We start from the raw sequence: 55,160 nt of genomic DNA, 5'->3' as shown, positions 1-55,160 counted from the left end.
GTCAAATTCAATCTGAAAACACCCGGGCGGGAGGACGAGAGCGAGGTCGAGGACGTCACCAAGATCTGAAACCGAGCGTCACCGGGCAGCACCCGCAATGGCCTCCGGACCCGACGGTCCGGAGGCCTTCGGCATTTCCGGAAAGGACCAAATGCCCGGGCGGTAAAACAATTCCGATATGCGCCCCGGGGATTCCCCGGCGGGCCGTCAGCCGTGCCGGGCGGGGCCGGGGCGGGCCGTACCGCCCGGCCGCCGGGCCGCCGGCCGGGGGCACCGCGGGGGTGGGGAAAGTCCGCCGCCGCCCGGCGCGGGCGGTGGCCGGCAATCGGCCGCCACCGTTTCCCCGCCGGCCCCGACCATGCGCCGCGGGGGTCGGAAAGCCGCGGATTGGCCGAAGCCGGACGGGGTGGGGCCCGGACTTCTCCCGACCGCCGGCCGTCCGTGATGTCCGACACCCCGGTGGGCCCCTTCGCCGCCGCCCACCGCACCCGGACCGGACCCCGGCAGCGGGCACCGGAGCTCCGGAGGCCGCCTCCGCCCGGACACCGTCGCGTCCGCCCGTGAACCCCGCCGACCCGACCCCCGTCCGCGCACCGCTGGGCCCGCGGCGGACCCCTGACGAGGCCTCGGCGGGGCCTCCGGACGGGGCCGGGTCTTTTTGTTGCGCAAATAGCCAAAATCCCAATCACGGCGGGTAATCATGATCGTCGTTCCGCAACTAGGTTTCGATTTCATAGCGCTTCCCGGCAGGGGCGCTTTCCGGGGTTCCCCCCCTTCTCCACCCGTGCTACAAAACTGGTCTACACCACACGTGGTGTAGACCAGTTCGCGGTTCGGCCCCCTGTGCCCCTCCCCCGACCGCCATGCCGTTAGGAACCCACCCCAATGAGTCAGTCAGCGCAGGCACCGGCGCCCGCCACGGCTCCGGCCACGCCCAGCCCCGCCAAGAAATTCGGCCAGAACCTGCTCCAGGGCCTGCAGAAGATCGGCCGCAGCCTCCAGCTGCCCATCGCCGTGCTCCCCGCCGCCGGTCTGCTGATGCGCCTCGGCCAGGACGACGTGTTCGGCAAGGACGGCCTCGGCTGGGACAAGGTCGCCGCGGTGTTCAACACCGCCGGTAGCGGGGTCTTCGACAACCTGCCGCTGCTGTTCGCGGTGGGTATCGCGATCGGCTTCGCCAAGAAGGCGGACGGCTCCACCGCCCTCGCCGCCCTGGTCGGCTTCCTGGTCTACAAGAACGTGCTGACCGCGTTCCCGATCACCAAGGGCCACATCGCCGACGGCAAGTGGGTCGACCCGACCTACCAGAACCCGGGTGTGCTCGGCGGCATCGTGATCGGCCTGCTGGCCGCCGTGCTGTGGCAGAAGTACCACCGCACCAAGCTGGTCGACTGGCTCGGCTTCTTCAACGGCCGCCGTCTGGTGCCGATCCTGATGGCCTTCGTCGGCACCGGCATCGGTGTCCTGTTCGCCCTGACCTGGGGCCCGGTCGGCGACGCCATCAAGAGCCTGAACGACACCCTGATCGGTGCCGGTGCGCTCGGTGCGGGTGCCTTCGGCCTGGTCAACCGCGGTCTGCTGCCGGTCGGCATGCACCAGTTCGTGAACTCCTACGCCTGGTTCCAGACCGGTGACTTCACCAAGGCCGACGGCACCATCGTGCACGGCGACATCCCGCGCTTCTTCGCCGGCGACCCGACCGCCGGCCAGTTCATGTCCGGCTTCTTCCCGATCATGATGTTCGCGCTGCCCGCCGCCGCACTGGCCATCGCCCACGCCGCCAAGCCGCACCGCCGCAAGGCCATCACCGGCATGATGGTCTCGCTGGCCCTGACCTCCTTCGTCACCGGTGTCACCGAGCCGATCGAGTTCGCCTTCGTCTTCATCGCCCCGGCCCTGTACGTCATCCACGCGGTGCTCACCGCCGTCTCGATGACCGTCACCTGGGCGCTCGGCGTGCACGACGGCTTCACCTTCTCCGGCGGCCTGATCGACTACGCGCTGGCCTGGAGCAAGGCCACCGACCCGTGGCTGATCATCCCGATCGGCCTGGTCTTCGCCGCGCTGTACTACTTCCTCTTCCGCTTCGCGATCACCAAGTTCGACCTCAAGACCCCCGGTCGCGAGGACGACGACGAGATCGAGGACGTGACCAAGGCCTGAGGCCCCGCCCGTCCGCACTCCACGACCCCGCCCCGCCGCTGCTCCCCCAGCGGCGGGGCGGGGTCGTCGTGCGTCCCGCCCCGGGGCGGCGGGAACGGCGGTTGACGAACCGGCGGAGGCACTGGTCAACTGAAGCCGTGAACGCGTCCTGCCCGCTGGTGACCCGCAGCCACATCGACTTCGGTCGCGTGTGGTCCGCGGCGTGTCGCGGCTGAGCCGACCGTTCCCCCCGCCGCCCGGCTGACCTCCCGCCCGGCGCCGTTCCTCCCCTCCCGCCCGCACGGGCCCCGCCCGCCTCCGGGCCGCCACCGCGCACCCGCGCGCGGCCGTACGCACCCGCACACCCCCTGTGCGCGTTCGCCGGCGTCGCCCGCACGCGTCCGCACGAGGAAAGTCAGGCCTCAGCATGCCCCGCCAACTGCACCTCTCCGCCGCCCTGGACAGCCCCGGCCACGTCGACGCCGGGCACTACGCCGCCCTCGCCCGCCTCGCCGAGCGGGCCACCCTCGACTTCGTCACCCTCGACGACTCCTTCACCCCCGAACCGCGCCGCCCCGACGCCCTCGCCACCCTCGCCCGGATCGCCCCGCTGACCGAGCGGGTCGGACTGGTGCCCACCGTCACCACCACCCACACCGAGCCGTTCCACACCTCGATCGCGGTCAACACCCTGGACTGGGTGAGCCGGGGCCGGGCCGGCTGGCTGGTCGGCGTCTCCGCCACCGAGGCCGAGGCCAAGGCCTTCGGCCGCCGCCCGACCGCCCCCGCGGACGCGCTCTGGGCCGAGGCCGCCGACGCCGTCGAGGTCGCCGCCCGGCTCTGGGACAGTTGGGAGGACGACGCGGAGATCCGCGACACCGCCACCGGGCGGTTCATCGACCGCGACAAGCTGCACTACGTCGACTTCGAGGGCCCGCACTTCTCCGTCCGCGGGCCGTCGATCACCCCGCGCCCGCCGCAGGGCCGCCCGGTCGTCGCCGTCCCGGTGTCCGCCGTCGACCTCGCCCCGTACGCCTCCCCCGGCGGTCGCGCCCGGGTCGCGGTGGCGATCCGGTACGCCGACGTCGTCCTGCTGGACGCCCCCGACCACGCCGCCCGGCTGGCCGCCGCCACCGAACTGCGGCTGCGCGCCGGCGAGCACCTGCGCATCCTCGCCCGGACCGACGCCTCCCTGCCCGACGACGCCGCGGCCGACCGCCTGCTCGCCGACCTCGCCGCGATCGGCACCGGCGTCGACGGCTTCCACCTCGTCCCCGCCGAGCCCGAACGGGACCTGGCCGCCCTCGCCGAACGGGTCGTCCCGGTGCTGCGCGCCCAGGGGCTGTTCCGCGCCGGGTACGCGGCCGGTCGCACCCTGCGCGACCACCTCGGCCTGGCCCGCCCGGCCAGCCGCTACGCCACCGACGCCGCCACCAACACCGGCGCCACCGCCACCCCGTCCGCCGCCGCTCTCGCCGAGGTGACCCGATGACGGACCGCCCGCTCAAGCAGATCCACCTCGCCGCGCACTTCCCCGGCGTCAACAACACCACGGTGTGGAGCGACCCGGACTCCGGCAGCCACATCGAATTCGACTCCTTCCGCCACCTCGCCGAGACCGCCGAGCGCGGGAAGTTCGACTTCTTCTTCCTCGCCGAGGGCCTGCGGCTGCGCGAGAACAAGGGCCGCATCCACGACCTGGACGTGGTCGGCCGCCCCGAGTCGATCACCGTGCTGAACGCGCTGGCCGCCGTCACCACCCGTCTCGGGCTGGCCGGCACCGTCAACGCCACCTTCAACGAACCGTACGAACTGGCCCGCCGGTTCGCCTCGTTGGACCACCTCTCCGGTGGGCGCGCGGCCTGGAACGTGGTCACCTCCTCGGACGCCTTCACCGGGGAGAACTTCCGCCGCGGCGGCTACCTCGACCGCGCCGACCGCTACACCCGGGCCGCCGAATTCGTGCAGCTCGCCCGGGAGTTCTGGGACGGCGGAGCGGAGACCGTCCGGCACAGCGGCCCGCAGTTCGAGGTCGAGGGCCGGCTCTCGCTGCCCCGCCCGCCGCAGGGCCACCCGGTGGTCATCCAGGCCGGGGACTCCGACGAGGGCCGGGAGTTCGCCGCCGCGACCGCCGACGTCGTCTTCAGCCGGCACTCCACCCTCGCCGACGGCCAGGCCTTCCACGCGGACCTCAAGCGCCGGCTCGCCGCGTACGGCCGCAAGCCGGACGAGCTGAAGATCATGCCCGGCGTCACCTTCGCCCTCGGCGACACCGACGCCGAGGCCGCCGAACTCGCCGCCGAGGTCCGCCGGGCCCAGGTCGGGCCGCAGACCACGATCGCCTTCCTGGAACAGGTCTGGGGCATCGACCTGTCCGACCACGACCCGGACGGTCCGCTGCCCGCCGTCGACCCCGACCCGGACAGCGCCCTGGCCCAGGGCCGGGTCCGGATCGGCGACCCGTCGGCCGTCGCCGCCCGCTGGCGGGCGCTGGCCGCCGAGAAGCAGCTCACCAGCCGCGAGCTGGTGATCGAGGTGACCGGCCGGCAGTCCTTCATCGGCTCCCCCGCGACGGTCGCCGAGCGGATCGACTTCTTCGTGCAGAACGACGCGGCCGACGGCTTCATCCTCGTCCCCCACCTGACCCCGGGCGGCCTGGACGCGTTCGTCGACCGCGTGGTGCCGCTGCTCCAGGAGCGCGGGGTGTTCCGCACCGACTACAGCGGGACGACCCTGCGCGACCACCTCGGTCTGCCGCTCCCCGGCCGGCGCTGAGACGACCGACGCCGAGCCGACCGGCCCGCCCGCCCGCTCAGATCCGGTACACCGCACCCGCCCGGGCGACCTCGACGGGGCCCGGGTACGCGGCGGCGGCGTCTCGGCGGTTGTGCTCGGCGTCGGTCCACGGGGGGATGTGGGTGAGGACGAGCCGGCGGACGTGGGCGGCGGCGGCGTGCTCGCCCGCCTCCCGGCCGTTGAGGTGGACGGCCTGGTAGGTGTCCCGGCCGTCGATGTAGGCGGCCTCGCAGAGGAAGAGGTCGGCGTCGCGGGCGAGTTCGACGAGTTCGGCGCTCTCGCCGGTGTCGCCGGAGTAGACGAGCGCGCGGCCGTCGTGTTCGAGGCGGAAGGCGAAGGCGTCGACGGGGTGGTTGACCTGGGCGACCTCGATCCGGAACGGGCCGAGGTCGAAGGCCCCGGGGGTGAGGGTGTGGAAGTCGAAGACCTCCTTCATCCCCGGGTTCTCCGGCATGTCGTAGGCGCGGGCGAGCCGTTCGGCGGTGCCGGCCGGGCCGTAGACGGGCATCGGGTCGGGGCAGCCCTCGGCGCGGTAGTTGCGGGCGACCCAGTAGGCGCACAGGTCGACGCAGTGGTCGGCGTGCAGGTGGCTGAGCAGGACGGCGTCGACCTCGTAGATGTCCACGTACTTCTGCAGGGCGCCGAGGGCGCCGTTGCCGAGGTCGAGCACGACGCGGTAGCCGTCGGCCTCGACGAGGTAGCTGGAGCAGGGCGATTCGGCGGACGGGAAGCTCCCCGAGCACCCCACCACGGTCAGTTTCATCCGAGCCCCTCCGCCCCGACACGTCCTGGCTGCTGCTGGAAAACGGCAGGCCGGGCCGGTGGAACCGGCCGGTAGCACTGCTTCGCGTGTCGAGAGTAAGGGCGGAGCGGCACTTTGCCCCCGTCCCCGTGCCGGGCTGTGGCTGGAATCACCAGAACGCCGGGGCGGGGGCGGTGCCGTCCGTTCGGGTGCCGTCGGGTCAGCGGTGGCGGGGGCGGTTGCGGGCCCAGGCCTTGATCGTGTCGGGGTACCAGCGGGGGTGGCCGCCGGCGTCGAGGACGTCCGGGTCGGGCAGCAGCCCGTGCCGCCGGTAGTTGCGGACGCTCTCGGCCTGCACGTTGATGTGGCGGGCGATCTCGGCGTAGGACCACAGCTCGGAGCTTCTCCCCACGAGGCACCTCCGGAGGGGCGGGGCGGGCGTACGTGAGGCAGCCTGTCCGGGCGTCGGCGACTCTTCACCACAGAACGGGCACCGTGGTCATTCCGTGACGAACCGGGTGCGTGGTGCGGACAAATGCCCGGCCGTCCGGGCACTCACGGTGGTGGGGGCCGCCATGGGCCCGGTACGGTTCGCGCCATGAACAGTTCGACCGGGGTCTGGGTGGTCCTGGCGGTGGCGGGCGTCGCGCTGCTGGCCGCCGTCGTGGGGGCGCTGGTCCGGCGCACCCGCCCGGCGCCGCGACCGGCCGGTCCGACGGCTCCGCGCCCGCGCCCGGCGGCCAAGGGCCGTCCGGGGCCGCAGCCGCAGGAGATCTGGTGGGCGGAGGTCCCGTTCGAGGACGGCCCGGGGTCGAAGGACCGCCCGTGCCTGGTGCTGCGGGTGCAAGGCCGCACCGCGACCGTCGCGAAGATCACCAGCAAGCACCACGCCGAACGCCCGGGCGTGCTGCCGCTGCCGCCCGCCTCGGTGGGCGACCGGCAGGGCCGCACCAGCTGGCTGGAGACCGACGAGCTGCGCGAGGTGCCGCTGTCGGCCTTCCGCCGCCGGGCCGGCACGGTGGACCGGCAGGTCTGGTCCCGCGCGCAGCAGGCCCTGCAACGCGGCTAGGCCCGGAGCTGGCCCTCCAGCACCGCTGGGGCTCTCAGGCCCAGAGCTGCCCCTGCAGCGCCTCGACGGCCGCCTCGGTGGTCTCCGCGGTGTAGATACCGGTGGACAGGTACTTCCAGCCGCCGTCGGCGACCACGAACACGATGTCGGCGCGCTCCCCGGCCGCCGCGGCCTTGCGGCCGACGCCGATCGCGGCGTGCAGGATCGCGCCGGTCGAGACGCCCGCGAAGATGCCCTCCTGCTGGAGGAGTTCGCGGGTGCGGCGGACGGCGTCCGCGGAGCCGACCGAGAAACGGGTGGTGAGCACCGCGGCGTCGTACAGCTCGGGGACGAAGCCCTCGTCGAGGTTCCGCAGCCCGTACACCAGGTCGTCGTAGCGGGGTTCGGCGGCGACGATCCGCACGCCGGGGACCTTCTCGCGCAGGTAGCGCCCGACGCCCATCAGGGTGCCGGTGGTGCCGAGGCCGGCCACGAAGTGGGTGACGGTCGGCAGGTCGGCGAGGATCTCGGGGCCGGTGGTGGCGTAGTGGGCGCCCGCGTTGTCGGGGTTGCCGTACTGGTAGAGCATGACCCAGTCCGGGTGCTCGGCGGCGATCTCCTTGGCGATCCGGACGGCGGTGTTGGAGCCGCCGGCGGCCGGCGAGGGGATGATCTCGGCGCCCCACATGCGGAGCAGTTCGCGCCGTTCCTCGCTGGTGTTCTCGGGCATCACGCAGACCATCCGGTAACCCTTGAGCTTGGCGGCCATGGCGAGCGAGATGCCGGTGTTGCCGCTGGTGGGTTCCAGGATGGTGCAGCCGGGGGTGAGCCGGCCGTCGGCCTCGGCGCGCTCGATCATGTGCAGCGCCGGGCGGTCCTTGATCGAGCCGGTGGGGTTGCGGTCCTCCAGCTTGGCCCAGAGCGTCACCTGCCCGTCGGTGTTGCCGGGGACGGCGGCGGACAGCCGCGGCAGGCGGACCAGCGGGGTGTTGCCGACGGCTTCGAGCGGGCTGTCGTAACGCAAGGGAGGCCTCCGGCCACGGCGGTGGGGGTGCGGAAGGGCGCCCTCCCGCCCGCCGCTGGGCGGACGGGAGGGCGGGAGGTCAGCGGGCTCCGCCGGCCACGGCGGGCAGGATGGTGACGCTGTCGCCGTCGGCGAGGGCGGTGGAGATGCCCTCCAGGAAGCGGACGTCCTCGTCGTTCAGGTAGACGTTGACGAAGCGGCGCAGCTCACCGCCCTCGACCAGGCGGGCGGCGATGCCCGGGTGGCGGGCGTCGAGGTCGGCGAAGAGCTCCCCGAGGTTGCTGCCGGTGCCCTCGACGGCCTTGGCGCCGTCGGTGTAGGTGCGGAGGATGGTCGGGATGCGGACCTCGATGGCCATGGGTGCGCTCCTGTGCGAGTCGTGAGGTGGGTGGGCCGCGGCGGGCACGGCGGGGAGGGTGGTCCCGGGGCTCGGCGTCGCCGGCAGGCGGTGGGCACCGGGTGGGGCAGGCGGCTCAGCGCGAACGCGCGGGCGTGCCGGGACAGATCGCACTGGCGAGCCGGCACAGGTCGACGTGCAGGCGCGCCACGAGGCGGGTGCCCGGGGCCTGGTTGCTCACATCGACGGAACGCATGGGCTCATCGTATAGATTCCCCGGCCCGCTCCTCCATGCCCGTCTCGGGATCCGGATGTTCCCGTTTCTCGGGCTGAGACGACACGGGCCCGCCGATCGCTCGCGGGCGGTCGGCGGGCCGCGCCCAGGTGGGTGCTGGTCAGGCCGGGTGGGCCTCGACGACCTGGACGTCTTCCTCTGTGATCTCGCCGTCCACGATGCGGAACGAGCGGAACTGGAACGGGTCGTCCTCGCCGTTGCCGTCGGCGGTGGAGACCAGGACGTAGTGGGCGAACGGCTCGGAGGCGTAGCTCACGTCGGTGCGCGAGGGGTAGGCCTCGGTGGCGGTGTGCGAGTGGTAGACGATCACCGGCTCCTCGTCGCGGTCGTCCATCTCGCGGTAGAGCTTGAGCAGGTCGCCCGAGTCGAACTCGTAGAAGGTGGGCGAGCGGGCCGCGTTGAGCATCGGGACGAACCGCTCGGGCCGTCCGCTGCCGGCCGGTCCGGCGACCACGCCGCAGGCCTCGTCCGGGTGGTCGGCGCGGGCGTGGGCCACGATCCGGTCGCGGAGTTCTCGGGTGATGGTCAGCATGCGGTCAGGATAGCCACGCCCCGGCGGGTGTCCGCCGGGGCGTCCGGAGCGCGGTCACCGGGTGTCCGCCACCTGGGCGCGGCGGCCAGGTCCCGGCGGTTCAGCCGCCGTTGCGCACGTGCAGGTGGTCGTGGGCGACGCCGTGGGCGGCCCTCGGGTTGCGGCGCTTGAGCACCTGGTAGCCGATCACCAGCAGGACGGCCCAGCCCGGGAAGACGTACAGCGAGATCCGGTTGTCCGCGTCGAACGCGATCAGCACCACGACCAGGGCGAGGAAGGCGAGCGCGGTCCAGCTGGTCCAGGCGCCGCCGGGCGCCTTGAAGGTGGGCGGCGGCAGGTGGCCGGCCCGCCAGGCCTTGCGGTAGCGGATCTGGCAGATCAGGATCATCGCCCAGGTCCACAGGCCGCAGACGGTGGCGACGGAGGTGATGTACTCGAACGCCTTGGCCGGGACGAGGTAGTTGAGCACCACGCCGACACCCATCAGCAGGCAGGAGAGGGTGATCGCGAAGGCCGGGGTGCGGCGGGTGTTGAGCTTGGTGAGCTGCCCCGGGGCCTGGCCGCGCAGGGCGAGGTCGCGCAGCATCCGGCCGGTGGAGTACATGCCGGAGTTGCAGGAGGAGAGCGCGGCGGTCAGCACCACGAAGTTGATGATCCCGGCCGCGGCCGGGATGCCGATCTTGCCGAAGGCGGCCACGAACGGGCTGACGCCGGGCTGGAACTCGGTCCACGGCACGAGCGAGAGGATGATCACCAGCGCGCCGATGTAGAACAGCATGATGCGCCAGGGCAGGGTGTTGATGGCGCGCGGCAGGGTCTTCTCGGGGTTCTCGCTCTCCCCTGCGGTGACGCCGACGAGTTCGACGCCCAGGTAGGCGAACATGACGATCTGCAGCGTCATCACGGTGGCGCCGATGCCCTTGGGGAAGAAGCCGCCGTCCTGCCACAGGTGGGTGATCGACGCGGTGTCACCGGCCTTGCTGAAGCCGAGGGTGAGCACCCCGATGCCGATCAGGATCATGCCGATGATGGCGGTGACCTTGACCATCGAGAACCAGAACTCGATCTCGCCGAACAGCTTCACCGAGATCAGGTTGGCCGCGTAGAGGATCACCAGGAAGGTCAGCGCACTGGCCCACTGCGGGATGTCGGGCGCCCAGAACCTCACGTACACGGCGGCGGCGGTGGTCTCCGCCATGCCGGTGACCACCCAGAACAGCCAGTACGTCCAGCCGGTCACGTAGCCGGCGAAGGGGCCGAGGAACTCGCGTGCGTACTCGGCGAAGCTGCCGGAGACCGGGCGGTAGGTGAGGAGTTCGCCGAGGGCGCGCATGATCACGAAGATCGCCACGCCGGCGACGGCGTAGGAGAGGATCAGGCTCGGGCCGGACCGGGAGATCGCGGTGCCCGCGCCGAGGAAGAGGCCGGTGCCGATGGCACCGCCGATCGCGATCATCTGGATCTGGCGGCTTCCCAGCCCCCGGTGATAGCCCTCCTCGTCCGGTTTCGCGTCGACCACGTCGTCGTACAGCTGCTCGGCCATGGTGCACCGTCCTGGGTGGGTCTCGTGGGGTGGAGAAGTCGTACCACGCAGGGTTCGGATAGCGGTGTTCATCTGAGCGTTATTTGAGCATGACCTGCTATGTTTTGCCCGATTTAAAGAGAAATGCCCCGGCCGTCCGTCCACATATTGGACGAATCGACCGGGGCCTGCCCGGAAGCGGGCACGATCAGTCCGCGATCGCCTCCAGGAGCGTCTCCTGGAGCGCTCCCAGCCAGACGTACGCCATCACCAGCGGCTTGCGGTCGTCCTCGTCCGGCAGCTCGTAGAGCGCCTCGTCGTCCTCGCTGACCTCCAACTGGACGCCCAGGGTCAGCCGCAGGTCGTTGAGCGCGCCCAGCCAGCGCAGGCCGTCGGCGGGGTCCAGCTTGACCACCCCGCCCTCACCGCCGAGCCGGTCGAGCATCCGGACGACGTGCAGGGCGTCCTCGCGCTTGCGGGTCCGCAGGTCCACCTCGGTGTAGCGGCGGAACTCGCCCGAGGCGGCCCGGCTCTCCTCGTTCTCCGGCCCGGCCGGGTCGCCGTAGGCGTCCGGGAAGAGCCGGGCGAGCATCGGGTTGGCCGGCGCCTCGGTCGGGCCCTCGGCGAACAGCGCGGCCAGCGGATCGCCGCCGTCCCCGCCCGGGCCGGGCCCGATCAGCTGCAGGATCCCCACCTCCAGGGAGCGCAGGATGGAGGCCTCCACCTCGTCCAGCGCGATCGCCGCGCTCCCGCCGCCGGCACTCTCGAACAACCCAGCCATGTCTATCGGTCAGCCCGTCTTCGTCGTCTCGGGTGGGGTACCGGCTCCGCGGCCGGTCGCGCCGCGGTCCGCACTGCGCCGGTCGCACTGCGGTCAGTCGTGCTGCGGTCAGTCGTGCCGCGGTCAGTCGTGCTGCAGCGTCGCCCAGAGGCCGTAGCCGTGCATCGCCTGGACGTCGCGCTCCATCTCCTCGCGGGAGCCGCTGGAGACCACCGTCCGGCCCTTGGTGTGCACCTCCATCATCAGCTTCCTGGCCTTGTCCTTCGGGTAGCCGAAGTAGGCCTGGAAGACGTACTGGACGTAGCTCATCAGGTTCACCGGGTCGTTGTGCACGATGGTCACCCAGGGCGTGTCCGGCTCCACCACCGGTAGTCCTTCGACCTCCGGGCGCTCGATCTCCACGGGCGCGACACTCACCGCCGGATCCTCCTCGCTGCGCAGTCCGTCCACGCCTCTTCAGCCCCATGCTGCCATCCGGGGGACCCCCGGGCGATTCCGGCCCGGCTCGCAGCACGAGAAATCGTCACTCTGACGCTAAGTGGTAGTAGCATCATCCGCATGGACGCCACTTCAGTGCGCGCGGCCGGTTCGACCGCGCTCCTCACCGACCGCTACGAGCTCACCATGCTGCAGGCCGCCCTGCGCAGCGGGGCCGCGCACCGCCGCTCCGTGTTCGAGGTGTTCACCCGCCGCCTGCCCAGCGGCCGCCGCTACGGCGTCATGGCCGGCACCGGCCGGGTGCTCGACGCCATCGAGGACTTCCGCTTCACCACCCCGCAGCTCGACTGGCTGGCCGGCCAGGGCGTGGTCGACGACGACACCCTGCGCTACCTCGCCGACTACCGCTTCGCCGGCGACATCCACGGCTACCCCGAGGGCGAGGTCTACTTCCCCGGCTCGCCGCTGCTCACCGTCGAGGGCAGCTTCGCCGAGGCGGTGATCCTGGAGACGGTGATCCTCTCGATCCTCAACCACGACTCCGCGATCGCGGCCGCCGCCTCCCGGATGACCGCCTCCGCCGGCGGCCGCCCGGTGATCGAGATGGGCGCCCGGCGCGCCCACGAGCAGGCCGCCGTCGCCGCCGCCCGGGCCGCGTACGTCGCCGGCTTCGCCGCCACCTCCGACCTGGAGGCCGGCTTCACCCACGGCATCCCGACCACCGGCACCGCCGCCCACGCCTTCACCCTCGTCCACGACAGCGAGCAGGACGCCTTCCGCGCGCAGATCGCCTCCATGGGCAAGGGCACCACGCTGCTGGTCGACACCTTCGACCTGCGCGAGGCCGTCCGCACCGCCGTCGAGGTGGCCGGCCCCGAACTGGGCGCCGTCCGGATCGACTCCGGCGACCTCACCCTGCTGGCCCACCGGGTCCGCCGCCAGCTGGACGACCTCGGCGCCACGAAGACCCGGATCATCGTCACCTCCGACCTCGACGAGTACGCCATCGCCGCGCTCGCCGCCGCCCCGGTGGACGGCTACGGCGTCGGCACCAGCCTGGTCACCGGCAGCGGCCACCCGACCTGCGCGATGGTCTACAAGCTGGTCGCCCGCGCCGAGAGCGCGGACGGGCCGCTGGTGCCGGTGGCCAAGCGCGCGGCCGGCGGCAAGACCAGCATCGGCGGCCGCAAGTGGGCCGCCCGCCGGCCCGACGCCGACGGCGTCGCCGAGGCCGAGGTGGTCGGCACCGGAGCGGTCCCCGCCGACCTGGAGCCGCACCTGATGCAGGTGCCGCTGGTGCGGGCCGGCCGGGCCGTCGGCCGCGAACCGCTCACCGCCGCGCGCGAACGGCACATCCGGGCCCGGGCCGCACTGCCGCTGTCGGCCACCCAGCTCTCCAAGGGCGACCCGGTGCTGCCGACCGAACTCGTGCTCTGACCCCGCCCCGGCCGACCGGCGCGGACCGGCGCGGACCGGCGGACGGCCCCGGGGCCGTGCCGCCGGTTCCGGGCCGCCGGTCCGCCGCGGATCGCCGGTTCGCCGTCGCCGCGGTTCACCCGGTTCACCGGTCCGCCGCGGTTCGCCGGTTCGCGCCGGGCGCCGGCCCGGGGTCCGCCCCAGGCCTTCCGCCCCCGCACGCCACTCCCTAGAGTCAGCCGTAGAGTTCCCCCGGAGCTCCCCGAGAACCCCCGAGCCCCGCCGCGGGCCGAGTACTCCCGAGGGCTCCCCCCACCAGGGCGCCACCACGGCCGCCCCCCACATCCGAGGATGCGAGCCATGCACCGGGCACTGATCGTCGTCGACGTGCAGAACGACTTCTGCGAGGGCGGCAGTCTGGCCGTCGCCGGCGGCGCCGAGGTGGCCGCCGCCATCACCGATCTGATCGCCGAGTCCTCCCCCGGCTACCAGCACATCCTCGCCACCCGCGACCACCACATCGACCCGGGCGACCACTTCTCCACCGAGCCCGACTACGTCACCAGCTGGCCGGTGCACTGCGTGGCCGGCACCGAAGGCGTGGGCTTCCACCCCAACTTCGCCCCGTCCGTCATCTCCGGCGCGGTCGAGGCGGTCTTCGACAAGGGCGCCTACTCGGCGGCGTACAGCGGTTTCGAGGGGCTGGACGAGAACAACCGCGGCCTGGTGGAGTGGCTGCGCGAACGGCAGGTCGACGAGATCGACGTGGTCGGCATCGCCACCGACCACTGCGTCCGGGCCACCGCCCTGGACGCCGCCCGGGCCGGCTTCACCACCCGCGTCCTGCTCGACCTCACCGCCGGGGTCGCGCCGGCGACCACCACCGCCGCGCTCGCCGAACTGCGGGCCGCCGGAGTCGAGTTGGTCGGCGCCCCGGTGGTTCGGGCGTAGCCCCGGCTCCGGTTCGGGAGCGACCCCGGGCGCGGCTCGGGTGCGACTCGGGTGCGGCCCCGGATCCGGAGGCGGACGGATCCGGCCCGGAGCTAACCGACCATCAACTCCACCACGTCCGAACCGCCCACCCGGTGGGCCTCGCGCAGTTCGGCGCCGACCGCGTCCCGGTCGGCCGCGAGCCGGGCACCGGAGACGTACACCACCCGGATCCCCAGGTACTCCATCCGGTGCTGGCCGCCGCGCACCCAGGCGGCCTCGCCCTCGCTGACGCAGCGCAGGTCCGAGTCCACCTCCACGGCGACGCCCTGCTCCGGCCAGTAGAGGTCCGGGACGGCGATGTACGTGCCGCCGCGCATCCGCAGCTCGGGGCCGACCAGCGGGACGGGCAGCAGGCACTCGTCCACCAGTTCGCCGACCCGCTCCAGGACGAAGTCCCGCTCACCGGCCAGCAGTTCGTCCAGGGCGGCGCGCACCCGGGGCTCGCCGGTCAGCCCGGAATCCGTCAGCTCGGACGCCAACTCCCGTACGGTGCACGGGCCGTCTGGCCGCGAGACGGCCTCGCGCAGCAGCGCCCGCACCGGCACCGGGGTGCCACCCTCCTCCGCGGTCCACTCGCACAGCGCGTCCGCGACCGCCCGGGCGACCGGCGCGCAGGCCAGGCCGTGCACCGAGCGGGCCACCAACTCCCTTTCGGTGCGCCGGATCCGCACCTCCCCGGCGTCCTTCAGCCGACGCTGGCGGGGCACCAGGACGTCCACCCCGGTCACCGCCGGCAGCCGGGGCACCGCGGCGAATCCGTACAGCGCGAGCGCGGCCGCACCGGTGATCACCGCGCCCTCGCGGCGGCCCTCCTCGCGACCGTTCTGCGCCGCGTACAGCAGGGCGGCCCACATCCGCTGCTCCGGGGTCGGCCCGTCGGACTGCAGCAGGTACACCCGGGGCAGCAGCCTCCGCCAGGGCCCGCCGCGACGGCAGTGCTCGGTGATGACCCGGGCCGGCACGCCCCGGGCACGCAACTGGCTCGCGGTGACGACGTTCTGTTGACGCTTCGCCAGCTCCTCCAGGGACGGCGGCGGCGTGGGAATCCGGTAGCTCATGCGGACACCATCCCCAACCGCTCCGACCCGCCACCGGCCACCTGACGCACTGTTACCCAACCGTCGCGAAACCGGGATCAGCTCGCACTAAAGTCCCCATACCCTCACTCAATCGGAGTAATTGACGGTCGTCAGGTTGTCATATCTGATCGAACCCGATCGCCCACCAGGCCGCCTGACCCAGAGTGACCAAAGGCATACGCCGGGAGACCCTTCAGGCGTCAAACCCGCCCCGGGAATTGCCTAGGCTTGCGTCATGTCACGTGACGAGACCGCCGGCCTCCGCGCGGCCCAGCTCCGCCTTGGCCGTCTGCCCGGATACGTCCGCCGCCCGGACCCGGCCCGCCGCAGCGGCGAACAGGGCCATACGTACAAGAAGGGCTGGGAGGTCCGCTTCACCGCCCGCAGCGAGGCCGAGATAGCCGAGATCCGCGACCTCGTGGTCGCCGCCGGGTTCGCCCCGGCCAGACCCTTCTTCAAAGGCCACCAGCTCATCCAGCCGGTCTACGGCATGGCCGCCGTCCAGGCCTACCTGGCCGCGAGACAGGCGGCCGAGGAACACGCCGCCCGCACCGCGCTCGGCCGCCGCCGACGAACCGCCGGCGGACACCCCGCCACCGGACACCCCACCGGCGCCGCGCACCCCGCCACCGCCGGGTATCCCGGCGGCGCCGCGCACCGGTGCGAACACGAGGAGGCCGCCGCCGAGGCCGCTGCGGCGACTGCGGTCGCAGCCGCCACCGCCGCCCAACTCGCCCGGCGGCGGGCCATCGACTCCTTCCCCGCCCAGGTCGAACGGAGCAGCGCCGTCGACGACCGCCTCTCCCCGACGGAGGCCCGACCGCAGTCCTGACGGCAGACCACCCCACCCGCGCCTCGACCCCCGGGCCGGACGGCCCCAGGCCGCCGAGGCGTGGCCGACGTGCACGGTGGCGGCCAGCAGGCGCGGGACCGTCCGGATCAGCGCCTGCTCCGCCCCCTCGGCCACCCGGTGCGCCGCCGCCACGGCGAGCGCACCGCCCACCCACCACCCCTGCCGCCACGCCCACCTCGGCGCGCAGCGCGTCCACCTCGCATCCACCGCCCGTACCCACCGCCCGCACCCACCGCCCGTACCCGGGCTGCGCGCCCCCGGTGGAGACATGCACGTCGGAGTCCACCCGGCCCGTCACGCCACGCCGGAACGGGCGCGACCGAAGGTGTGGTTGCGCGGACGGTTGTGCGGCCGCAGCTTCGCGCCGTGGGCGTGGACGCCAGCCTCCATAAGCCCTACGGTGGCACATCAACCGTCCTGCAACCACGGCCCTTCTGCACCCCCTGACCAGCCGCGACGCGCTCGCAACTACACCCCCCGCACCACTGCGCCACCCTCCCCCACCGATCCCCCGCCCGGCCGCCCCACCACCGCCGCACCACCACGCCCCACCGGTCGACACCGGAACCGGCCGAGCGGCGGCGGGTTCCGGGCATTCAATCCGATTGGTAACCCAGCGCACCGAGGGCATATCGTAGAGTGAGCGCAGATGATCGACCGTCAGCCACCCATCTCCCTTTCCGAGAAGCCGAGATGACCAACCGTCACGCGAGTTCCGCCGAGCCGCCCCCGAGGCCCGGTGAACCGGAGGACGTACCACTGGAGTTCGCCGCCTTCTGCGAACTCCACCGCCCCCGGTACCTCAGCTACGCCCGGGTGTGGCTGACCGAGCACAGCAGCGCGGCCACCGCCGTCCAACAGGCGTTCGCCGAAATCGCCGTCCAATGGCGCGAGTTGCTGGGCAGCTCCAACCCCACCGCGAACGCCTGGCAGATCCTGCGCAGCACCGTCGCCGACCACACCCGGCACGTGCCCGCCGCACCGGACCGCCACCCCGCCGACGACGACCTGGCGATCCTGCACTACGTCGTCGGCCTCGCCGCCCCCGAGATCGCCGACGTCATCGGCACCGACACCGCCAGCGTCGCCGGCCGGCTCCGGCGCACCATGCTGTGGGAGGCCTCCGGCTGGTGAGCCCCCTCAGACCCGCTCACCCGTCACGTCGAACAAGTGATGCACCGGGTCGTGGATCAGATAACGGGCGAACGACTCCACCGTGAACCGTGCCCCGTCACTACGGCCCCCGGTCCGCCCCCACTGCTCGCCCGCCACCCGCCCGAACGCCGCCGCCAGCGCCTCCGCGGCCGCCGCCAGCTCCCCGGCCACCACCGCCGGCACCTGCTCCCCGTACCGCTCGGCGACCGCCGTCTCGTCCTGGTCCCAGTTCGGGAACAGCGGGTCGTCCTCGGCCAGCATCAGGTCCAACCGGACCCGGAACAGCCGGAACACGTCCCGGACATGGCACGCGTACTCCAGCCCCGACCACACCCCCGGCCGCGGCCGCCGACGCAGACCCTCCCCGGCCCCGGCCAACAACGCCACCCAGGCCTCCGCATTGGCCCGGACCATCCCCGCGACGTCCTCCCGCACCACCGCCGGAACGTCCAGCCCACAATCCGGACACGGGCGTTCCAACACCCACGTCCAGTCCTTGCCGTCCGGCACGACCACACCCACCGGATCCACGCCACGCTCAGAAGCACTCATGACCCCAGCATGGCCACCCCACCACCCGCCCCACCAGCGGCAAGGACGCCAACCGCCACCAAAATGCTGCCACCCCGCCCGCAGCCCTCAGCCACCCGCACCCCTGCGCCGCCGCACCCGCACTACCCACACCACGACCGCCACCACCCCGCCGACCAGCACCCCCCACAACGCCACCCCCACCGCAACCCCGACCCCGAACCAGCCGCCCCCGCCGGCCCCACCGGCCCCAGCCGCAGGCACCACGGCCTCGCCACCCGGCGGCTCCGTCACCCCGTCCCCCGCAGCCCCCCGCGACTCCGCCCGCCCCACCAACGGATTCTCCCGAGACCCGCCGTCCACCCCCGGATCGGCCTCCAACGCCTTCGCCGGCGCCAGCACCCCGAAGCCGTACCTGCTCCCCGGCACCGCCGACCCGTCCTGCGGCGGCGTGGCAGTCCTGATCATCCGATTGATCACCTGCCCCGCCGAAAGCTCCGGATACTTCGCCCGGATCAACGCGGCGGTGGCGGAGACGTAGGCCACGCCATCGGACGTCCCCTGGCTGATGCCATAGCTCGAAGTGGACTTCACCGACGCGTGGTAGATCTCCACTCCTGGGGCTGCCAGTGTGGTTTCGGGTCCAGCAGTCGCTTTACTCCACAGCTTCCCCTGCTCGTCGACCGCGGTCACAGCGACCACACCTGGGAATGCGGCAGGGTACTCAACGGAACCGCTTTCGCCGTTCCCGGTGGCTCCGACGAGGACGACGTCCTTGGACACCGCATAGTCGATCGCCGCGCGGGCCTGTGAATCGAGCCCTGAGTATCCGCCGATCGACATGTTGATGACCTTCGCGCCATGGTCGGTCGCATACCGCACGGCAAGCGCGATGTCGGACTGGTCGAGTTGCGGAGATTCGCCATTGGTCCTGATCCGCACTGGAAGAATCTTGGACTTCGGCGCAAGACCTACGACTCCAGCCTGGTTTCCATGCCCGTGACCCGCGATAAGACTTGCGATACCAGTCCCATGGCCGAGCGAGTCAGTCCTACCATCGGACCTCGCCCCGGAGAAGTCGGCACCTGGCAACACTTGTCCCGTCAGGTCTTGGTGATCCGGCATCACCCCGCTGTCGACAACCGCGACGACAACACCCTCACCCTGGCTCTGGGGCCAGATCCGTCGCTCGACGTCGAAGGTGCGCAGCACCCACTGCGAGTCCCGGACCTGGTCAGCCCCCGCAGGAGAAGCGGCTGCCCCCCACAGCACCGCCCCGGCAATCAGTACGCCCGCGCTGCGTACCAGTCGGCCACTCGACAAGTTCACCCCAGTCAGCGATTCGCCCCCAGGCTCTCCGTCCTCCGGGACATCTGGATCGTTCTTTCGGCACATCGGCGGAGATCATTCATTCCACCACGTTCGGATTGACCTGCTTGTCCGACTCCCAGGTCTCGGCGTCTTCGACAAGGTAGTCGGGCCGTTTGCCGCCCTTCTCCTTGTCGTTCCTACTGCGCCGGCCGTCTCCCATACCCACCAGCGGGCCCATAGCGCCCGTCGTTCCCGACCCGGGCTCAGCCCTGACCCGGTTCCGCGCTCCGAGCCCGGAGCCCCCTTCGGTGAAGGCCTGTCGACCACCCTCACGGTCTCCTGGACGACCACCTCCCCCGACGACGCCACCGGACCTACCTGGGAATCTGCTTTCGAACCTACCGTCCGGAGCCGCTCGACCGACCGCTCCGAAGCGGCCCTCCACTTCACCTGTGCTTGGAGGACTCCCCGTTCGCTGTGCTGGACCGGCCATCTCGTTCTCCCGGCCAATCACGCCCTTGGCAGCGGCCTCACGACCGATCTCGTAGCCACCCGCACCGACGACCTGCCCTTGGGGGCCCTTCGGCACTCCAGGACCGCCGCCTGACGTCACGGGGAGCGAACTGTTGGGAGGTGCGCCACCCGCACTCGGGGCCGTTCCCGTTGGTGTGGCATCAATACCGGTTCCGATTCCAGGTCCAACACCCGATCCCAGAACTTCCCCACTCGCGGCACCGGAAACAGCATGGTGCCCGGATAGCAGCGGCCTGGGCTCCGCTTGCGCGGTTCCTCCCCTGATCCCGGAGTCGGTCGGTACCACCGTCCTGATCACGTTCGAACGTGGTGCCGTGGACTTCCCGACGGACTTCCGCGTCTGCGGCGCCGAACCAGCCCCCCTCGCCGAAGCCACACGGTCGCCGGAGACGATCGCGCTGGCCATCGCGGCGCCCACCGCTGCGGCCGAACCATCGGGCTCGGAATTGGTTGGCGCATCTCTGTCCTCGTTGCGAACAGGACTTTTCGACGGGGTTCCCGGTGGGGGTGGCGGCTTCAGGGTGGGGGTGGCGATGCGGTAGTGCATGGCGAGGGTTTGCATGACGGTGGCGGCTTCGGCTTTTCGGCGGTCGGCGACGGGGATGTGTTCGTCGTCGCCGCCGAAGACGGAGGAGACGCCGTCGCCGACGGTGTCCTTGACCTTCTCCCAGGTGCTGGGTTCCTCGGGCATGTCGCGCTTGGCCTTGGCGATGGCCTCGGACATGTTGTGGAGGGTGTTGGCCGCGTCGTTGGCGTAGGAGGCGGCGTTGTTGATGCTGTCGGCGAGGTGGAGCATGCGGGTGTGGAAGGCGTCGCTGGTGGTGCCTTCCCAGGTGACGGCGGCTTCGGTGCTGGCGCGGGTGAGGGTGGCGCGGATGGCTTTGAGGGTGTCGGCGGCGTGGCGCCAGGGGTCGCCGGCGGCCATGACTTCGCCGGGGTTGAGGGCCTGGGCCATGGTGCGGAGTTGGGCGTGGCTGTAGGTGGTGAAGTCGGTGTAGGCCATGGGGGGTCGCCTCCGTTCGGGCTCGGCCGGTGGTGGCCGGGGGTCAGGGGGCGGGTGGGGCGACGGTGTGCTCGTAGGCGGCCTTGCTGCTGGCGGAGGGGTTGGCGACGGACCAGCCGTCGTCGCCGAGTTTGAGTTTCTTCGCGGTGTGCTGGTCGTGTTCTTCGTAGGTGGTGGCGGTGAGTTCGGCGTTCTTCTGGGCTTCGTCGACGGCTTGTTGGAGTTGGTTGAGGACGTCGCGCAGGCCGTCGCGCATGGTGTTGTAGCGGTTGTGGATCTCAGTGGCTTCGGCGAAGGTGCCGAAGGCGGTCTTGCCGATGCCGCTGCGCCCGTGGGTGCCGGTGCCGTCGGCGTGGTGCTGGAATTCGGCGAGGAGGAGCCGGACTTGGGCGGCGAAGGCGCGGAGTTGTTCGATCTCGACGCGGTAGCCCCGGCCGGCGCCTCCGGTCGTACCGGTTCCTGTTGCCATTTCGGCGCCTCCCCCGTGCGTCCGTGGGTCGCTGCCGGGGTTGGGCCCCGGTGTCTCATGTCTAACACACGGGGCCCGAATTCCGCCTGGTACCTGGTCAGTTCGCAGGCGTCCTCGCGTGGAGGGCGTCGGCGAGGGCGCGGCGGCAGAGGGAGTCAGCGTGCCGGGTGGTTTCGGGGAGCCGGTAGTGGGGGGCGAGTTGGAGGGTGGTGCGGACGGCGGTGTCGAGGCTGATGCGGTGGCCGACGGAGACGTAGACGGGTTTGACGCCGGGCCGGGTGCGGAGGGCGCGGCCGACTTCTTCGCCGGTGGCGGGGTCGGTGAGCGGGGTGGTGGAGCCGCGGGGGGTGTCGGGGTCGTGGTGGTGGAAGGTGAAGGGGGTTTTGGCGACGCCGAGGGTGCGCAGGCCGGTGAGGACGCCGAGGTGGCTGGCGAGGCCGAGGCGGCGGGGGTGGGCGAGGCCGTAGCCGTCGCAGACGACGGTGTCGGGGGTGCGGGTGAGGGCGGCGAGGGCGTCGAGGACGGCGGGGAGTTCGCGGAAGGCGAGCAGTCCGGGGGTGTAGGGGAAGGGGATGCGGCCGACGGCGGTGGACTGTTCGACGACGGCGAGGGTGTCGTGGTCGAGGAGGACGGCTGCGGCGGCGACGAGGTCGTGTTCGTCGTCGTAGGCGACGTCGACGCCGGCGATGAGCCGCCCGACCCCGCCACCGCCACCGCCGGAGCCGGAACCAGAACCGGAACCTGAGCCGGAACCGTCGGGGTCGTCGGAGTCGTGGGTCTGGACGAGGGGGCGCAGGCGTTCCTGTTCGGCGAGTGCCTGGGCTTCGGTGGTGGGCCAGTCGGCGGGGATGGGCACGGGTGTTCCCCCGGGTGGGTGGGGCGGGCGCGGTCGGGTTCACCGTACCGAGGGGGCGGACGACCCCGGGGTGAGCCTGTGCGCCCCCCGTGCTCCCGGTCCGGCGGGTTAGCCTGGACTTACCGAACTCCCTTGCCGGGCAGCACTTCTGGGACCGGCGCCATTCCCGCTCGTTCCCCCCGACGTGCGAAGGACCCCCGCCATGCCTCGTCCGTCCGCTGCCCAGTACTGCCTCGGCTCGTTCACCGTCGTCGCCGCCACTCTGGCGCTGCTGGCCGTTTCGGGCGCCTCGGGCGTCCTGGAGGTCGCGGTGCTGGAGGGGTTCGCCCTGGCGCTCGGCACCGTGGTGACGGTGTTGTCGGTCGCCGTGTCCGGCCGGTCGGCGGCGAGGGCGGGAGCGGCCTCCCCGGCCCCGGCCGGACACGAGTACGCCCGGCAGCGCTAGCAACGCCAGTCCGCCGCCGGGCGTCGCAGCCCGCTCGGCCGGTCAGTCGGTGGTGACCACCACGGTCTTCGCGGCCTTGTCGTGGATGCACTGCCGGTAGGGCTTGTCGAAGACGCCGAACATCCCGTCGATGATCCACCAGAAGGCGGCGCAGCAGATCACGGCCGGGAGGATGTAGACGGCCGCGCGGGTCCAGGCGGCGCCCTGGGTGGGCTTGTTGCCGTCGATCAGCATGGCGACGCGGACGTGCATCGCCTTCTTGCCGAGGGTCTGGCCGTCCCGGCCCAGCATCAGGCCCTCGTAGAGGAGGTAGATGCCGCAGCCGAGCCAGAACGCGCCGACCTCGCCGGAGCGGTTGCCGAAGTCGGCGAAGGGGGCCACCACGATCACGGCGACGGCCTGGACGAGGAGGTAGTCGATCAGGCGGGCGAGGATGCGCCTGGGCCAGCTGCCGATCGGCGGCATGCCGGGGACGGGTCCGGCGCCGGGGGTTCCGTAGCCGGGGGTTCCGTAGCCGGGCGGGGGCTGGTCGTAGGGGTTCTGGCCGTAGGGGCTGCCGCCGGGCGGGCCGCCGTAGGTGCCGCCGTACGCGCCGGGGCCGTCGGACGGGGTGCCGGAGGCGCCATCGGACGGGCCGTCGACGGGCGGCGGGGCGGGCGGCGGGTTCGGGTCCGACGGCCGGTCTTCCGGCGTGCCGCCGCCCGGCTGCGGGGACTGCTTGTCGAAGGAGGGCTGGCCGCCCCCCTCCGGCTGGGAGCCTGAGGGGTCGTGAGTGCTCATCCGTCGAGTAGAACATCACACATTCTCGCCGTTTGGGACATTCTGTCCGTTTTGCCGCCAGGGCCGGGCGGCGCCTCCGCTCCGGATGGTGCCTCCGCGCCGGGAGCCGACCGCCACGCCGGGAGGCCTCAGTCGCGGACCACCCGGGTGCGGGCGGCCCGGTCCTGCCAGCCGCGCCGGGCCGGGCGGTCGAACACGGGCCAGACCAGGCCGACGAGCAGCAGCAGGCCGAGCTGCCTCACGGCCCACCGGAGCAGCGAGCGGCCGAGGCTCAACCTGGTCCGGGCGCCGGGGGCGGCGGCGTCCGCCACCCGGATCCGGGCCAGCCGTTTGCCGAAGGTCTGGCCGGTACGGGCGGTCGGCAGCACCTCGTAGAGCAGGCTGACGAAGAGCAGGATGCCGAGCAGGACCGCGACCTTCCCCAGCACCACGTCGTCCACCAGCCAGACCTGGACCTGGCGCCGGGTGAGGGAACTGGCCATCCTGGCCTGGTCGAGCTTCTGCTGGAGGTGCTCGGACGCCGAGCGGCCGAGCGGGATTCCGGCGGCGACGGCGACCACGAGGAGTACGACGGTGTCCACGGCGCGCGCGGCCAGCCGGCGTCCGAGTCCGGCGGGCGTCACGGAGGCGGGCACGGTGGGGGCAGGCGCGGCCGGGGCGGGTCGGCGCCGCGCGACGGCCTCCCGGGCCGGGCGCACGACCGGCAGCGACCCGGCGGGCGCGGCAGGCGCGGGGGGTCGGCCCTGAGCCCGGACCGGAACCGCTCCGGCGGCGACCGGGGCCGGTACGGCGGGCTCGGGCTCGGACGCGGACTCGACGGCACGCCCGGCCCCGCGCACAGCCGCCGGAACGGACGCCGCGACGGGTGACGCAACGGGCGACGGCGCCTCCCGCACCGCCACCGCCGCCGGGACGGTCGCGGGCGCTCCGGAGGCGACGGCCACCTCCACCCCGACCGAAGCGGCGGCCGGCCTTCCGGCCGAAGCCCGGGCCGGAACAGCAACCGAAGCGCGGACCTCCCTCGCGCGCCCCTCCTCCCCGTCGGGCGCCCCCGAAAGCACCCCCCAGGAGACCCGGTGCGGCTCGCCACCCGTCTCCATCAGCCCCCGCTGCGCCTGCGGAACGGCCTGCCAGCCGAGCTCCTCCACCTCGCCCTGGCCTGCCACACCCCCGGCCGCCGAAACCTCGACCACCGGCTCGCCCAGGACCGCTTCGCCCAGGACCGCCTCGCCGAAGACCGGCACCTCGACCGCCGCCATCTCCGACCCGGACGCCCCAGCCATCCCGGACGCCCCAGCCACCCCGGACACCTCAGGGTTCTCGGACGCCTCCGGCTCCCCGACCGTCCGGAACACCGGCCCGCCGATCACCTCCGCCACCCGCGACCCGAGGACGAACTTCGCCCCGCCCGCGGTCTGGTCGAAGTACACCGGCCCGGTGTCCCCGCCCCCACCCCCGCCGTGCGCGGTCCCGCCCCAGGACGGCTCCGGGGACGCCGCCTCCGGAACGGCCGCCTCTGGCACCGCCGGTGGCGGCACCGCCCGCGCCGTCCCCGCCGCGCCGGCGGCGGGCCGCCGGGACGCGAACCGGGGCGGATCCAGCACCTCACCCTCGGCGGGTGCGAGCCGGCTGGTGCCCGGCACCCAGGCCGAGCCGCCCCAGTACCGGACGAAGCCGGGAATGGAGGGGTCGGGGTAGTAGCCCGGCTCGGGTCCGACGGCCGAGTCGCCGGCGCCGGCGAAGGGGCGGTCCGTCATGGGGTCTTCTCTCCTGGCGGGTCCTGGCGGGGCCGACACGGCACGCCCGCCCGGCGCACCCGCGAGCCGTCCGGCGCGCGTGGGTGGGGGGCACCGCCGATAGGCGGACAGTCGCCGGACAGTCACAAAGGGTAGTGCCTCGTCGAGGTGCCGACGGAAAGTTGGTCAATCACCGGACAGCGGAGGGCCCTCCGGGGTAAGGGCGGCCGAACCGTCCCGGCGCGCGGTGGGCGTCCGCGCGCCGCGGTCCCCACCGGTCACCACCCCGCGTCCCACCACCCGTCGCCTCGCCACCCCGCGTCCCACCACCCGTCGCCTCACCACCCCGCGTCCCACCACCCGTCGTCGAACTTCCCGAAGAAATCCCGGAAACGTGTGTAAGAGCCGGCGTGGACCGCCCTCTCAAAGGTCACCGGGCCCGGAACCGGGCAGGAACCCAAGGCCGAGAGGAAAACGATCATGGAGCGCCCCACCAGCGTGGTCGAGCACGAACTGGAGTTGAACCTGGTGCTCTCCCCCGAGCACAGCGTCCCCGTCCCGGCCCGGCTGTCCTACGGCAGCCACGACCCGTACGCGGTGCACATCACCTTCCACCTGGACACCGGCTCCCCGGTGACCTGGGTGTTCGCCCGCGAGCTGCTGGTCGAGGGCACCTTCCGGCCGTGCGGCCAGGGCGACGTGCGGATCTGGCCGACCCGCTCGGGCCGGCGCAGCGTGCTCTGCCTGGCGCTGAGCTCCCCGGCCGGCGACGCCCTGCTGGAGGCGCCGCTGCCGGTCGTCGCGGCCTGGCTGGAGCGGGCCCACCGGCTGGTCCCGCCGGGCAGCGAGATGGCCGCGCTGGACATGGACGGCTCGCTCGCGGACCTGCTTGCGTGAGCACGCGCACGACCACCAGCACGCGCACGGCCGCGAACGCACCGGCCGGCCACAGCACGCACCCGGCCGGGACCGCGCGACGCGACGGGAGCCGCGCCCCCGCCGGCTCAGCGGGCCGCGGGGGCCTGCTGACGGCCGCGGGTGGCGTCCGGGCCACCGCCGTCGCGCTGTCCGGGCAGCCGGACCAGCGGTGCCCCGGCGGAGCGTCGCCTGGCCCTTATCCGGATGGCGGCGGCGAGCAGGAAACAGAGCCCGACCCACGGGTAGACCGAGGTCGGCAGCTGGCGCAGCGGCGCCATGTGGAGGACGGCCGGCCCGAGCGGCTTGGCGGCCCACATCGCGAAGGAGAGGAACGCGAGCAGTGTCGCCCAGAAGGCGGCCCGCCAGCGCAGCCGGCGGACGCCGGCCGGGCGGGCGTGCTCGACGGAGGCCTCGGTGGCGAGCAGGACGAGCACCGGCACGCACCAGACCCAGTGGTGGGTCCAGCTGATCGGTGAGATCAGCACGGCGGTGACGGCGGCGCAGCAGACGCCCCAGGCCTCGGCCCGGGGCAGCCATCGGGCACTGCGGTGGGCCCAGGCGGCGACGGCGAGGCCGGCCACCGCGACCAGGCCGGCCGCGAGGGTGGCGAGGGTGCCGGGGTCGGCGGTGTGCAGCAGCCGGGCGAGGGCGCCGCGCAGCGACTGGTTGTCGACGATCTCGGTCTTGCCGACCCGGGAGGAGTCGTAGAGGTACTTGGTCCAGAAGCCCCAGGTGGCGTCGGGCAGGACGACGGCGCCGATCAGGAAGGTGCCGAGGAAGGTGAGGCCGGCCACGAAGGCGGCCCGGACCCGGCCGGTGATCAGCAGGTAGACGGCGAACAGGCCGGGGGTGAGTTTGAGGCCGGCGGCGATGCCGATCGCCATGCCCTTGCTGCGGCGGGCGTCCGAACGGGTGAGGTCCCAGAGGATCAGGCAGGCGAGCGCGAGGTTGATCTGGCCGTACCGGAGCGTGGTGAAGACGGGTTCGAGCCAGACGCCGAGGCCGGTCACCAGGATGACGCCGATCGGCCGCAGTTCGCGGCGCGGCCAGCCGACCAGCTTGAAGGACAGGTGGGTCAGCAGGGCGAGCAGCCCGAGGTTGCCGAGAGTGATCGCCACTCGGAGGAACGGGACCGGGAACCAGGTGGTGGGCACGAACAGCATGGCCGCGAACGGAGGGTAGGTCGCGGGCAGGTTCCACTCGGTGACGCGCAGTGCGTACAGGTCGGTGCCGTTGGCCACGGCGGCGCCCTCGGCCCGGTAGACGATCATGTCGACCATCGAGGTGTTGACGAAGTGGCGGACCACCGCGTACACGACCAGGGACAGGAGCGCCAGGGCCGAGGCGGCCAGCAGCGGTCGGCGGGGGGCCTCGCGCAGCGCGCGGACGGGGGCGCCGAGCGCGGTCCGCAGCCGGTCCGACAGGGGGGCGGGCGCGGGGTCGGGTGCGGTCCGCACCGGGCTGCGCTCGTCTTGCACCGCTGTCACCAGTCCACTCCGTCCACCGCTCGACCAATCGCCGACGATACCGGATGCGGGCCGACCGGGCCTGGGCACAGACAGTCACTCAGAGTGACGAATGGGCCCCGACCGGCCGTACTCCGTTGCGGGCGGAGCACGGACGGCCGAGGCCACCGGGGGGAGGCTCAGCGGCCTCAGCGGCCCCAGGGGCTCAGGGCCTCAGGGCCTCAGCGGCCCCGTGCCTCAGCCCGTGTAGGAGCCGAGGGCCCGGGTGAAGTCCAGCGGCTGCTGGACGACGCTGCTGCAGCTGGCATCGGCGTAGGCCTTGGCCCCGCCGTCGCAGGCCTTGTCTCGGGTGCCGGACCACATGGCCAGCCACGCGAGGTGCCTGGACGCCGCGAAGTCGGCGAGCTGCTTGGCGTCGGCGACGGTGAAGACCTCGCTGGCGACGTCGTTGACGCCGATCATCGGGGTGACGGCGACCTTGCGCCAGGCGGCCGCGTCGTCCAGCCCGAGCACGCTCTTGACCTGGGCCTGGGTGGCGGTGGCCGCGGCGATCGCGTACTTGCCCATCTGGCCCTGCGGGTTCGGGGCGACGCCGTCGCCGAAGTCCATGGCCATGATGTTGACCGCGCCGATCGCGACGCCGTTGTTCCTGGCGTCGGCGACCAGGTTGACGCCCTCCTGGGTCAGGCCGGAGGGCAGCGCGGGCAGTGTGAAGGAGACGTCGAGCGCCTTGCCCTTGGCGGCGGCGTTCTTCTGCAGCTGGGCGATGGCCTGGGCGCGGCGGGTGTTGGCGGCGGTGTTGGCGATCGCGCCGCCCTCGACGTCGAAGTCGAGCCTGGTCAGGCCGTAGGCGTCGACGGCCTTCTGGTAGACGGCGGCCAGGTCTGCGGTGGAGCCGCAGGCGAGGGCCAGCTCGCTGCCGTTGGCGCCGCCGAAGGAGACCCGGACGTCGCCGCCGATCGCCCGCAGGGCGCCGATCTGGGCGGCCACCGCGTCGGCGGACAGGTCGCTGACGCCGCCCCACTTGGGCTGGCAGCCGCCGCCGGACACCACGAAGGCGAGGGTGTAGTTCTTGACCCCGGTGGCCTTGGCGGTGGCGACCAGGTCGTACGGCGGGTAGAGCGAGGTGTCGACGTACGGGGCGAAGCCGGCCCCGGCGCCGGCCGGGGGTACGGGCACACCGGTCGCCGTGGGGGTGGCGGTCGGGGTGGGGGTCGGCGCCGGGGTGGTCGGCTTCGCCGAGGGGGTGGCACTCGCGGTCCCCGTGGGGGAGGGGGCCGCGGTGGCGGTGCCGGTCCCGGTCGGCTTGGGAGCGGTCGACACCGAAGTGGTCGGCACGGGACCGGTCGACACCGGACTGGTCGGCGCGGTGGTGGTGGGGCGGCCCGAGGGGGTGGGCGCGGTGCCGTCACCGGCCTTGCAGGAGGTGTTGTCGATCAGGCAGTTGCCGGGTTCGGCCTGCGCGGCGCCGGCGCCCTGGGCGACGAAGCCGACCACCACGCTCTTGCCCGGCTCCAGCCGCTTGCTCCACGCCTCCGGCTTGACGGTGACGTGCTGGCCGGCGGCGGTGAAGGTGGCGTTCCAGAGCGAGTCGATCTTCGCCCCGGCCGGGAGGTCGAAGCTGAGCGTCCAGTCCTCGATCGGGCCGCTGTCCGGGTTGGTGACCAGGTACTGGCCGGTGTAGCCGGAGTCCCAGCTGCTGGTCCGGCTGTAGACGGCGCCGAGCGAGGCGGCGCTGGCCGAGGAGGCGAGGACGACGACACCGCCCGCGACCAGGGCGGCGGCGACCGCCGAGGCCCCGACGATCGCGCCCTTGCGGCTGCGCCTGCGGCGGCCTGGGCGGCGGTTGGGCTGGGTGGTCATGGCGCGTTACCTCCGGGGTGCCGTCGGTCGGCCGCGGTCCGGGCGCGGGTGCGTGCGGACGTCCGGGCGGCCGGCCCGGCTCGGTCGGGTGACCGGCGCGACCGACGCTAGCGGCGGCCGGGGGGCCGAACCGGCGGGCTGAGCGAGGGGAAGAACTCCCTTAGGCCGCGCTTAAGGAAGATCCCGAAGCCGACAGGGCGTCAGGCGCGCACGAAGACCGGCCACCACGGTTCCCCGAGCCTCGGCCGAGGTCGAGGGAGCGATCGAGGAAGCGGTCGAGGAAGTGGCTGAGGGAGCGATCGAGGAAGCGGCCGAGGCAACAGCCGAGGAAGCGGTCACTTCTGGAACAGCGCGCCCCGGCCGCGCCGCCGCCCCGCCCGCGCGGGGGTGCCGTCCGGGCGGGTCCGCAGCCGCAGCCGGACCTCGGCGCCGCCGAGCACGGCGGAGCGGCCGAGCGCCAGGTCGCCGCCGGTGGACTCGGCGAGTTTGCGGACGATGTCGAGGCCGAGGCCGGTGGAGCCCTCGCCGCCGTGGCCCTCGCCGCGCTTGAGGGCGGCGGCCGGGTCGCTGAAGCCGGGGCCGGCGTCGCCGACCAGGACGATCACCGAGGTCTCGGTGGCGAGCACGTCCACCGAGAAGGCGGTGCCGACGGCGGTGTGCCGGAAGACGTTGCCGAGCAGCGCGTCGACGGTGGCGGCCAGGTCGGCGCGCTGGACCGGGACGGGCGTCGCCCGGTCGGCGCCGGCCAGTTGCCAGCGGCGGCCCTCGTCCTCGGCCAGCGCGGACCAGAAGCCGACCCGTTCGCGGACCACCTCGGCGACGTCGCAGCCGACCGCGACGGCGGGCGCGTCCTCGGGGTCGCGGCGGGCCGAGCGGATGATCTGGTCGACCTCGCGCTCCAGTTGGGAGACCGCGTGCCGGGTGGCGTCGGCGGCGTCGCCCTCGCCGAGCGAAGCGGCGTTGAGCCGCAGCACGGTCAGCGGGGTGCGCAGCCGGTGGGACAGGTCGGCGGCCAGTTCCCGTTCGGCGGCGAGGAGTTGGACCACCCGGTCGGCCATGGTGTTGAACGCGTGGGCGGCCTCGCGCAGTTCCTCGGGGCTGCCGGCGGCCTGCTTGCCGTCCACCGGGACCCGTACGGCGAGGTTGCCGGCGCCGAGCGAGCGGGCGGCGCCGGCGAGCCGCCGGGCGGAGGCCACGATCCGGCCGCCCATCCGGTCGGCGACCAGGACCGAGATGGCGACCAGGCCGAGCGCGACGCCCGAGAGCACCAGCCAGGCGGTGGAGACGCCCCGGGTGAGGTCGCCGTCGGCGACGAACACCTCGACCACGGCGGTGCGCCCGGTGTCCACCGCGACCGGCTGGAGCAGCGCGTAGCCGCCGGGCACCTCGACGGTGAAGGAGCGGCCCTGGCCTCCGGCGGTGGACACGTCGCCGGCGGCGGCCCGGGCCTCGCCGATGGTGGGCCCGCCGGGGCCGCCCGCGCCGGGGAGCGCGTCCGGGGCGGCCGGGGCGGGCAGGTGGACCGCCATCCTGCCCTGCCCGCCGGCGTCGGTGCTGGCCAGGGCTCGGTCGATGGCGATCTGGTCGGTGGTGATGGCGAGGGCCGGGCCGAGCGCGGCGGCCTGCCGCTCGGCGGCGGTGAAGGCGTGGTCCCGGGCGGTCTGCTGGACCATCAGGCCGAGCGGGATGAGGAAGGCCAGCGCGACCATGGTGGTCCCGGCGACGGCGGCCTTGATCAGGGCCCAGCGCAGCGAGCGCCCGAACCTCCTCATGTCCGGTGCTCCGCCAGTCCCCCGGCGGCCTCCAGCCGGACCCCGACTCCCCGGACGGTGTGCAGGTAGCGGGGGCTGGAGGCGGTCTCACCGAGCTTGCGGCGCAGCCAGGACAGGTGGACGTCGATGGTCTGGTCGCCGCCGTAGGTCTGCTGCCAGACCTCGGCCAGGATCTCCTTGCGCGGCACCACCACGCCGGGGCGTCCGGCCAGGAAGGCCAGCAGGTCGAACTCACGGCGGGTCAGGTCGAGCAGCCGCCCGTCCAGCGAGGCCTCGCGGCGCTGGAGGTCGATGGCGAGGCCGCCGACCCGCAGCACCTGGGCGACGGGGGCGGCGCCGCCGCCGAGCCGGCGCAGCACGGCGGCCATCCGGGCGCTGAGGTGTTCCCCGGAGAAAGGTTTCACCAGATAGTCGTCGGCGCCGTCGTTGAGCAGCCGGACGATCTCGGCCTCGTCGTCGCGGGCGGTCGAGATGATCACCGGCACATTGGTCAGGCCCCGGATCATCTTGAGTGCCTCGCTGCCGTCCAGGTCCGGCAGTCCCAGGTCGAGGATCACCAGGTCACAGCCGACCTGGGCGACCTCCCGCAGCGCCTCAAGTGCCGTGCCCACGCTGCGGACCGCATGACCGGTGTCGGTCAGGTGCCGGATGAGGGCGGAGCGTACGAAGGGGTCGTCCTCGACCACGAGCACTGTTGCCATGGCCCTGCACGGTACGCCATCGACGGGCAGTGGTCTGTACCTCGGGGTGGCCTCCGGGCGGCCTCCGGACATTGTGCAACTCCCCTGACTAATAACGGGGCTGCCCGGCTGCGCAGGCCCGGAATACGGCAGGATGAGCGGACGATGCGGAACGGACTGGTACAGCTCGGCGCCTGGGCGGCGGCCACCGGGGCGGCGGTGGCGCTGTCCTGGCTCGGCGTGCACGCGGTGCTGACCGGTGCCGCGTTCGAGCAGCCCACGGCCCTGCCGCTGCCCTCGCCGAGGGCCGACGGCACGCCGCACACCGCGACCGTCACCCCCGACCAGGCGCGGTCGGCCACCCAGACCGGGGCCCCGACCCCGCCACCGGCCTCCCCGACCACCGCCACCACGACGCGCGGGCCGGCCCCCGCCACCACCCTCGCCGCCGCCTCCCCGCCGGCCACCCGCCGCCCCGCTCCCGCCACCACCACGGCGGTGTCCTCCGTGAAGAGCTACCCGGTGCCGGGCGGCAAGGTCGCCCTGGACATCCGCCCCGACAAGGCCTCGCTGGTCTCCGCCACTCCCGACCCGGGCTGGCAGATGCAGGTGTGGAACGGCGACCAGTGGATGCGGGTGGACTTCACCAAGGGCGAGCAGGCCAACTCGGTCTTCGTCTACTGGAACGGCCACCCGCCGGTGGTCGAGACGGCCGTCCGCTGAGCCCCCCTCACCAGGTCTCGAACGGCAGGTACCCCGGCAGGTACGGCCCGGCGTAGCCGGACCGGTCGACCAGGGTGTGCCTGGTCCCGCCCGGCACCCCGATCGTCGCGAGCACCGCCGTGCCGAAGCGGTCCCGCGCCTCGTACGGCTCGGCCAGCGACAGGGCGCCCCGGTCCACCGCGTAGTCGTAGGCGTAGAAGACGTCCGGCACGCTCACCGCGAGGTCCAGCACCCCGCCCCCGTGCCGGGCCAGGTGCGCGGCCAGCTCCCGGCCGCGCGGGCCGATCACCTGGACCAGCGAGGTGAGCACGATCCTGGTCCCGGGCGCGTCCAGCACGTACGAGACCGTCTCCGGCTCCCCGGTCTCCGGCCCGGCGTACGCGGTACAGCGCAGTCCGAGCGCGGCGGTGTAGCGGCGGGCGGCCCGCTCGGCGTCGCCGACCGCGAAGACCACCGCGTCGGCGCGGCCCATCGGGAGGGGGTCGGACTGTCCGGGTCCTGCGGCGAGCAGGACGGGTTCGGCGGCGGTGTCGGTCATGACGGCCCTCCCGGTAGGCGTGCGGACCACGGCGGGTGCGACCGTGCGCCGGTGTGGGGCCCGGCGCACGGCGTTGTGGCTGGAGGGTGGCGCCGAGCCGACCGGCGCGCAACTGTTCCGTTTCCTCCTGGTCAAGCTGTGCGTCGGGGCGGGAGAATCGGCGGCGCCGCTGTACAGAATGCCCACCGGAGGACGGAGCCGCGATGCCCCCCGCCCAGTCCCCGAGCTCCCCCGGCTCGCCCAACTCCCCCGCCCCGCCGGGCGCTTCGGCCGCCCCCGGGACGGGCGGCGGGAACGACTCGATCGACGCGCTGGACGGCCGGCTGATCCGGCTGCTCGCCGAGGAGCCCCGGATCGGGGTGCTGGAGTGCTCGCGCCGGCTCCAGGTCGCCCGGGGCACCGTGCAGGCCCGGCTGGACCGGTTGCAGGCCAAGGGGGTGATCGGCGGCTTCGGCCCGGAGGTCGACCCGGCGGCGCTCGGCTACCCGGTGACGGCCTTCGCCACCCTGGAGATCTCCCAGGGCCAGGGCGCCGACGTCCGGACGCACCTGGCGAACGTGCCGGAGGTGCTGGAACTGCACACCATCACCGGGGCCGGGGACATGATGGTGCGGATCGTGGCCCGCTCCAACGCCGATCTGCAACGGGTGATCGACCGGGTGGTGGGCTTCGACGGGATCGTCCGCTCGGCGACCGCGATCGCGCTGGAGAACCCGGTGCCGTACCGCATCCTGCCGCTGGTGGACCAGGCCGCCGCCGAGTAGGGCCCGCGCGACGGCAGAGGCCTCCGCCCCCGTCAGCAGCTGGGGACGCCGCCGCCGCTCTTCAGCGCCTCCAGCGCCGAGACCGCCTCGCCGAGCGTGCCGACCGGCACCAGGCGCAGCGTCTTGGGCGTGTTGACCTTGGCGTCCGTGCACTCGTCCTTGGGCAGCAGGAACACCGTCGCGCCGTCCCGGGCGGCCGCCTGGGTCTTGAGCGGGACGCCGCCGACCGCGCCGACGACGCCCTGGTCGTCGATGGTGCCGGTGCCCGCGATCGTGAGCCCGCCGGTGAGGTCGCCGCCCTTGCCGTCGCCGGCGAGCTTGTCGATGATGCCCAGCGCCAGCATCTGCCCGGCGCTCGGGCCGCCGACGTCGCCCAGGTCGACCTTCACCTTGACCTGGTCCGGCGAGAGGTGGAGGTAGCCGAGCGCGGCGGCGGTGGCGCTGTTCTGCGACTCGGCCATCTGCTGGGCGGTCTGCTCCTCGGCCTTGGCCGGGTTGCCCGGCGGGTAGACCGTGTCGGTCGGGCGCACCGCCTCGTCCTGGTCGAACCAGGCCTGGAGCGCGCGCCAGAAGGTGGTCTTCTCCCCCGGGTTGGTGGCCGAGATGGTGACCATCCGCAGCTCGCCCTCGGTGGTGCGCAGCGGCGCCCCGGTCACGGTGAGGACCGGCTTGTCCTTGTACGTGCCGAGGGTGTCCGCGGTCAGGCCCGGCCAGGTCAGCGTGTACGGCAGCGGGACGAAGGCGGCCACGCCGAACAGCGCGGCGACCAGCACCCCGCAGAGCGTGAGCGCGCGGGTCCGCGGGGAGGTGAGGGCCTTGGGCAGCTTGGTGTCGGACACAAGGGGAATCCAAACACACCGGGGCCCGTGCCGGCCTACCGCAGCGCGTCGGCCACCTCGGTCGCCGCCTCCACCACCCGGGGGCCGACCCGCTCGGGGACCAGCCCGTTCAGCATCACCACGCCGACGCTGCCCTCGATGCCGCTCAGTCCGATCAGCGCGGCGGCCGCGCCGCAGGCCCCGGACTGCTCCTCCGCACGGGTGATGACGAACCCCTGCTCCGGCCGGCGCTGGCTGGGGAAGGTGCGCGCCTCCAGGATGGCCCGGCCGGCCGCGCTCTCGCCGAGCGGGTGGCGCAGCCCGGTGCGGTAGGCGACGTGGAAGTCGGTCCAGCTCGGCTCGACCACGGCGACGGCCAGCGCCTCGTTGCCGTCCACCAGGGTGAGGTGGGCGGTGGCGCCGAGGTCCTCGGCCAGGCTGCGCAGGGCCGGCAGCGCGGCCTCGCGCAGCAGCGGGTGCACCCGGTGGGCCAGGCGCAGGACGCCCAGGCCGACCCGGGCGCGGCCGCCGATGTCCCGGCGGACCAGGCCGTGCTGTTCCAGGGTGGCCAGCAGCCGGTAGACGACGGTGCGGTTGACGGCCAGTCGGGCGGCCAGCTCGGTGACGGTGAGCCCGCGCTCGGAGTCGGCGAGGAGTTTGAGGACCCGGACTCCACGGTCCAGGGTCTGGGAGGTCTCGGCAGTCACGACGGGCATCCTTTCCGCGGCGCTCGCGGGGCAGGCGGCGCCGGACCGGGTTCGGTGTCGCGCGCAGGTGGGGTGGCCGCGCTCGGACCGCTCGCGGTGTCGTCCTTGACGTGCGTGCGGTCCTGCGGCGCCCGTCCTGTGGGGGTTGCCCGGTGGAAGAGCGTGGGGGAAAGGTAGTGAAGGAAATGTCGCGACGGAAGTGGTTGTCCAAAATTCGGGCGTGATCGACTTCAACAGCGCGACGGAACCGGGACAAATGCCCGCATTTCTCCGGGCCCGCCGGCGCGCGGCTCCGGCCGCGCTCCGGAGTCCGGACACGCGGGAACGGGGCGGCCGGCCCGCGGCCGCGCGCCGTGCCGTTCCCGCGCCTGATTCCGCGGCTGACTCCGAGCCCGTTTCCGAGCCCGTTCCCGACCCCGTTCCCGTTCCCGAACCCGCCTGCCCGCCTGCCCGCCTGCCCGCCTGCCCGCCGCGGCTACTTCGCCCACTCGCGGATCTTGGCGATCCGCGCCTTCAGCTGGTTGGCGGTGGCCTGCGCGGTCAGCGGGCCGCCGCACTGACGGCGCAGCTCGTTGTGGACGGTGCCGTGCGGCTGGTCGGTGCGGTGGTGCCAGGCGGCCACCAGCGCGTTCAGCTCCTTGCGCAGCTCCCGGAGTTCCTGGTGGGTGACGACCGGCCGCTGCTCGGCCGGCAGCTCCAGCAGGTCGGCCTCCTCGGCGGGCTTGCCCTTGCTGCGCTGGATCTGCCGGTGCTGGCGCTTCTGCAGCAGCATCTGCACCTGGTCCGGCTCCAGCAGGCCCGGGATGCCGAGGTAGTCGTCCTCTTCCTCGCTCCCCGGGTGGGCCTGCATGCCGAACTCCATGGAGTTGTACAGCACCCGGTCGAAGACCGCGTCGGAGCCGATCGCCTCGTAGGAGAACTCGTCGCCGCCCGCGCCGTCCGGCCCGTCGTTGGCCCGCTCGGCCTCGGCGAGCAGCCGGTCCTCCTCGTCGAAGAGGCCCTCGCCCTCCTTCTTCGGCCGGTCCAGCACGTGGTCGCGCTGGACCTCCATCTCGTTGGCGAAGCCGAGCAGCGTCGGGATGGTGGGCAGGAACACCGAGGCGGTCTCGCCGCGCTTGCGGGCTCGCACGAAGCGGCCGACGGCCTGGGCGAAGAACAGCGGGGTGGAGATCGAGGTGGCGTACACCCCGACGCACAGCCGGGGCACGTCGACGCCTTCGGACACCATCCGGACCGCGACCATCCAGCGCGAGTCCCCGGCCGCGTAGTCGGAGATCCGCTGGGAGGCCTCGGTCTCGTCGGAGAGCACCACGGTGGCCTTCTCGCCGGAGATCTCGCGCAGGATCTTGGCGTAGGCGCGCGCGGTGTTCTGGTCGGTGGCGATGACCAGCCCGCCGGCGTCCGGGATCGCCTTGCGGACCTCGGACAGCCGCCGGTCGGCGGCCTGCAGCACGGACGGGATCCACTCGCCCTGCGGGGCCAGCGCGGTGCGCCAGGCCTGGGCGATCAGGTCCTTGGTCATCGGCTCGCCGAGCCGGGCCTCCAGCTCGTCACCGGACTTGGTGCGCCAGCGCATGTTGCCGCTGTAGCTGAGGAAGATCACCGGGCGGACGACGTGGTCGGCGAGCGCGTGCCCGTAGCCGTAGGTGTAGTCGGCGACGGACTTGCGGATGCCGTCGCCGCCGGCCTCGTACTGGACGAACGGGATCGGGTTGGTGTCGGAGCGGAACGGCGTCCCGGTCAGCGCCAGCCGGCGGGTGGCCGGCTCGAAGGCCTCGAAGCAGGCCTCGCCCCAGGACTTGGAGTCGCCGGCGTGGTGGATCTCGTCCATGATCACGAGGGTCTTGCGCGCCTCGGTCCGGTTGCGGTGCAGCATCGGGTTGACCCCGACGCCCGCGTAGGTGACCACGATGCCGTGGTAGTCCCGGGAGAGCGGGCCGGAGGAGTAGGCCGGGTCGAGCCGGATGCCTATCCGCGCGGCGGCCTCGGCCCACTGCTTCTTCAGGTGCTCGGTCGGCGCGATGACGGTCACCTGCTGCACCAGGTGGTTGTGCAGCAGGTACGAGGCCAGGGTGAGCGCGAAGGTGGTCTTACCGGCGCCCGGGGTGGCGACCGCGAGGAAGTCGCGCGGCTGCGTCTCGATGTACCTGTCCAGCGCGCCCTGCTGCCAGGCCCGCAGCTTGCCCGCGGTGCCCCAGGGGGCGCGGCCGGGGAAGGCCGGCGAGAGGTGGTGCGAGGCGGCGGACGCGGCGGGTCCGGCACCCCGGGCGGGCGCCTGCGGCTCCGGCACGTCGGAGAACAGCGGCATCGAGGAGGCGGCGGCAGTACTCACGGTCTCCGAGGGGGGATCATCGCAGGTCAGGGGCGGTTTCTCAGCCCCGCCCCGCGGAAGGGCGGCGATCGGACAACCCGCCCAGCGTACCGGCCCGGCGCCGCCGGGGCGGCCAGGCGAGGCTCCGCGCCGGGCCCGGGCGGCCGGAAATCGACGTGACTCGGATCACATCCGATCGGTTCCGAAACCGAGTAATCACGACCGGTCCCGGGACTCTCACCAGGGTGAGGCCGCCCCCACCCTCCCCCTTGTCGACCGGCCTCACACCGACCCGAAGGGACTCGCCGTGCACACCGCCGCCGAAGAGACCGTCCAGGCCCGTCTGATCCTCTCGCTCCACCGCTCCGTCCGGCTGCGGGTGCTCCTGAGCTACCTGCCGGAGGACCCGCTCGCCGTCCGGATGGCCTTCCCCGCCGAGTTCTCGCTGGACGAACCGGCGGACGGCGGCGCGGGCTCGGACGGCGCCGACGACATCGTCTGGGTCTTCGCCCGCCAGCTGCTCTCGGCCGGCCTGGAGCTGCCGGCCGGCGTCGGCGACGTCCACGTCCGGCCCGCGGTCGGCCGGCGCACCATGGTCGAGCTGCGGGCGCCGGAGGGCACCGCGCTGCTCCAGTTCGACACCACCGACCTGCGCCGCTTCCTGTGGCGCAGCCGGCTGCTCGTCCCCGAGGGCGAGGAGCACCTGCACCTGGACGCCGACCGCGCGCTCGCCGAGCTGCTCGGCTGAGCGGCGCGCGGGGCAGGCGTCCGGGGCGTCAGCGCGCTTCCGGCCGTCACCCGGGTCCGGGGCCCGGGGCGCCTCAGCCCGACAGCCTGCGCATCAGCCGGACGCCCTGCGCCGGCGTCAGGTGCGGCAGGTACGCCTTGCCGATCGCCCTGGTGATGCTCGGCAGCGCGGCGGGGTCGGGGTAGGCCATGTACATCGGCCGGTACTCCGGCTGGAACTTCGCCTTGAACGCGAGCAGCGAGCGGAAGCCGTACACCGGCTCCAGCACCCGTCCCATCCAGTCCAGCATCCGCTGCAGGCCGGAGGGCTCCTCGTCCTGCCCGGAGCGGGCCAGCGGCGCGCCGGACAGCGACAGGAAGCGCGCGCCCTCCTCCTTGAAGCCCAGCGCGGCCGAGGCGATCAGGAACTCGTTGACGCCGCGGAAGCCGTCCGAGCGCCGGCGCATGAAGTCCAGCGTCCAGCCGACCGGCACGCCGTTCTCGTACACCGGCATCCAACTGGTCAGCCCGTGCACGACGCGCTGCTCGTCCACCGCGATCAGCACCCGCACGTCCGGGTCGTCCAGCTCCTCCAGTCCGCCGAGCGTGAAGCCCATCTCGGGCAGGCCCTTCTCGGAGACCCACTCCTCGGAGATCGCCCGGATCTGGTCCCGCAGCGCGCGCGGCGCCTCGTGGTGGGACCACCACTCGGCGGTGATGCCCTGCTTGCCGGCCTTGTTCAGCGCGGTCCGGATGTCCTGCCACTTGCGGCCGGTGAAGGCCAGCTCGGGCAGCGCCACCACGGTGTCCTCGGCGACCTGCACCGAGCGCCAGCCGAGCTGCGCGGCGGCCTCCCGGGTCTGCGGGGAGACGCTGTAGAAGCACGGGGTCCAGCCGCGCTGGTCGCAGAACCGGGCGAACCCGGCCACCGCCCGGGCCCGGGCCTCCGGCGCGCCGAACGGGTCGCCGGTGGTCAGCGCCACCGTGTTGTGCACCCGGTAGGCGACGGCCGCCCGGCCCTCCTCGTCGAACCAGTAGTGGTTGCCGTCCCAGGTGGTGATGAAGGACAGCGTCCCGCCGCCGTACGCGGTGAGCAGCGCCCTGGCCCGGGCGGCCGCCTCCGCGTCGGTGTGCAGCACCGGCCGGCGGAAGGCCAGCAGCAGCGCGGTCAGCGCGACCACCCAGAACGCCAGCCCGCAGTACGTCTCCAGGAACAGCGCCACCGGGCCGACCGCGATCGGGTAGTCCGGCAGCAGGTCGTTGTAGGCGGGCGGCAGGAACTGCGCGGGCAGCCCGTGCAGCAGCCGGCGGATGTTCGCCCCCGGCTCGAACTGGTCGGCCGCGAGGCGCCCGAGCCCCACGTACGCGGCCGAGGCCGCCAGGGCGGCGCCGCCGAGCAGCGCGCCCAGCCGCAGCACCGCCCGGCCGGCCAGCCGCAGCCGGAAGCGCTGCCGGGTGGCCAGCAGCAGGCCGAGGGTGAGCAGCGGCAGCAGCAGCGCCTCGACGAAGTACTGGACCACGTCGCCGCTGACCGGGCCGGAGTCGAGGTACAGCCAGCCCAGCAGCGCCGCCCAGAGCAGCTCGGTGGCGACGGTGATCCGCCAGGCGAGCCGCAGCCCCCGGCGCAGCCCCTCGGCCAGGACCAGCAGCAGCGCCGGGAACAGCGCGGCCATCAGCCGGCCCGGGGTGTCGAAGATCCGCTCGACGGCGTGCGCGCGGGCGCAGTCGTGCGCCGACAGCGCGCAGAAGTCGGCCACCTCCTCCGGGCTGAGCCGGTGCGAGAAGTACAGCTCGGAGAAGGTGTTGAACGGCCCGCTGGCGTTGTCGTACAGCGAGGCGATCAGCGGGCCGAGGGCGGCGGCGACCAGGCAGAGCGCCACCAGCACCCGGGTCTCGGAGTGCGAGGAGCGGTGGGTGCGCAGGTGCAGCCCGCCCCGGGCGAGCAGCGCGCCGGCGCCCAGCCCGACGAGCGCGGCGGCGCACCGCTGGACGCTCTGCAGGTGGCCCACGTACAGCGTCATGACCAGCGGGGCGAGCAGCACCAGCAGGTGCAGCCGGCGGCGCCAGAGCACGGTGAGCCGGTAGCCGAGCACCCCGGCCAGCGCGAACAGGCCGACGCCGGGGCCGACCGAGGTCTGGTCGGCCACCGAGACGGTCCACTGCTCGCCGACCCGGGAGCCGACCGCGATCAGCCCGGTGCCGAGCAGGGTGCCCGCCAGTTGCCCGCCGACCAGCACCGCGAGCGTGCGCAGCCACCCGAGCCGGTGCTCGGCGGCCGGGCCGACCAGGACCAGCAGCAGGCTGGTGAACACGTACGAGCCCAGGCCGGAGCACCAGAACAGCGAGGTGAACGGCGTCCACCAGTGGCCCTCGGCGAGCGTGGGCACGCCGGCCCCGACCCGGTCGAGCAGTCGCTCGGACGGCCCGTGGGCCAGGCTGCCGGTGGCCGCGCCGAGCGCCCAGAGCCCGGCCAGCAGCACCAGGGTGAGCGGCGCCGAGCGCAGCCACACGCCGAACGTCCGGGTCGCCCGCCAGGCCCGCTGCGGGCGCGGCTCCGGCGTCCCGGCGACCGGCGCGCGGTCCGACGGCCACTCCTGTTCCTTGGCCGGCGCGGGGGCCGCGGGGAGCCGGATCACCGGATCAGCCCAGTCTGCTGGGAGAGCCAGGCCAGGTTCTGTTCGAAGGCCTGGCGGAACACCACCCAGCTGTGCCAGCCGGGGATGGTCTGGTAGCCGACCTTCATTCCGGCCGCCTGTGCCGCCGCATAGGCCTTCTCCTGCATGGGTCGGAAGTCCGGGTCGTTGGCGCCGACCACGAACATGCCTGCGGTGTCGGGGAACTTCTGCCGGGCCATGACGTGCACCGGGTCGACGGCGTCGAACGCGGCCTCGTCGCCGCCGAAGGCCTTGTCGACGGTCTCGCCGCGGTCGCCCAGGGTCGGCTCGTCCTGGCCGGAGATGTCCAGGAAGGTGCCGTAGACCCCGGGCGCGTTGACGGCCAGCTGGAGCGAGCAGGTGCCGCCGAGCGAGAGCCCGCCGATGGCGAAGGCGCCCCGGCCGGTGGCGGTCTGCAGGTTGTGGTGGATCCAGTCCGGGACGTCGGTGGCCAGGTAGGTGTGCGCCTTGGCGATCCGGGAGTCCATGCAGAGCGTGTTGGTGAACGGGCTGCCGGTGGGGTCGGCGACCACCACGATCGGGGCGAGGCCCTGGTGGTCGGCGGCGAAGGCGTCCAGGGTCTCCTGGATGGCCCCGGAGGTGATCCAGTCCACCGGAGCGCCGGGCTGGCCGGGCAGCAGCACCACGACGGGCAGCAGCGGCCGGGGATTGGCCTGGTAGGCGGGCGGCAGGTAGACGTACCCGTCGCGGGCCGTGAAGCCGGACTTGGTGCCGGGGATGGTCACGGTGGAGAGGGTGCCCTTCGCGGGCAGGCCGGGCGGCGCGTGCCAGAGCTCCTCGACGGGCTTGCCGGGCGTGGCGGCGATGGTGCTGGCCACCTTGCCCGTGGTCAGCGCCTGGACCCCGGGCACCAGCATGGCCCGGGCGGTCGGGTACTGGTCGAAGCCCCGGTTGACCTGCGAGGCGGCCATCAGCAGCACCAGGACGGCGGCTCCGGTCGCCAGCAGCCGGCGGCGGACGGCGAGCAGCGGCGCGCGGAAGCAGACCAGGGATATCGCGAACAGCGCGACGGCTATCCAGCGCAGGACGAAGTCCGGTGTGCCCTCCGGGAAGGGGTGCCACCAGCCGTCGACGCCGAGCTTCACCAGGGCGGTGAGCGTTCCGGCCAGCATCAGGGCGCCGAAGAGGCGCGGGGCCCGCCAGCGTTCGTGGCGGGAGAACGCGAGCAGGACCAGCGACCCCCAGCCCGCGGCGAGCACGGCGTACGGGATCGGGCCGTGGGTGAGCGGCCAGTCGATCGGGTTCCAGCGGGTGGCGAGGGTCAGCGTGGTCATGCGGCTTTGCCCGGCCGGGTGGTGTCGGCCAGGAAGCCGTAGGCGACGACGTTGCCCTCGTAGCCGTGCTCGGCGCTGTACGCGCCGCCGCAGGTGATGACCCGCAGCTGAGCGTCGGCGGCCTGGCGGTAGACCCGGTCGTCCGGGAAGTCCTTTCGGTCGTGCACTTCGATGGCGTACAGCTGGTAGACGGCGACGGCGCCGTCCGCGCGGGCGATCTCGATCCGGTCTCCGCGCCGGAGCGCCCCCAGGTTGTAGAAGACGGCCGGGCCGGCCTTGTTGTCGACGTGCCCGGCCAGGATGGCGGTGCCGCGCTGCCCGGGGCTGGCCCCGCCGCGGTACCAGCCCGCCAGGTTGCGGTCCGCCTCGGGCGGGGCCTGGAGGTGGCCGTCGGGGTCGAGCCCGAGCGCGGTGACCGGGGCGTCCAGCCGGACGGCCGGGATGCGGATGCGGATGGGGTCGGAGGGGCCCAGCGGCGGGACGACGGAGACCGGGGCGAAGCCGGACAGCGTCTGCGTGCTGCCCGGGGCGGGCGGCAGCGCACCCTGCCCGCCGTCGTGCAGCAGCCAGGCGCCGAGCACCAGCGCGGCACCGGCCGCCAGGGTGCCCGGCCACGGGCTCCTGCTCTGCTGGACGCCCACGGGCGCTCCCCTCTACCGACGGATTCCCGATCCTGGGAGTTTCCTGGGAAACAATTCAATCGGATCGGACCTTAAAGCACGTCCACACGATGGGCGTAATGACACCCCCCGATCGGCAGGGCAACCGCCCGAATCCGTGCACCCCGTGGGCATCCGGTGACGGAACGCGACGGCCGTTCCCCAGGGGAAGGCGCCACCGGAACGCCTCGGTACGAGCTTCGACGGCGCGGGGGGCCGGTCCGGTTGCGTCAATCGGGCGATCGATGACGACCGCCAGTGGCGCCTGGCCGACCGATCGAGCCCAGCTGCCATGCTGACCCGGTCACGGGTTCTATCACCCCACTTGTCCGACCGGATTTCCGCACGCCTGTACGCCTGCCGAACGCCTCATGAACGGAGTGACCATGGCCGCTCTCTCACGCCGCACCCTGCTGGCCGCCGGTGCGGCCTCCGCCGCCACCCTGGCGACCGGCTGCGGAAGCAACAGCGCCGACAAGCCGATGGTCGGTTCGGCCGTTCCCCCCACCGGCGCGGCCGTCGACCAGAGTTCCGACCCCACCGACGCCACCGAGCAGCAGGCCGTCCTGATCGGCGACGGCTCCACCTCCGACACCGGGGCCCAGCCCCACCAGCCCACCCCCGAGCGGCTCAAGGCCGGCGAACGGCCGCCGCAGTTCGTGGTCTTCTCCTGGGACGGCGCCGGCGAACTCGACAACGGACTGTTCGCCCGCTTCCGCCGGCTGGCGCAGGAGCACAACGCCTCGATGACCTTCTTCCTCAGCGGCCTCTACCTGCTGCCCGAGTCCAAGAAGGACCTCTACCGCCCCCCGCAGCACAAGGTCGGCGCCTCCGAGATCGGCTACCTCACCGACCAGCACATCCACGACACCCTGGAGAACGTGCACGCGGCCTGGCTGGAGGGCCACGAGATCGGCACCCACTTCAACGGCCACTTCTGCGGCGACACCGGCGTCGGCAAGTGGTCCCCGGAGGAGTGGGACAGCGAGATCCAGCAGGCCATGGACTTCGTGACGAACTGGCGCACCAACACCGGCTTCACCGACCTGCCGGCGCTGCCCTTCGACTACCGCAGGGAGCTGATCGGCAGCCGCACCCCCTGCCTGGAGGGCCAGCGCAACCTGCTGCCCACCGCGGTCAAGCGCGGCTGGCGCTACGACAGCAGCGGCAACGGCACCCAGGTGTGGCCGCAGAAGATCCAGGGCGGTGCGCTCTGGGACCTCCCGCTGCAGTCCATCCCCTTCCCCGGGCACACCTTCCAGGTGCTGTCGATGGACTACAACATCATGTACAACCAGTGCGGCCCCAACACCAAGGCCGACCCGGCGCTCTACCCGGGCTTCCAGGCCCAGGCCCGCGACTCCTACCTGCTGGGATTCGACCGCACCTACAACGGCAACCGGGCGCCGTACGTCATCGGCAACCACTTCGAGGAGTGGAACGGCGGCATCTACATGAACGCCGTCGAGGACGTGCTCCGGACGATCGCGGACAAGCCGGAGGTCCGGCTGGTCTCGTTCCGCCAACTGGTGGACTGGCTGGACGCCCAGGACCAGGCGGTGCTGCGCAAGCTCCAGGGCCTCGCCCCGGGCCAGGCGCCGACCGGCGGCTGGGAGGCCTTCCTCGGCACCCCCGGGGCACCGCCGGTGCCCTCCGCCGCCGCTGCCGGCTGACCCTCAGGACCTGGCCCGGACCCGGCCGGCGAGCAGCGCCCCCAGCAGCGCCACGCCGGCCATGGCCAGCAGGATCACCGCGAAGGCCCCGGGCGAGCCGGCGGCCCCGGACGAGGCGGTGGCCCCGGCGCCCTCGTGGGCGGCGGCGAGCGAGCCGCCGCCCAGCACCGCGAACATCACCCCCGCCAGGCCCGTCAGCAGGACGTTGCCCAGCGCGTCGCTCATCTGCAGGGCCGCCGAGTTCACCCCGGCGTCCTCCGGCGCGGAGAGCTTCATCATCAGCACGCTGACGCTCGCGACCGTCAGTCCCATCCCGATGCCGCCGACGCCCCAGGCCACCGCCGCCACCCAGGCCGGCACCGCCGGGACCAGCACCAGCGCGGCGCCCGCGATCGCCACCGCGGTCAGCACGAACCCGCCCCGGATCATCGCCTCGCGGTAGCGCTCGGCTCCCGGCCGCCCCTGCAGCCAGGAGCCCAGCGCCCAGGTGAGCCCGCCGCTGGTCAGGGTGAGCCCCGACATCGTCGGCGAGAGGCCGCGCTCGGTGGTCATCATCAGCGGGACGAAGGCCTCGGCCCCGAGGAACGCCCCGGCCGCCAGTCCGCGCAGCAGGATCACCGCCGGCAGCCCCCGCCCGGCCCGCAGGGTCCGCTCGGGCAACAGCCCCAGGACGGCCGGCACCAGCAGCGCCGCCCCGACGATCCCGGGGAGCAGCCCGATCAGGTCGTGCCGCCCGCCCGCGTACTGCAGCAGGCCGGCACCGAGCGCCGCCATCGCGGCCAGCAGGGTGCGCCGGCGGTCGAAGTCCGAGCCCCTGGCCACCGGGTGCTCCCGCTCGGAGCGGGTCAGCGCGGGGCCCATCACGGCCAGCGGCAGCAGGATCAGCACCGGCACGGCCAGGAACACCCAGCGCCAGCCGAGGTGCTGGGTGATCGCGCCGGAGACCAGCGGCCCGATGATCGAGGGCAGCACCCAGGCCGAGGAGAAGGCCGCGAACACCGCCGGCCGCAGCCGCTCCGGGTAGGCCCGGCCGACCACCACGTACAGCGCGACGATCACCAGCCCGCCGCCCAGGCCCTGGATCGCCCGCCCGGCCACGAACACCCACATGCCCGGCGCCGTCCCGGCCACCACCAGGCCCACCCCGAACACCGCGATGCCGGTGAACAGCGGCTGCATCGGCCCGCGCCGGTCGCACCACTGCCCGGAGACGACCAGCGCGAACAGCGTGGTGGTGAAGTAGCCGGAGAAGGCGAAGGCGTACAGCCCGATGCCGTTCAGCTGGCGGGCCGCGGTCGGCATCGCGGTGTTGACGGCGGTCGCCTCGAAGGCGATCACCAGGACCACCGACACGATCCCCAGCGTCAGAGCGCGGTAGCGGCCGCTGAGGACCCCGCCCCCGGGGTCGAGTTCGGAGGGTATCGAGGCGGGGTCGACCGAGGTGGGGGAGGCAGTGGTCATACGTAACATCGTAAGGGCCGTCTGCCTTCATGACCCCTGACCCGAGTCGGTGACCAGCTAGGTCGCTGGGCCTAGGACCGGGGTCGGGGGAAGGGCGGGCGAAGCTCAGGCGGCGGTCAGTGGAGCACCTTCAGGCCGACCACGCCGGAGACGATGAGCAGCAGGCAGCCGATCCGGGCCGCCGTCACCGCGTCCCCCAGGACGGCCATGCCGTAGAGCGCGGTGCCGACCGCACCGATGCCGACCCAGACCGCGTAGCCGGTGCCGATCGGAATGGTGCGCATCGCGTACGCCAGCCCGCCCATGCTCAGCAGCAGGGCCACACCGAAGACGAGGCTGGGGGTGAGCCGGGAAAAGCCCTTGGACGACTCCAGGGCCACCGCCCACACGGTCTCCAGGACACCCGAGATGATCAGAACGAGCCATGCCATGACGGCCTACCTCCGCAGTCCACAGCGGCCGGATTGCCGCTGAACTGCGCCGTCTTGTCGTCACCGGGTACGACGCGCTCGTCCGGGGCGGCCGGGCAACCGACCACCTGGTTCCGACCGTAGCACAAGCCGCCATACAGAATTTACATTCCGCCGTTGACGGCCCCCCGCGCATTCCGCCACTATGAATTCACTGGCCGTGTGCCCGAGTGGCTTAGGGAACCGTCTGCAAAGCGGTGTACACGGGTTCGATTCCCGTCATGGCCTCGCCGGAAATGGAATTGCCGGTCGACATTCCGTCGACCGGCAATTCCTGTTTCCGGTATTTCCGGGGCGGTCGGCCGAAGCCGCCGCCCCCGGCCGTCAGACCGCGACCGCGTCCTCCGGCCGGATCGGCAGCCGGCCGACCGGCAGGCCGGTGGCCGCCCGGACGGCGGCGGCCACGGCCGCCGGGGCGACCACCGCGGGGGCGGCGCTGACCGCCTTGGCCCCGAAGGTGGCGACCACGTCCCGCTCCTCCAGCAGGGCGGCGATGCGCACCTGCGGGGTGTCCAGCGCGGTGGGCAGCCGGTAGCCGGTGAGCGAGGGGTTCAGCAGCACGCCGCCCTCGGTGCGCAGGTCCTCCAGCAGCGCCAGGCCGACGCCCTGGGCCACGCCCGCCTCGATCCGGTCCTCGATCTGCCGCGGGTTCAGCGCCCGGCCGACGTCCTGGGCGACCGTCATCTCGACCACCCGGACGGCGCCCAGCTCGATGTCCACGTCCACCACCGCGCGCATCGCGCAGAACGCGATCGACACGAAGGCGTCGCCCTGCCCGGACTCGTCCAGCGGTTCGGTGGGGTGCGGTCGGCACTGGGCCGTCGCCCAGAGCTCCTTGCCCTCCAGCGCCTCGGCGACCGGCATGCCGAGCACCCCGTCGTACGAGGTGATCTTGCCGTCGGCGATCTGCAGCAGTTCCACCGACATCCCGAAGTTGGCGGCGATCGGCTGGAGCAGCTGGTGGCGGACCATCAGCGCGGCGCGCTCGACGGCGCCGCCGGAGACCCAGGTGTGCCGGCCCCGGGCGGAGGGACCGGCGATGGACTGGTCGCTGTCGGCCGGCGCGATGTACACCTCGCTGACGCCCAGCACGGTCTGCACGATCTGCCGGGCCAGCGTGGCGAAGCCCTGTCCGGAGTCGACGGCCGCGCAGATCACCGTGGCGTGGTCGCCGCTGACCCGCACGGTGGCGGTGGAGACCTCGTCCTCGCCCTCGGCGCCGAGCATGTGCACCATGCCGACGGCGTAGCCGATCCCGCGCCGCACCGCCGCCGGGTCGCCGGCCCCACCGGGCCCGCCCGGCAGCAGCCACTCGGCGTCCGGGTCGTCCACCGGCAGGGCCGGCAGCGGCTCGGCCGCGACGGCCTCCAGCAGCGCGCCGACCGGCGCCGGGCAGGTGACGGCCTGTCCGGTGGGCATCGGGTCGCCGGTGGCCATCGCGTTGCGGCGGCGGATCTCCACCGGGTCCACGCCGATCCGGGCGGCCAGCTGGTCCAGCTGCGACTCGTAGGCGAAGCAGGCCTGCAACGCGCCCTCGCCGCGCATCCGCCCGGCCGGCGGGTTGTTGGTGCGCACCGCCCAGGCGTCCACGAAGACGTTCGGGCAGACGTACGGGCCGACCGAGAAGGCGGTGGCGGCGGCCAGCGCCTCGGCGGAGACGTCCGCGTACGCGCCGCCGTCCAGCAGGATCTGCGCCTCGACCTTCACCAGGGTGCCCTCGGCGTCGGCGTGGTGGCGGTAGCGCAGCAGCGCGGGGTGGCGCGAGGGGTGGGTGTGGAAGGACTCCTCGCGGGTGAGGGTCATCTTCACCGGGCGGCCGGTGCGCAGCGCCAGCAGCGCCAGGGTGACCTGGAAAGAGAGATCCTCGCGGTCGGTGGTGGCCCCGGGCACGCCGGTGACCACCAGCCGGACCCGGTCGGGCTCCAGGCCGAGGCAGGCGGCGGTGCGGTCGCGGTCGCCGTGCGGGTCGGTGGAGGACAGGTGCAGTTCGACGCCGCCGTCCGGGCGCGGCACGGCCAGCCCGGCCTCGGCCCCGAGCGGGGCCGGGTCCTGACGGCCGACCTGGTAGAGGCCCTCGATGATGATCTCGCCGGCCGCGTCCGGGTCCCCGGTGCGCAGCGGCAGGTGGCGGAACAGGTTGCCGTCCGGGTGCAGCGACGGAGCGGTGAAGGCCTGCTCGGGATCGGTGACGGCCTCCAGCGGCTCGTAGTCGACCGCGATCAGACCGACCGCCAGCCGGGCGGTGTCCGGGTGGTCGGCGGCCACCGCGGCGATCGGCTCGCCGTGGTGGCGCACCACGCCCGCGGCCAGCACCGGCCGGTCGGCGACGATCGGCCCGGCCGGGGCGCCGTCCGGGGTTCCGTCCGGGCCGGGCGGCAGGTCGGCGGCGGTGACCACGGCGTGCACGCCGGGCAGCGCGAGCGCGGCCGCGGTGTCGATGCCCCTGATCCGGGCGTGCGGGTGCGGCGAGCGCAGCACCGCGCCCCAGAGCAGCCCCTCGGCCCACAGGTCGGCCGCGTACGGGTAGATGCCGAGCGCCTTGGGCAGCGCGTCGCTGCGCAGCGGTGAGCTGCCCAGGCCGAACGGCTCCGGTGCGCCGCCCTCGCCGCCGTCCTGCTGGAGTGCTGCGCCGATGTCGGTAGGCGACGTCATGATGCGTGGTCGTCCTCGGGGAGCCGGATGCCGTGGGCGGGGGTGGCGCCGTACGGGACGCCGGCCGGGGCGGTGCCGCCGGCCGGAGCGCCGTGCGGGGGCGTGGCGACGTACGGCGTGCCGTGCGGGGGCGTGCCGTCGAAGGCGGCCCCGGGCAGCGGCGTGCCGTGCGCGGGGGTGGGTTCGTAGACCGGGGCGTCGTACCCGGCGTCGTAGCCGTTCTGCTGCGGGTAGCCGCCGGGCACGTAGGTGCCGTGGGCGGGGGTGCCCTGGTACGGCTGCTCGGGGTAGCCCTGGGGCGGGTAGTACACCTGGTCGTCGGTGGTCTGGGCGGGGATGCCCTGGACCGGCGTCAGGACGGCGGTGTCGTACACGCCGGTGTCGTAGCCGCCCTGGCCGTCGCCGTACGGCTGGTCGGTGCCGGCCGGGGGCTGCTCGGCGGGCGGCTGCGGGACGTGCTCGATCCAGGCGTCGGAGTCGGCGTAGACCGGCGGTTCGGCGGCCGGCTCCGGTCCGGCGGCCGCTTCCCCGGCGGGCTGTTCGGCGGGCTGTCCCGCGACCGGGGCGGCGGCCTGGGCGGCGGCCGGAGAGGCCGCCTCCTCCGTCTCCTCGGCGTCCTCGGCGCGCGCGTCGGCGATGCTCTGGACGGCGGCCAGCACGCCGCGGTAGCCGGTGCAGCGGCAGAGGTTGCCGCAGAGCGCCTGGCGGGCCTCGACCTCGGTCGGGCGGTGGTTGCGCTGGAGCAGGTCGTGCACCGCCATCGCCATGCCGGGGGTGCAGTAGCCGCACTGCACCGCGCCGGACTCGGCCAGCGCCTGCTGGACGTCGCTCGCGCCGCCGGCGGCCGACAGGCCCTCGACGGTGTTGATCTCGCTGTCGGCGGCCAGCGCGGCGGGCACCAGGCAGCCGGCCACCAGCTGGCCGTCCACCTGCACCGAGCAGGCCCCGCACTCGCCCTGCTCGCAGCCGTCCTTGGCACCGGCCAGGCCGAGCCGCTCGCGCAGCACGTAGAGCAGGCTCTCGCCGATCCAGGCGTCGGTGACGGGCCGTTCGAAACCGTTGACCCGCAAGGTGTACGAGGCGCACGGGCGCAGCTCGCGGCTGACCTGCGGGGTGAGGCCGAGCGGGTCGGCGTCGAGGGTCTCGATGGGGTCTGTGGTCACTTCAGCGCCCTTCCCAGTGCCCGTCGGGCCAGCACCGATACGGTACGCCGCAGCCGAACGGCGGCCGCGCTCGGCCCCTCGGTCACGGCCTCCCAGGCGCCTTCGGCGCCGTAGCTGTCGGGGACGCAGGCGGTGGCCACGTACTCGCCGAAGGCGGCGGTCGCGGCCGGGTCGATCTCCCGGCTGCCGTCCCAGTCGATGCAGCCGGCGACCCAGGCCTCGGCCTCCAGCGGGCGCAGCGGCACCGGTGCGACGGCGCCGACCGCGCAGCGCACGGCGCGCCGGGCGGGGTCGAGGACCAGCGCGACGGAGGCGGTGGCGCGGGCCGGGCCGCTGCGGCCGGTGGCCTTGAGGAAGACCTGCGGGGCGTGCAGCAGCGGGACGCGCACCCAGGTGAGGAGTTCGCCGGGGCGCACCGGGTCGAGGCCGGTGAGCAGGTGACTGACCGGCACCTCGCGGCTGGCGCCGGCCCGGGCGAGGGTGACGCTGGCCTCCAGGGCGGTGAGCACCGGGAGGGTGTCGCCGGCCGGGGCGGCGGTGACGATATTGCCGCCGAGGGTGCCGACGTTGCGGACCTGCGGCGGGCCGGCGGTGCGGGCGGCGTCCGCGAGCGCGGGGATGAGCGCGGCGAAGTCGGGGCGGTCCATCCGGGCGTGGGTGAGTCCGGCGCCGAGGACGGCGGTGCCGCCGTCCTCGTAGCGCCAGCCGCGCAGTTCGGTGATCCGGCCGAGGCCGACCAGGGCGGCGGGGCGTAGCCGTCCGGCGTTGACGGCTTCCATCAGGTCGGTGGCTCCGGCCACCGGTACCGCGGCCGGGGTGGCGGCCAGCGCGTCGACGGCCTCGTCGAGGGAGGCCGGCAGCATGATCGTCCGGTTCACCTGGGTCCCACCGTGCTCCACTTGCTCATCGATCGGCTGCCGCCCGCGGCCTTCGGCCGTGGTGTCCGCGTCAGCAGCCCGGCCTGGCCCGTAGGGTACGGGCGATCGGGCCGGGTTGGGCAACTCTGGCACACAATGCTCGATGATCATTTCGGGGCAGGTGAACGGGACTGCCCGATTGGGACGGATACCGGGCGGTATCTGCCCCGGCCCGAACCGGACCAGGGCAGATGTTCATCTGTTCTTGACGTCAGATGACCACTCAGAAGTTCCCGCCGGAACGAGTCCGTCGCGCTCAGCGCACCGGCGGCGGGCCCTCGATCGGCCGGCCGGCCACCCCGGGCCAGCGCTGCCAGGGGTGCGGGCCGTCCGCCGGGCGGTACTCCACGCCGAGCGCGTCCAGCACCTTCAGGTGTGCCTCCAGCCGGTGCTGGAAGCCGGCGTAGTCGCGCTCGACCGGATCGGTGGGCAGGTCGGACCAGGCGACCTCCGCGAAGGCCACCAACCGGGGGAAGGCCCGGTAGTCGATGTCCCGGGCGCTGTCCATGAACTCGCTCCACAGGTTGGCCTGGGTGCCGATCACGTGCCGGGCGGCGGTCTCGTCCAACTGCCCGGGCACCGGCTCGAAGCGGTACACGTCCTCCAGCGTGCGCACGAAGCCGACCGGGATCGGCTCGTCCGGGCCGTCGGCCTGCCGGTGGTCGAAGTAGACGTGCTGCTCGGGGCACATCACCACGTCGTGCCCGGCCTTGGCCGCGGCGATCCCGCCGCCGAACCCGCGCCAGGAGGAGACGGCGGCGCCCGGGGCGAGCCCGCCCTCCAGGATCTCGTCCCAGCCGATCAGCCGGCGGCCGCGCTCGGCCAGCCAGCGGTCGAAGTGCCGGATCACGAAGCTCTGCAGCTCGTCCTCGTTGGCCAGGCCGAGTTCGCGGATCCGCGCCTGGGCGGCCGCGCTGTCCTTCCACTGCTCCTTGGGGCACTCGTCGCCGCCGAGGTGGATGAACTCGGACGGGAAGAGTTCCAGGACCTCCTCCAGCACGCCCTCGAAGAAGCGCAGGGTCTCCTCGGAGGCGTTGAGCACGTTGTGGCTGACGCCCCAGTCCGTCCAGACGCCGAGCGCCGCGGTGTCCACCACGTCGGTGTTGCCGAGCTCGGGGTAGGCCGCGACGGCGGCCTGGGTGTGCCCGGGCAGGTCGACCTCCGGGACGACGGTGACCCCGCGCGCGGCCGCGTAGGCGACGATCTCGCGCAGGTCGTCCTGGGTGTAGTAGCCGCCGTGCGGGCGGTCGTCGCGGCGCTGGCCGGCCCGGTAGCCGACCATCGAGCGGTCCCGCCAGGCGCCGCGCTCGGTCAGGCCGGGGTAGCGCTTGATCTCCACCCGCCAGCCCTGGTCGTCGGTCAGGTGCAGGTGCAGCACGTTGAGCTTGTGCGCGGCCAGCAGGTCGACGAAGCGCAGCACGTCCGACTTGGGCAGGAAGTGCCGGGCGACGTCGAGCAGCGCACCGCGCCAGCCGAACCGCGGGGCGTCCTCGATGTCCGCGCCGGGCAGCACCCAGCCGGTGCCGCGCAGCGGGGAACGGCGGAAGGCGTCCGGGCCGAGCAGCTGCCGCAGGGTCTGCGCCCCCCACAGCGCACCGGCCGGCCCGCCCGCGGCTATCAGGGCGTGGCCGGGGCGCACCGTGATCCGGTACGCCTCGGCGGCCAGCGCGTCGTCCTGGACCAGTTCGATGCCCGTGCCCGGCCGGCCCGGGCCGAGCGGCAGCCCGGTGGCCGCGGACAGCGCGGTGCGCAGCCACCGCTCGGCGTCGGCCAGCCCGGGCGGCGCGGTCAGCGTGGTGGCGTCGTCGAGGGGGAAGTCCTCGTCCGGGCGGCGGACGGCACTCGAAGGCACGGGAATGAGGTCCATTCCGACATCCTGCCCCCGCCCCGGACGACTGGCATAGACCACTTCGGAAACACGGCACTATGCAAAACGGCGCTGTGCACAACCACACCGTGCGCAACGGCGCCGGGCACCGGCCCGCGGCGGTCGGTGCTACTTGCCGCCGTTGTTGTCGTCGCCGCCCTGCGGCTTGCCGATGCCGTCGTAGATCTCCTTGCACATCGGGCAGACCGGGTACTTCTTCGGGTCGCGCCCGGGCACCCAGACCTTGCCGCAGAGCGCCACCACGGGCGAGCCGGAGAGCGCGCTCTCCATGATCTTGTCCTTCTGGACGTAGTGCGCGAAGCGCTCGTGGTCGCCGTCCCCGTGGGACACCTGGGGGACGGGCTCGACCAGGGTGCCGGTGCCGAGGCCGCGCTCGGGCTCAAGAGTGCTCATAGGTGCCAAGTCTATGGGCGCCCCGCGAAACCCGGCCAGTATCGCGACGGCGGCCCGTACGTCAGTTCAGCGTCGGGTCGTCCGGATAGGTCGCGAGCAGCGCCAGCGGGCCGCGCTGGCGGCGCAGCACCGAGCGCCACAGCCGCTCCGGTTCCGGGCTGGAGATGTCCCCCGGCTCGCAGTCCACCAGGTTCCAGGCGCCGCTCCCCAGCTCCGTCTCCAGCTGGCCCGGCGACCAGCCGGCGTACCCGGCGAAGATCCGCAGCGCGCCCAGCTCGCCGGCCAGCACCTCGGGCGGCGCCTCCAGGTCCACCAGGCCGATCGCGCCGTGCACCCGCCGCCAGCCGAGCGGCTCGCCGGTGCCCGGCTCCCCCGGCGCCACGGCGAGGCCGAGCGCCGAGTCCAGCGCCACCGGTCCGCCCTGGAACACCACGGCGGGCTGCCCGACCAGCCGCCCCCAGCCGTCCAGCACGCTGCCCACCTCGACCGGCGTCGGCCGGTTGAGGACCACACCGAGCGCCCCCTCGACGTCGTGGTCGAGGAGCAGCACCACCGCCCGGGCGAAGTTCGGGTCGGTGAGCAGGGGCGTCGCGACGAGCAGACGGCCGGTGTGGGACCGTCCTGCGTGCGAGTGGGCCGCCGTCATGCCCACATGATCCCGCAGAACGGCCGGGGTCGGACACCTCAACGGTCGAAACCCCGCCACGCCGGACAAACACCCGAACGGCCCCTCCGGCGGGCGGGAGCGAGCCCGGAGAGAGGACCATCACGGGAGAGGCTCACGGGAACCATCGGCACGCCCACTACCATCTACGGATGGTGGACGCCCTTCTACGGTGCCGACTCGGTTTTGCCGGGGGCCCGAGCGCGCCCGTACCAACCGGTCCACCACCGGCTCTCTACCGGAGCCTTCCCACTCCTCTGGCACCCCGGATTGCGAGAACGATGACCGACGACGTCCTGCTGGTCCACGGCGGAAACCCGCTCGAAGGCGAGATCCGCGTCCGCGGTGCGAAGAACCTGGTGCCCAAGGCCATGGTCGCCGCCCTCCTCGGCCAGGGCCCCAGCAGACTGCGCAACGTCCCGGACATCCGCGACGTCAAGGTGGTCCGCGGACTGCTCCAGCTGCACGGGGTCACCGTGCGGACCGGCGACGAGGACGGCGAGCTGATCCTCGACCCGTCGCACGTGGAGAGTGCGAACGTCACCGACATCGACGCGCACGCGGGCTCCTCGCGGATCCCGATCCTGTTCTGCGGCCCGCTGCTGCACCGCCTCGGCCACGCCTTCATCCCGGGCCTGGGCGGCTGCGACATCGGCGGCCGTCCGGTCGACTTCCACTTCGAGGTGCTGCGCCAGTTCGGCGCCACCATCGAGAAGCACCCGCAGGGCACCTACCTGGTCGCCCAGCAGCGCCTGCGCGGCACCAAGATCGAGCTGCCCTACCCCTCGGTCGGCGCGACCGAGCAGGTGCTGCTCACCGCCGTCCTCGCCGAGGGCGTCACCGAGCTGCGCAACGCGGCCATCGAGCCGGAGATCGTCGACCTGATCTGCGTGCTGCAGAAGATGGGCGCGATCATCACCCTGGGCACCGACCGGACCATCCTGATCACCGGCGTCGACGAGCTGGGCGGCTACACCCACCGCGCGCTGCCGGACCGCCTGGAGGCCGCTTCCTGGGCCTGCGCGGCGCTGGCCACCAAGGGCGACATCTACGTCCGCGGCGCCCGCCAGCTGGAGATGATGACCTTCCTGAACACCTTCCGGAAGGTCGGCGGCGCCTTCGAGGTGGAGGACGAGGGCATCCGCTTCTGGCACCCGGGCGGCGAGC

General features: G+C 73.4%; 52 protein-coding genes, 1 tRNA gene and 1 riboswitch (2 of these 54 cut by a window edge). Of the genes, 17 read left to right on the top strand and 36 right to left on the bottom strand.

Going from position 1 to position 55,160, the window contains the following annotated elements:
• The 4 genes from ACIO9K_RS20135 to ACIO9K_RS20120 form a co-directional block, all read left to right on the top strand.
• A protein-coding gene (locus ACIO9K_RS20135) for a PTS transporter subunit EIIC (protein ID WP_400331526.1) crosses the window boundary here: on the top strand, nt 1-69 show its 3' portion. 1,233 nt of this gene lie to the left of the window's left edge; only the last 69 of its 1,302 coding nucleotides appear in the window; its start codon lies beyond the left edge, outside the window; the stop codon is at nt 67-69.
• 816 nt (nt 70-885) lie between these two features.
• Complete coding sequence (locus ACIO9K_RS20130) at nt 886-2,163, top strand: PTS transporter subunit EIIC (protein WP_363628120.1); 1,278 nt, start codon at nt 886-888, stop codon at nt 2,161-2,163.
• Between the two features lie 406 nt (nt 2,164-2,569).
• Nucleotides 2,570-3,634: an LLM class flavin-dependent oxidoreductase gene (locus ACIO9K_RS20125; RefSeq protein ID WP_400331522.1), complete on the top strand. Its 1,065-nt coding sequence runs from the start codon at nt 2,570-2,572 to the stop codon at nt 3,632-3,634.
• Nucleotides 3,631-4,917 (top strand): LLM class flavin-dependent oxidoreductase, encoded by a 1,287-nt coding sequence (locus ACIO9K_RS20120; RefSeq protein ID WP_400331519.1) that lies wholly within the window; start codon nt 3,631-3,633, stop codon nt 4,915-4,917. The genes ACIO9K_RS20125 and ACIO9K_RS20120 overlap by 4 nt, the downstream gene beginning before the upstream one ends.
• 37 nt (nt 4,918-4,954) lie before the next feature.
• Here ACIO9K_RS20120 and ACIO9K_RS20115 read toward each other — a convergent pair whose 3' ends face one another.
• Together ACIO9K_RS20115 and ACIO9K_RS20110 are read right to left on the bottom strand one after the other, a co-directional pair.
• Nucleotides 4,955-5,701 carry an MBL fold metallo-hydrolase gene (locus ACIO9K_RS20115; RefSeq protein ID WP_350881195.1) on the bottom strand — a complete coding sequence of 249 codons (747 nt, stop codon included), beginning with the start codon at nt 5,699-5,701 and terminating at the stop codon, nt 4,955-4,957.
• Nucleotides 5,702-5,900: 199 nt separating this feature from the next.
• Nucleotides 5,901-6,092 (bottom strand): MarR family transcriptional regulator, encoded by a 192-nt coding sequence (locus ACIO9K_RS20110; protein WP_363583755.1) that lies wholly within the window; start codon nt 6,090-6,092, stop codon nt 5,901-5,903.
• Between the two features lie 186 nt (nt 6,093-6,278).
• Between ACIO9K_RS20110 and ACIO9K_RS20105 the strand changes: the two genes are divergently transcribed.
• On the top strand, nt 6,279-6,749 hold the full coding sequence (locus ACIO9K_RS20105; RefSeq protein ID WP_400331512.1) for a type II toxin-antitoxin system PemK/MazF family toxin: 471 nt from the start codon (nt 6,279-6,281) through the stop codon (nt 6,747-6,749).
• A 34-nt stretch (nt 6,750-6,783) separates the two neighbouring features.
• On the opposite strand, the gene ACIO9K_RS20100 is transcribed toward ACIO9K_RS20105, so the two are convergent.
• The 7 genes from ACIO9K_RS20100 to clpS all read right to left on the bottom strand — a co-directional run bounded on the left by ACIO9K_RS20100 (nt 6,784) and on the right by clpS (nt 11,636).
• Nucleotides 6,784-7,752 carry a cysteine synthase gene (locus tag ACIO9K_RS20100; RefSeq protein WP_350881189.1) on the bottom strand — a complete coding sequence of 323 codons (969 nt, stop codon included), beginning with the start codon at nt 7,750-7,752 and terminating at the stop codon, nt 6,784-6,786.
• A gap of 79 nt (nt 7,753-7,831) precedes the next feature.
• Nucleotides 7,832-8,110, bottom strand: coding sequence for a MoaD/ThiS family protein (locus ACIO9K_RS20095; protein ID WP_363370276.1), 279 nt, complete (start codon nt 8,108-8,110; stop codon nt 7,832-7,834).
• Nucleotides 8,111-8,225: 115 nt separating this feature from the next.
• A complete protein-coding gene (locus tag ACIO9K_RS20090; RefSeq protein ID WP_347878546.1) occupies nt 8,226-8,345 on the bottom strand; it encodes a putative leader peptide in 120 nt (39 codons plus the stop codon).
• Nucleotides 8,346-8,484: 139 nt separating this feature from the next.
• A complete protein-coding gene (locus ACIO9K_RS20085) occupies nt 8,485-8,916 on the bottom strand; it encodes a M67 family metallopeptidase (protein ID WP_363587180.1) in 432 nt (143 codons plus the stop codon).
• 100 nt (nt 8,917-9,016) lie between these two features.
• A complete protein-coding gene (locus ACIO9K_RS20080) occupies nt 9,017-10,459 on the bottom strand; it encodes an amino acid permease (RefSeq protein ID WP_400331508.1) in 1,443 nt (480 codons plus the stop codon).
• 187 nt (nt 10,460-10,646) lie between these two features.
• Nucleotides 10,647-11,219, bottom strand: a complete 573-nt coding sequence (locus ACIO9K_RS20075; RefSeq protein WP_400331506.1) for a DUF2017 domain-containing protein — start codon at nt 11,217-11,219, stop codon at nt 10,647-10,649.
• Between the two features lie 123 nt (nt 11,220-11,342).
• Nucleotides 11,343-11,636, bottom strand: a complete 294-nt coding sequence (gene clpS, locus ACIO9K_RS20070; RefSeq protein ID WP_063351371.1) for an ATP-dependent Clp protease adapter ClpS — start codon at nt 11,634-11,636, stop codon at nt 11,343-11,345.
• A gap of 141 nt (nt 11,637-11,777) precedes the next feature.
• On the opposite strand from clpS, the gene ACIO9K_RS20065 reads away from it, so the two are divergent.
• Nucleotides 11,778-13,094 carry a nicotinate phosphoribosyltransferase gene (locus tag ACIO9K_RS20065; RefSeq protein ID WP_400331504.1) on the top strand — a complete coding sequence of 439 codons (1,317 nt, stop codon included), beginning with the start codon at nt 11,778-11,780 and terminating at the stop codon, nt 13,092-13,094.
• Between the two features lie 339 nt (nt 13,095-13,433).
• Nucleotides 13,434-14,024 carry an isochorismatase family protein gene (locus tag ACIO9K_RS20060; protein WP_371518686.1) on the top strand — a complete coding sequence of 197 codons (591 nt, stop codon included), beginning with the start codon at nt 13,434-13,436 and terminating at the stop codon, nt 14,022-14,024.
• A 92-nt stretch (nt 14,025-14,116) separates the two neighbouring features.
• On the opposite strand, the gene ACIO9K_RS20055 is transcribed toward ACIO9K_RS20060, so the two are convergent.
• Entirely contained in the window at nt 14,117-15,124 is a 1,008-nt protein-coding gene (locus ACIO9K_RS20055; protein WP_363620079.1) for a hypothetical protein, read from the bottom strand.
• Between the two features lie 256 nt (nt 15,125-15,380).
• Between ACIO9K_RS20055 and ACIO9K_RS20050 the strand changes: the two genes are divergently transcribed.
• Together ACIO9K_RS20050 and ACIO9K_RS20045 are read left to right on the top strand one after the other, a co-directional pair.
• The gene (locus ACIO9K_RS20050; RefSeq protein ID WP_363620081.1) at nt 15,381-15,977 is read left to right on the top strand and encodes a hypothetical protein; all 597 of its coding nucleotides are present in this window, start codon (nt 15,381-15,383) and stop codon (nt 15,975-15,977) included.
• Nucleotides 15,978-16,691: 714 nt separating this feature from the next.
• Entirely contained in the window at nt 16,692-17,132 is a 441-nt protein-coding gene (locus ACIO9K_RS20045) for a hypothetical protein (protein ID WP_063349204.1), read from the top strand.
• A 6-nt stretch (nt 17,133-17,138) separates the two neighbouring features.
• On the opposite strand, the gene ACIO9K_RS20040 is transcribed toward ACIO9K_RS20045, so the two are convergent.
• The 5 genes from ACIO9K_RS20040 to ACIO9K_RS20020 form a co-directional block, all read right to left on the bottom strand.
• Nucleotides 17,139-17,705 (bottom strand): DinB family protein, encoded by a 567-nt coding sequence (locus ACIO9K_RS20040; protein WP_400331499.1) that lies wholly within the window; start codon nt 17,703-17,705, stop codon nt 17,139-17,141.
• A gap of 87 nt (nt 17,706-17,792) precedes the next feature.
• Nucleotides 17,793-19,079, bottom strand: coding sequence for a S8 family serine peptidase (locus tag ACIO9K_RS20035; protein WP_400331497.1), 1,287 nt, complete (start codon nt 19,077-19,079; stop codon nt 17,793-17,795).
• 13 nt (nt 19,080-19,092) lie between these two features.
• A complete protein-coding gene (locus tag ACIO9K_RS20030; protein ID WP_400331494.1) occupies nt 19,093-20,532 on the bottom strand; it encodes a WXG100 family type VII secretion target in 1,440 nt (479 codons plus the stop codon).
• A 43-nt stretch (nt 20,533-20,575) separates the two neighbouring features.
• On the bottom strand, nt 20,576-21,001 hold the full coding sequence (locus ACIO9K_RS20025; protein ID WP_363620086.1) for a hypothetical protein: 426 nt from the start codon (nt 20,999-21,001) through the stop codon (nt 20,576-20,578).
• A 97-nt stretch (nt 21,002-21,098) separates the two neighbouring features.
• On the bottom strand, nt 21,099-21,857 hold the full coding sequence (locus ACIO9K_RS20020; protein WP_400331491.1) for an endonuclease V: 759 nt from the start codon (nt 21,855-21,857) through the stop codon (nt 21,099-21,101).
• Nucleotides 21,858-22,059: 202 nt separating this feature from the next.
• On the opposite strand from ACIO9K_RS20020, the gene ACIO9K_RS20015 reads away from it, so the two are divergent.
• Complete coding sequence (locus ACIO9K_RS20015) at nt 22,060-22,302, top strand: hypothetical protein (RefSeq protein ID WP_400331488.1); 243 nt, start codon at nt 22,060-22,062, stop codon at nt 22,300-22,302.
• Between the two features lie 42 nt (nt 22,303-22,344).
• Here the strand turns inward: ACIO9K_RS20015 and ACIO9K_RS20010 are convergent, their stop codons facing one another.
• Together ACIO9K_RS20010 and ACIO9K_RS20005 are read right to left on the bottom strand one after the other, a co-directional pair.
• Nucleotides 22,345-23,082 carry an RDD family protein gene (locus ACIO9K_RS20010; RefSeq protein ID WP_400331485.1) on the bottom strand — a complete coding sequence of 246 codons (738 nt, stop codon included), beginning with the start codon at nt 23,080-23,082 and terminating at the stop codon, nt 22,345-22,347.
• A 128-nt stretch (nt 23,083-23,210) separates the two neighbouring features.
• On the bottom strand, nt 23,211-24,839 hold the full coding sequence (locus tag ACIO9K_RS20005; RefSeq protein ID WP_400331482.1) for an RDD family protein: 1,629 nt from the start codon (nt 24,837-24,839) through the stop codon (nt 23,211-23,213).
• Between the two features lie 459 nt (nt 24,840-25,298).
• Between ACIO9K_RS20005 and ACIO9K_RS20000 the strand changes: the two genes are divergently transcribed.
• Complete coding sequence (locus tag ACIO9K_RS20000) at nt 25,299-25,715, top strand: SsgA family sporulation/cell division regulator (RefSeq protein ID WP_063349195.1); 417 nt, start codon at nt 25,299-25,301, stop codon at nt 25,713-25,715.
• Between the two features lie 107 nt (nt 25,716-25,822).
• Here ACIO9K_RS20000 and ACIO9K_RS19995 read toward each other — a convergent pair whose 3' ends face one another.
• From ACIO9K_RS19995 to ACIO9K_RS19980, 4 genes are all read right to left on the bottom strand, one after another.
• Entirely contained in the window at nt 25,823-27,223 is a 1,401-nt protein-coding gene (locus ACIO9K_RS19995; RefSeq protein WP_363620096.1) for a glycosyltransferase 87 family protein, read from the bottom strand.
• Between the two features lie 216 nt (nt 27,224-27,439).
• Nucleotides 27,440-29,065, bottom strand: a complete 1,626-nt coding sequence (locus tag ACIO9K_RS19990) for a cellulose binding domain-containing protein (RefSeq protein ID WP_400331477.1) — start codon at nt 29,063-29,065, stop codon at nt 27,440-27,442.
• Between the two features lie 335 nt (nt 29,066-29,400).
• Complete coding sequence (locus tag ACIO9K_RS19985; RefSeq protein ID WP_363620175.1) at nt 29,401-30,816, bottom strand: HAMP domain-containing sensor histidine kinase; 1,416 nt, start codon at nt 30,814-30,816, stop codon at nt 29,401-29,403.
• A 17-nt stretch (nt 30,817-30,833) separates the two neighbouring features.
• A complete protein-coding gene (locus ACIO9K_RS19980; RefSeq protein ID WP_350881149.1) occupies nt 30,834-31,538 on the bottom strand; it encodes a response regulator transcription factor in 705 nt (234 codons plus the stop codon).
• 144 nt (nt 31,539-31,682) lie between these two features.
• Between ACIO9K_RS19980 and ACIO9K_RS19975 the strand changes: the two genes are divergently transcribed.
• Nucleotides 31,683-32,240: a hypothetical protein gene (locus ACIO9K_RS19975; protein ID WP_400331474.1), complete on the top strand. Its 558-nt coding sequence runs from the start codon at nt 31,683-31,685 to the stop codon at nt 32,238-32,240.
• Between the two features lie 7 nt (nt 32,241-32,247).
• Here the strand turns inward: ACIO9K_RS19975 and ACIO9K_RS19970 are convergent, their stop codons facing one another.
• The gene (locus ACIO9K_RS19970; protein ID WP_363620101.1) at nt 32,248-32,778 is read right to left on the bottom strand and encodes a VOC family protein; all 531 of its coding nucleotides are present in this window, start codon (nt 32,776-32,778) and stop codon (nt 32,248-32,250) included.
• A gap of 203 nt (nt 32,779-32,981) precedes the next feature.
• Between ACIO9K_RS19970 and ACIO9K_RS19965 the strand changes: the two genes are divergently transcribed.
• Entirely contained in the window at nt 32,982-33,542 is a 561-nt protein-coding gene (locus tag ACIO9K_RS19965; RefSeq protein WP_350881144.1) for an Lrp/AsnC family transcriptional regulator, read from the top strand.
• A gap of 32 nt (nt 33,543-33,574) precedes the next feature.
• On the opposite strand, the gene ACIO9K_RS19960 is transcribed toward ACIO9K_RS19965, so the two are convergent.
• The 3 genes from ACIO9K_RS19960 to ACIO9K_RS19950 all read right to left on the bottom strand — a co-directional run bounded on the left by ACIO9K_RS19960 (nt 33,575) and on the right by ACIO9K_RS19950 (nt 37,375).
• Nucleotides 33,575-34,381 (bottom strand): S16 family serine protease, encoded by an 807-nt coding sequence (locus tag ACIO9K_RS19960; RefSeq protein WP_363620104.1) that lies wholly within the window; start codon nt 34,379-34,381, stop codon nt 33,575-33,577.
• 35 nt (nt 34,382-34,416) lie between these two features.
• Entirely contained in the window at nt 34,417-35,067 is a 651-nt protein-coding gene (locus ACIO9K_RS19955; RefSeq protein ID WP_350881140.1) for a helix-turn-helix domain-containing protein, read from the bottom strand.
• A gap of 475 nt (nt 35,068-35,542) precedes the next feature.
• On the bottom strand, nt 35,543-37,375 hold the full coding sequence (locus ACIO9K_RS19950; protein WP_363587210.1) for a DEAD/DEAH box helicase: 1,833 nt from the start codon (nt 37,373-37,375) through the stop codon (nt 35,543-35,545).
• Between the two features lie 310 nt (nt 37,376-37,685).
• On the opposite strand from ACIO9K_RS19950, the gene ACIO9K_RS19945 reads away from it, so the two are divergent.
• Nucleotides 37,686-38,126 carry an SsgA family sporulation/cell division regulator gene (locus tag ACIO9K_RS19945; protein ID WP_350881138.1) on the top strand — a complete coding sequence of 147 codons (441 nt, stop codon included), beginning with the start codon at nt 37,686-37,688 and terminating at the stop codon, nt 38,124-38,126.
• A 73-nt stretch (nt 38,127-38,199) separates the two neighbouring features.
• Here ACIO9K_RS19945 and ACIO9K_RS19940 read toward each other — a convergent pair whose 3' ends face one another.
• Genes ACIO9K_RS19940 through ACIO9K_RS19930 form a run of 3 tightly spaced genes read right to left on the bottom strand, consistent with a single transcriptional unit; the run spans nt 38,200 to nt 42,694 of the window.
• Nucleotides 38,200-40,740, bottom strand: a complete 2,541-nt coding sequence (locus ACIO9K_RS19940; protein ID WP_363587200.1) for a phosphatidylglycerol lysyltransferase domain-containing protein — start codon at nt 40,738-40,740, stop codon at nt 38,200-38,202.
• Entirely contained in the window at nt 40,737-42,053 is a 1,317-nt protein-coding gene (locus tag ACIO9K_RS19935) for an alpha/beta hydrolase (protein WP_400331467.1), read from the bottom strand. Before ACIO9K_RS19935 ends, ACIO9K_RS19940 begins: the two co-directional genes overlap by 4 nt.
• A complete protein-coding gene (locus ACIO9K_RS19930; protein ID WP_363587202.1) occupies nt 42,050-42,694 on the bottom strand; it encodes a class F sortase in 645 nt (214 codons plus the stop codon). The genes ACIO9K_RS19935 and ACIO9K_RS19930 overlap by 4 nt, the downstream gene beginning before the upstream one ends.
• A gap of 404 nt (nt 42,695-43,098) precedes the next feature.
• Between ACIO9K_RS19930 and ACIO9K_RS19925 the strand changes: the two genes are divergently transcribed.
• Nucleotides 43,099-44,385 carry a hypothetical protein gene (locus ACIO9K_RS19925; protein ID WP_400331464.1) on the top strand — a complete coding sequence of 429 codons (1,287 nt, stop codon included), beginning with the start codon at nt 43,099-43,101 and terminating at the stop codon, nt 44,383-44,385.
• A gap of 3 nt (nt 44,386-44,388) precedes the next feature.
• Here ACIO9K_RS19925 and ACIO9K_RS19920 read toward each other — a convergent pair whose 3' ends face one another.
• On the bottom strand, nt 44,389-45,846 hold the full coding sequence (locus tag ACIO9K_RS19920) for an MFS transporter (RefSeq protein ID WP_400331461.1): 1,458 nt from the start codon (nt 45,844-45,846) through the stop codon (nt 44,389-44,391).
• Between the two features lie 116 nt (nt 45,847-45,962).
• Complete coding sequence (locus ACIO9K_RS19915) at nt 45,963-46,277, bottom strand: SMR family transporter (RefSeq protein WP_350881126.1); 315 nt, start codon at nt 46,275-46,277, stop codon at nt 45,963-45,965.
• A 43-nt stretch (nt 46,278-46,320) separates the two neighbouring features.
• Nucleotides 46,321-46,387, bottom strand: a riboswitch (guanidine-III (ykkC-III) riboswitch).
• 85 nt (nt 46,388-46,472) lie between these two features.
• Here ACIO9K_RS19915 and ACIO9K_RS19910 point away from each other — a divergent pair.
• Nucleotides 46,473-46,544 (top strand) — tRNA-Cys (locus tag ACIO9K_RS19910).
• A gap of 96 nt (nt 46,545-46,640) precedes the next feature.
• Here the strand turns inward: ACIO9K_RS19910 and ACIO9K_RS19905 are convergent.
• The 6 genes from ACIO9K_RS19905 to ACIO9K_RS19880 all read right to left on the bottom strand — a co-directional run bounded on the left by ACIO9K_RS19905 (nt 46,641) and on the right by ACIO9K_RS19880 (nt 53,975).
• Entirely contained in the window at nt 46,641-48,968 is a 2,328-nt protein-coding gene (locus tag ACIO9K_RS19905; protein ID WP_079135849.1) for a xanthine dehydrogenase family protein molybdopterin-binding subunit, read from the bottom strand.
• Entirely contained in the window at nt 48,965-50,131 is a 1,167-nt protein-coding gene (locus tag ACIO9K_RS19900; protein ID WP_400331456.1) for a 2Fe-2S iron-sulfur cluster-binding protein, read from the bottom strand. Before ACIO9K_RS19900 ends, ACIO9K_RS19905 begins: the two co-directional genes overlap by 4 nt.
• Complete coding sequence (locus ACIO9K_RS19895) at nt 50,128-50,994, bottom strand: FAD binding domain-containing protein (protein ID WP_363587211.1); 867 nt, start codon at nt 50,992-50,994, stop codon at nt 50,128-50,130. Before ACIO9K_RS19895 ends, ACIO9K_RS19900 begins: the two co-directional genes overlap by 4 nt.
• A gap of 310 nt (nt 50,995-51,304) precedes the next feature.
• Nucleotides 51,305-52,915, bottom strand: a complete 1,611-nt coding sequence (locus tag ACIO9K_RS19890) for a beta-N-acetylhexosaminidase (RefSeq protein ID WP_400331453.1) — start codon at nt 52,913-52,915, stop codon at nt 51,305-51,307.
• Nucleotides 52,916-53,044: 129 nt separating this feature from the next.
• The gene (locus tag ACIO9K_RS19885) at nt 53,045-53,329 is read right to left on the bottom strand and encodes a DUF3039 domain-containing protein (protein ID WP_063349181.1); all 285 of its coding nucleotides are present in this window, start codon (nt 53,327-53,329) and stop codon (nt 53,045-53,047) included.
• Between the two features lie 61 nt (nt 53,330-53,390).
• A complete protein-coding gene (locus tag ACIO9K_RS19880) occupies nt 53,391-53,975 on the bottom strand; it encodes a YqgE/AlgH family protein (protein ID WP_400331450.1) in 585 nt (194 codons plus the stop codon).
• 299 nt (nt 53,976-54,274) lie between these two features.
• On the opposite strand from ACIO9K_RS19880, the gene murA reads away from it, so the two are divergent.
• On the top strand, nt 54,275-55,160 hold the 5' portion of the coding sequence (murA, locus tag ACIO9K_RS19875) for a UDP-N-acetylglucosamine 1-carboxyvinyltransferase (protein WP_363620112.1). The gene runs 455 nt beyond the window's last position; 886 of the gene's 1,341 nt are visible here — the first part of the coding sequence; the start codon lies at nt 54,275-54,277; the stop codon falls past the right edge of the window.

Origin of the sequence: Kitasatospora sp. NPDC087271, assembly GCF_044744605.1 — a bacterium.
Classification (GTDB): Bacteria; Actinomycetota; Actinomycetes; order Streptomycetales; family Streptomycetaceae; genus Kitasatospora.
The sequence above is the reverse complement of the archived record's forward strand: the minus strand, read 5'-3'. Positions and strand labels throughout refer to the sequence as shown.

Excerpts from the sequence above, each read along its gene's own strand:
- ACIO9K_RS19925 (WP_400331464.1), top strand. The coding sequence starts at position 43,099 with ATGGCCGCTCTCTCACGCCGCACCCTGCTGGCCGCCGGTGCGGCCTCC.
- ACIO9K_RS20105 (WP_400331512.1), top strand. The coding sequence starts at position 6,279 with ATGAACAGTTCGACCGGGGTCTGGGTGGTCCTGGCGGTGGCGGGCGTC.
- ACIO9K_RS20065 (WP_400331504.1), top strand. The coding sequence starts at position 11,778 with ATGGACGCCACTTCAGTGCGCGCGGCCGGTTCGACCGCGCTCCTCACC.
- ACIO9K_RS20035 (WP_400331497.1), bottom strand. The coding sequence starts at position 19,079 with ATGTGCCGAAAGAACGATCCAGATGTCCCGGAGGACGGAGAGCCTGGG.
- ACIO9K_RS19990 (WP_400331477.1), bottom strand. The coding sequence starts at position 29,065 with ATGACCACCCAGCCCAACCGCCGCCCAGGCCGCCGCAGGCGCAGCCGC.
- ACIO9K_RS20000 (WP_063349195.1), top strand. The coding sequence starts at position 25,299 with ATGGAGCGCCCCACCAGCGTGGTCGAGCACGAACTGGAGTTGAACCTG.
- ACIO9K_RS20015 (WP_400331488.1), top strand. The coding sequence starts at position 22,060 with ATGCCTCGTCCGTCCGCTGCCCAGTACTGCCTCGGCTCGTTCACCGTC.
- ACIO9K_RS20125 (WP_400331522.1), top strand. The coding sequence starts at position 2,570 with ATGCCCCGCCAACTGCACCTCTCCGCCGCCCTGGACAGCCCCGGCCAC.
- ACIO9K_RS19895 (WP_363587211.1), bottom strand. The coding sequence starts at position 50,994 with ATGCTGCCGGCCTCCCTCGACGAGGCCGTCGACGCGCTGGCCGCCACC.
- ACIO9K_RS19965 (WP_350881144.1), top strand. The coding sequence starts at position 32,982 with ATGCCCCCCGCCCAGTCCCCGAGCTCCCCCGGCTCGCCCAACTCCCCC.
- ACIO9K_RS20115 (WP_350881195.1), bottom strand. The coding sequence starts at position 5,701 with ATGAAACTGACCGTGGTGGGGTGCTCGGGGAGCTTCCCGTCCGCCGAA.
- ACIO9K_RS20050 (WP_363620081.1), top strand. The coding sequence starts at position 15,381 with ATGTCACGTGACGAGACCGCCGGCCTCCGCGCGGCCCAGCTCCGCCTT.
- ACIO9K_RS19970 (WP_363620101.1), bottom strand. The coding sequence starts at position 32,778 with ATGACCGACACCGCCGCCGAACCCGTCCTGCTCGCCGCAGGACCCGGA.
- ACIO9K_RS20045 (WP_063349204.1), top strand. The coding sequence starts at position 16,692 with ATGACCAACCGTCACGCGAGTTCCGCCGAGCCGCCCCCGAGGCCCGGT.
- ACIO9K_RS20085 (WP_363587180.1), bottom strand. The coding sequence starts at position 8,916 with ATGCTGACCATCACCCGAGAACTCCGCGACCGGATCGTGGCCCACGCC.
- ACIO9K_RS19980 (WP_350881149.1), bottom strand. The coding sequence starts at position 31,538 with ATGGCAACAGTGCTCGTGGTCGAGGACGACCCCTTCGTACGCTCCGCC.
- ACIO9K_RS19920 (WP_400331461.1), bottom strand. The coding sequence starts at position 45,846 with ATGACCACTGCCTCCCCCACCTCGGTCGACCCCGCCTCGATACCCTCC.
- ACIO9K_RS19905 (WP_079135849.1), bottom strand. The coding sequence starts at position 48,968 with ATGACGTCGCCTACCGACATCGGCGCAGCACTCCAGCAGGACGGCGGC.
- ACIO9K_RS20095 (WP_363370276.1), bottom strand. The coding sequence starts at position 8,110 with ATGGCCATCGAGGTCCGCATCCCGACCATCCTCCGCACCTACACCGAC.
- ACIO9K_RS19880 (WP_400331450.1), bottom strand. The coding sequence starts at position 53,975 with ATGACGGCGGCCCACTCGCACGCAGGACGGTCCCACACCGGCCGTCTG.
- ACIO9K_RS19890 (WP_400331453.1), bottom strand. The coding sequence starts at position 52,915 with ATGGACCTCATTCCCGTGCCTTCGAGTGCCGTCCGCCGCCCGGACGAG.
- ACIO9K_RS20080 (WP_400331508.1), bottom strand. The coding sequence starts at position 10,459 with ATGGCCGAGCAGCTGTACGACGACGTGGTCGACGCGAAACCGGACGAG.
- ACIO9K_RS20010 (WP_400331485.1), bottom strand. The coding sequence starts at position 23,082 with ATGAGCACTCACGACCCCTCAGGCTCCCAGCCGGAGGGGGGCGGCCAG.
- ACIO9K_RS20120 (WP_400331519.1), top strand. The coding sequence starts at position 3,631 with ATGACGGACCGCCCGCTCAAGCAGATCCACCTCGCCGCGCACTTCCCC.
- ACIO9K_RS19950 (WP_363587210.1), bottom strand. The coding sequence starts at position 37,375 with ATGCCGCTGTTCTCCGACGTGCCGGAGCCGCAGGCGCCCGCCCGGGGT.
- ACIO9K_RS20130 (WP_363628120.1), top strand. The coding sequence starts at position 886 with ATGAGTCAGTCAGCGCAGGCACCGGCGCCCGCCACGGCTCCGGCCACG.
- ACIO9K_RS19885 (WP_063349181.1), bottom strand. The coding sequence starts at position 53,329 with ATGAGCACTCTTGAGCCCGAGCGCGGCCTCGGCACCGGCACCCTGGTC.
- ACIO9K_RS20040 (WP_400331499.1), bottom strand. The coding sequence starts at position 17,705 with ATGAGTGCTTCTGAGCGTGGCGTGGATCCGGTGGGTGTGGTCGTGCCG.
- ACIO9K_RS19915 (WP_350881126.1), bottom strand. The coding sequence starts at position 46,277 with ATGGCATGGCTCGTTCTGATCATCTCGGGTGTCCTGGAGACCGTGTGG.
- ACIO9K_RS20055 (WP_363620079.1), bottom strand. The coding sequence starts at position 15,124 with ATGAGCTACCGGATTCCCACGCCGCCGCCGTCCCTGGAGGAGCTGGCG.
- ACIO9K_RS20075 (WP_400331506.1), bottom strand. The coding sequence starts at position 11,219 with ATGGCTGGGTTGTTCGAGAGTGCCGGCGGCGGGAGCGCGGCGATCGCG.
- ACIO9K_RS20030 (WP_400331494.1), bottom strand. The coding sequence starts at position 20,532 with ATGGCCTACACCGACTTCACCACCTACAGCCACGCCCAACTCCGCACC.
- ACIO9K_RS20005 (WP_400331482.1), bottom strand. The coding sequence starts at position 24,839 with ATGACGGACCGCCCCTTCGCCGGCGCCGGCGACTCGGCCGTCGGACCC.
- ACIO9K_RS19935 (WP_400331467.1), bottom strand. The coding sequence starts at position 42,053 with ATGACCACGCTGACCCTCGCCACCCGCTGGAACCCGATCGACTGGCCG.
- ACIO9K_RS20060 (WP_371518686.1), top strand. The coding sequence starts at position 13,434 with ATGCACCGGGCACTGATCGTCGTCGACGTGCAGAACGACTTCTGCGAG.
- ACIO9K_RS20090 (WP_347878546.1), bottom strand. The coding sequence starts at position 8,345 with ATGCGTTCCGTCGATGTGAGCAACCAGGCCCCGGGCACCCGCCTCGTG.
- ACIO9K_RS20025 (WP_363620086.1), bottom strand. The coding sequence starts at position 21,001 with ATGGCAACAGGAACCGGTACGACCGGAGGCGCCGGCCGGGGCTACCGC.
- ACIO9K_RS19975 (WP_400331474.1), top strand. The coding sequence starts at position 31,683 with ATGCGGAACGGACTGGTACAGCTCGGCGCCTGGGCGGCGGCCACCGGG.